The following is a 40,509-nucleotide window of genomic DNA, read 5'->3' as shown; positions in this document are numbered from 1 at the left end:
GCCGGTGGCAGCCGCGGCGACACCGGCGGGTGCTGCGAGTGCTGCGAGTGCGGCGGGTGCGGCGCGGGGCGCTGCGTCGGCGCGGTGATGGTCATGGGGCGGCTGGCCTGGCGGAGCAGCGTCGCCGCGGTTCGCGCGTCGGGTCTTTCGGCGGGGACCTTCGCCAGCATTGCCCACAGGACACCGCCGAGTGGACCAACCCGCAGGCCGGGGCGCGGCGGCTCGAAGAGTATTGCGGCAAGCATCGCGGCGGTGTTCTCGCCCCCGAAGGGAAGAGCGCCCTCGACCGCCTGGTAAAGGGTGACCCCGAGCGAGAACACGTCGCTACGGAGGTCCGGCGGCCCGTCGCCGAAGCGTTCCGGGGCGATATAGGCCAGGGTGCCGACGACTCCGGTCGCGGTGAGAGTGCTGTCGTCGTGGTGCGAGGCGATGCCGAAGTCGGTGAGCAGGACCCGTCCGTCCTGGGTGAGCAGGATGTTGGACGGCTTGATGTCGCGGTGCGCGACCCCGCGATCGTGGGCGAAGGCGAGCGCGTCGGCCGCGTCGGCGCCGATCCGGGCGACCTCGTCGACGGACAGCCGCCGAGCGCGCAGACGGTCGAGGAGCGAGTCGGACTGGGTGATCAGCTCCATGACAATCCATGGCAGGCCGGCGTCGTCGAGGACATCGTGGACGGTCACGATCCCGGGATGGCTGCGCAACCGAGCCGCGTGCTCCGCCTCGCGGCGTGCACGCGCGACCCGCTCCGCACGCTCCCGGGCGGAGATGTCGGCCGGGAGGCGAACCTCCTTCAACGCGACGTCCACTTTCAGTGTCTCGTCGCGGGCGCGCCACACGGTGCCCATTCCGCCAGCGCCGAGACGGTCGAGTATCCGATACCGGCTTCCGACAATCCTGCCGACGGCCTCGTCTTCTCCGGTCATGTCGGCGCCCCCCGGACGATCCGCCTGGCCGGTCGGGCGAGGCGCGCTTTGTGGCGATAAGCATATATGTCTGCAGACGGGCGATGCGCAGCGCTCGGGGTATCGCCGTCACCCGTCACCCGTCACCATGACGGGGACATCGTCAGGTTTCGTGTGGGCTGACGGGTCCGCTGGATTCCGGGTCGGCCAGGGCCGCGAAATCGAAGCTGCTGGTGTGCCGCTCCCGGACGGTCCATCGGTGCCGGCCACCCGCCGTCGCGGTCGCAGCTGCGGTCACTTCGCCCCGCACGATCGCGCCCCTGATCTCGTCGTACCTGGCCCCCTCCTCGGCGACGCAGCACACCGCGTCGCCGACGCCGACCCCGGCGGCGGTCCCGGTCGGATCGGCGAACTCGACCGTGATCTCCTCCCCGTGCCGGTCGGCGGAGGCCAGGGTGCCGACGGGCCAACCGGCCGCGTCCACGTAGGCGACGACCATCTCCGCGGAACCGTCGAGGAACGCCGCGAGCTGCTCGGCGCCCATCGCGATCCGCCGGCGGCGCTCAGCCGGCATCGTCTGCTCCTTCCGCCGCGTGCATGAACAGGGCCGTGAGCGGGGTTACCCGGATGATGATCCGCCTGCCGTCGAGGAGTCTTTCCCGGACCCTGCTGACGACGTGGGGTGGCGTCACGACGTGAGGGGTCACGACCTGCGGGGTCGCGACCTGCGGGGTCGCGGCGGGAGACGGCGTGGCCTGGGGCGTCAGGACGTGGGGCGGAGCAGACAGGCCCGGCGTCGGATCCTCGCCGTTGCCGTCGCCGTGCATCCAGTGCTCGATGCTCCCCTCACCGGGCTGCACACGCCCCCAGACGCTGAGCACCCGCCGATCGGCGGCCCGGTCACGGGGCACCACGACCACGCACACCCGGCCATCGCGCCGCAGATGGGTGACCTTCGCGCTCCTGCGGTAGGTGTTGAACTCCAGCGTTCCGTCGCACCAGCGGACGGTCATCGGGTAGCCGATCGGGCCGCCGTCCGCCCCGGTCGTGATCAGGAAGCCACGCGTGTGCTCGGCGAGGAACCGGCGGTGCTCGCCGCTGACGGGATCGCCGGGCGGTTGGCCGTCGTGCCCGCGCCGGTCGGGTAATTCCGCGCCCGGACCAGCGGCGGCATTCTCCGTCGGAATCGTCATATCCGATCTCCCTCCGGTGGGAACTGGGACGACGCTGCCGAAGCCCCGCCCCCGATGAAACCCCGCGTTCACGGTGCGGTGCACGAGACCGAGACTCCCGCTTCCTACGGACGGGGCGGTGAGGACGGGCGGCGACAGTTTTTCCGCGTGGCGGGCTTGACCTTTACGCCTACGGCAACTCCTGCTGTCGGCGGCATGAGCGCCTCCACACCCGCTGCCTCCTCACCCTCCGCTTCCTCACTCGCTGCGTTCTCGCCCACCTCGTCGACGCCCACCTCGTCGACGCCCACCCCGCCGGCGCCCACCCCGGCCGCCGGTCGGCAGGTGTGTCTCGCCGCGCACCCGGTCGGGCTGCCGACCCTGGCGGACTTCCGCGTGGAGCGGGCCGCGGTGCCGGCCCCGCAGCCCGGCCAGGTCGTCGTCCGCACCACCCTGTTCGCCCTCGACGCCGCCGCCCGTCTGTTCCTCGGCGACGTCGACCTGCCGCTGCCCCGGCTTGCCCTAGGTGTCGTCGTGCCGGGGGCGGCGCTCGGCGAGGTCGTCGCCAGCACCGACCCCGGCTTCGCCGTCGGCGACGTGGTCTGTCACCAGCTCGGCTGGCGGGAGTTCGCCGTCGCCGACGCGGCGGCGTGCGGCGCGGCGGCCCGAAGGGCCGCCCTTGAAACCGCATATAAAGTCTGCGATGGATCTTCTGTTCCTGTTTGTGTTGGTCAGACGTCTGCGGCCCCGGTGGCTACTCGGAGGTGTTCGGCCAGGTCCTTCGCGCCGGGATGGCCGGTGGCGTGTACCTCTCGGCAGACTTCGGCGAAGTGGCTTCCGAAGATCGCGGAGGACGTCAGGGGCGCTGCGTCGATCGCGTCGTGCGCGAGGTGGACCGCGGCGTCCGGGTCTCCGGCTCTGGCGTGGGCCACGGCGAGGCTCGCCTGAAACTCCAGCAGGTCACGCGGCATGTCTGGGCTGGCGTGGTCGATCGCGGATCGGACGTGCGGGATCGCGGCGGCGGGATCGCCACTGAAGATCATGGACACGCCAGCGTGGTAGGAGATCATTTCGGTGGTCACCCAGTAGACGTGGGGTGGGTCCTCGTCGGGCCGGGCCTGCGCGATGTGCTCGCGGGCTTCGTCGGCGGCGCTCTGGGCAGCGTGGCGGTCCTGGGCGCGGCCGTGGGCGACGGCAAGTTGTCCGGCGAGGATCGCGTTCTCCGTGGCGGTGAGCCGTCCGCGTGCGCCGGCGCGGGCTGAGCGGAGGAGTTCGACGCCGGTGCGGGGGTCGCCCCGGCCGCATGCCTGTACGGCCATGCAGCGCAGGATGTTCGCGCCGATGCCGGGGTCATCGGCTTCGTGGGCGGCGCGGAGGCCGAGCAGGTAGAACCGTTGGGCGGTGCCGTGGGCGCCGGTGTCCTGGGCGGTCCAGCCGGCCATGCGGGACAGTTCGGCGGCGATGGCGTGCAACGCCTTTCCGTCCGCCTGGCTGTAGCTGGCGTTGCGCAGGAGTCCGACGACTAGCCGTAGCTGTTCGACGGTCATGCCGTAGACGGCCTGACCACCAAGTTTGTCGTCAAGGCGACGGAGGAGATCAACCCCGCCGTTCAGGTCGGCGATCACGGCCGCGTCGGCTTGGCGACCGGCCAGGGCGGCGGAGATCCGTGCGGGGTCGGCGACCAGCCATTCATGGGCGGCAGCGGCCAGTGCGACGCCGGAGAGGGTGAGGAACTGGCGGCGTGGGAGGGGGGAGGCGGTCAGGGTGGCGGTCACCTCCTCGAACACCGCGGGCAGCGTGCCGGGCTGCCAGAGCCGTTCCAGGCCGATGTTGGCTGGCACGGCGCCGGTTCTCCTATGGTGACCCAGCCGGCCGGGGGTTTCCACCCCGTCCCCGGTGAGCGACGGGTCACTCTGGCGGATGGCGGGATGGTGCGGGCCGCTGAGCTGGGGCGGGCCGAATCCGAGGGCGGATCGGCTAATGCGGTAGAGGGCGGCGTAGGCGCGTTGGTAGCCGATCCCGGGGTGGACCCGGCCGCGTTCGTGCCGGCCGATCATCTGGAACGTCGCGGCGGGCGGTGTGGCGCCGTCAGGGAAGCGCAGGTTACGGATCTTCTCGGCGGCCTGTTCCATGGTCAGGCCGGTGACCGCGGAACATTGGCATGGCGGTGTTCCCGGAGCAGGGCCGGGTTCCACTGCGGGTGCTGGACCTGCGCCACCGTCGCCCCCTGTCCGTGTGACCATGTCGCGCCGTGCGGTGAGGACGCTAACGGATCACGAACGGTTCCGCCCCGTGTCCACGCGGATACCCGAAATCCGAATTCGGATCATGGCTAGATGACTCGGCCGATGACTAAATCTGGGCGATGGCGTACGGATGGCTCATGGATGACTAACGCGCGATGGAGCAGGACGGTCGAGTGCTCCTACGTCATCTTCCCGCAGCGCGCATGACGTAGAGCTGGCCACGCATGACACATGGTTAAAGGTGCTGCTAACGGGTGCGCTGTCGTGCTGTCGGTCCGCGGGTTGGACTTGTCGGTGACGGTTCCGGTCGGGTTGACCGCGTATCCCCGGCCGGGGCCGTCGTTCACCGTCCGGCGGGAGAGGGGAGGTTCTGGCGTGGGTGCCTGGGAAGACGAGCATTGCGCGCGGGTCGAGTGCGAGTTGGGGGTCTGGGGCCGGGACCGCCTGCTCTGGCTGCGGTCGTCGCGAGCCGGGCCGGGTGCGGTGGAGGTGGCGGCGGTGCCGGGCTGGTCGCCGGTGTCGAGGCTGGCCGGGCCTGGGGTGGCGGTGCGCCACGGCCGGGGTCCGATGGCGGGGGCGGCGTTGCTGTTCGAGCTGTCGGAGTGGTCGGCGTTCGTCGCCGGTCTGCGCAGCGGGGAGTTCGCGCGGCTACGTCGCAGCGCGCTCTCGTCGGCGCCGCACCGGGACGGTTCCGCGGAACCGCGGCAGGCGGCGGCCGGCGATGGGTGAGGCGGCCGGTGCGCCGGTGCTGTGGGCGATCGCGGTCTTGCAGGGCCAGGCCCGGGTGGTAACCGGGACGGTCGGACCGTTCCCGACGCCTGGGGCGGCGGAAGGCTACGCGCAGGAACACCGGTACGCCGATTGGCGGATTGTGCCGTTGGTGCTGCTGCCGATCCCGGTGGAAGTGGCCGGCCGGTGAGCGGCGTTTCGTGGGTCGCGGCGCAGGACGACCGGTATCGCTCGCTGGTGGACATGGAGGTTCCCGACCGCAACGGGCTGCTGGTCGCGGCGCCGCTGTCCTATGACGTGGGCCGGGGCTGGGCGCCAGTCGAAGCAGAATTCATCCCGGTGTCGGCCGATCGGCTGGTCGAGGTCGCCATGGGCCTGGTGGCCATGACGGACGTGGGAATTGTTGCGATGCATCCCCAGGACACTCCGGCGGACGCCACCCGGTTGGCGTTCACGGTCGGGTTGCGGCTGGGAGTATTCGCCCGGCCGTTCGGCGTGGTCCTCGCCGGGAGGCAACCGGTCGGACCTGAGACGTCCACCCATGGCCGTCGGGTGGTCGCCCACGACGTCGAGGTCCTCGTCGATGCCGAGCAGGGGGTCGGTGTTCCGGAAGCGGAGCCTTGGGTGCGCCGACAGGTGTGGGAGATCATGCCGGCCGGTCGGTATGCCGCCTGGCAGTCGGCCGGTCGGACCGGCTGACCGAACCTGGTGGCGGCGGAACGCCTCTCTCCCTCGACCGTCGCCGCTATCGGGAGGACCCTGCCCCTCCAGCGGGGTCCTCCGTCCTCGTGACCGGCACCCGATTCGGCTGCGCACGGTGGAGGGCTGGGCCAGCACCGCGTTCGTTGAACGCGCGATCTTGGAGGGTGCGGAGTCGTCGCCCGACCTGTCGGCGCTGGCGTTTCAGTGATAGGGCTGGCACGGAACGACGCATGCCCCTACCCTCTGCGTCGGGTACATCTGCCTAGATTGACCGATATCGATCACTTCGGTGAGGGCTGACCCTGGGCAAGGTCACCATGTCAGGAGGAAGCGGTGCGCGCGAACAGCCACACCTGGACGGCTCTGGGTGCCCTGCTCGCCGCCGCGACCCTTCTGGCTGCCGGCTGCTCCGCGAGTGGAAGCATCACCCCGCTGCGTGACCGGCTGTCCCACCGGCTCGGCCCCACCCGCTGACCACCCGCTGACCGGAGCGGTCAGCGGTTGATGGTGGACATGTCGGCGTAGCGGTCGCCGGCCGGCGGCTCGATCGCGTCGAGGCGGGCGAGCTGGTCGGGGGTGAGGACGACCGCGTCCGCTGCGGCGTTCTCCTCCAGCCGGCTGACCCGCTTCGTGCCCGGGATCGGGGCGAGGTCGTCGCCCTGGGCGAGCAGCCAGGCCAGCGCCACCTGGGCCGGGGTCGCCCCCACCTCGCCGGCGACGGCCTCCACTTCGGCGACGATCCGCAGGTTCTGTGCCAGCGCCGAGGCGGCGAAGCGGGGATTGCCGCCGCGGAAGTCGCCGGCCTCGAGCTGGTCCACCGAACGGATCTGGCCGGTCAGGAATCCGCGGCCGAGCGGGGAGTAGGGGACGAAACCGATGCCGAGTTCGCGCAGCAGCGGCAGGATCGCCGCCTCCGGCTCCCGCGACCACAGCGAGTACTCGGTCTGCAGGGCCGTGATCGGGTGGACAGCATGCGCCCGCCGGATCGTCTCGACGCCGGCCTCGGACAGGCCGATGTGGCGGATCTTGCCCGCGGCGACCAGCTCGCCGAGCGCGCCGACGGTGTCCTCGATCGGCGTGTCCGGGTCCACCCGGTGCTGGTAGTAGAGGTCGACGTGCTCCACCCCGAGGCGGCGCAGGGACCCGTCGAGCGCGGCCCGCAGGCTCGCCGGCGAGCTGTCCAGACCGGGCCGGTCACCGTCGCGGTGCGAGATCAGCCCGAACTTGGTGGCCAGCACCACCTCGTCGCGCCGCCCGGCGATCGCCCTGCCGACCAGCTCCTCGTTGCGGTACGGGCCGTAGATCTCCGCGGTGTCCAGGAAGGTGACGCCGAGGTCCAGCGCCCGGTGGATCGTCCGGATCGACTCGGCATCGTCCGCGCCGGCGCCGGCGTAGTACGCCGACATCCCCATCGCGCCGAGACCGAGGCGGGAGACGTCCAGGCCGGCCAGAGACACATGCTGCATGCGCCGTGATCCAATCCGAGTGAGGCGGGACGGGCTGGGTGCTGCACCCGTGACCAAACTAGTCCGTCGGCTGCCGGAGTCCCCGGTGGCCGGCCCACCCCCTGGCCCGCCAGACGTGCCCAAACCGCCGACACACCGGCCCCGCGCAGCGTGGCGAGGGTCACGAAGACGCCCGCGTCGGAGCGTGAGGGGACCCACCAGTTAGGGTCATTAGGGAGGGAATCGCCAGAGATGTGAGGGGGGCTGGCCGCGATGACGGAGACAGGCGGGCGGGACCTGACGGGCGGGCGGTGGTGGCAGAGTCTCGTTGAGGAGCGCAACCCAGTGGATCTCAAGACCGACCAGCCGCATTCGGCTCGGATGTACGACTACTTCCTCGGTGGGAAGGACAACTTCCCCGCCGATCGGGAGGCGGCGGAGCAGTCCCTTGCCGCGTTCCCGAACCTGCGGCTCGTCGCCCGGGAGAATCGGGCGTTCCTGGCCCGGACGGTCCGCTTCCTGGCCGGCGAGGTCGGGATCCGGCAGTTCCTCGACATCGGCACCGGCATCCCCACCTCGCCGAACCTGCATGAGATCGCCCAGGGTATCGCCCCGGACGCGCGCGTGGTCTACGCGGACAACGACCCGATCGTTCTCACCCACGCCCGCGCGCTGCTCACCGGCACCCCCCAGGGCGCCACGGCCTACCTCGACGTCGACGTCCGAGACGTCGAGGGCATCCTGAGCGCGGTGGAGCTGCGCGACACCCTCGACGTGACGAAGCCGATCGCGCTGTCGCTCATCGCGCTGTTCCACTTCGTCCCCGACTCGGATGATCCCTATGGCATCGTCCGTCGCCTCGTCGACGCGCTTCCGGTCGGCAGCTACCTCGCCCTGTCCCACATCACCGCCGACGAGGACCCGGGGTGGGAGCAGGTTGCCGAGACCTACCGCAGCCGCGGCATCCCCCTGCAGCCGCGCACCCGCGCGCAGGTCGCGCGCTTCTTCGACGGTCTGGAGCTGGTCGAGCCGGGAGTACAGGTCGTGCACCGTTGGCGCCCCGACGGCACCGCCACCGGGCTGACCGACCTGGAGGTCAGCAACTACGGCGCGGTCGGTCGAAAGGTCTGACAGGCGCGCGTTGCGCCGGCCGTGGAACCCGGCCCCCGCTCGGTCGCCAGGCCAGATCCTGGTCCGGCCTCGATACTGGCCCTGTCCCGGTCCGGTCGAAGCGGGGAGGGTGACGCGATGTCCTCGGCATCCACGACGGCCGGCCCGGCGTCTGGGGGCGGGCCGCTGATCGGCTCGGACCTGGCGCCGGTCGGTTTCCTCGGACTCGGCACGATGGGCCAGCCGATGGCGGTGAACCTCGCCGCGTCGGGCCGACCGCTGGTGGTGTGGAACCGCACGCCCGCCCGCACCGGGCCGCTGGCGACGGTCGGGGCCGCGACCACCGAGGACGCCGCCGAGGTGTTCGCGCGCTGCCGCACCGTGATCGTGATGCTCGCCGGTCCCGAGGCGATCGACGCGGTGCTCGACCGCGCCGGCCCGACCTTCCCGGCCCGGCTGCGCGACCGCACGCTCATCCAGATGGGGACGACGTCGCCCGCCTACTCGCGGGCCCTCGCCGCCGACGTCCGCGCCGTGGGCGGTCACTTCGTCGAGGCGCCGGTGTCCGGGTCGCGCGGGCCCGCCGAGGCCGGCCGGCTCGTGGGCATGCTCGCCGGCGACCCGGCCGACGTCGCCGGCGTGCGAGCGCTGCTCGCCCCGATGTGCCATGACCTGGTGGACTGCGGGGGAGTTCCCCGGGCGATGTCGACGAAGCTGGCCGTCAACCTGTTCCTTGTCACGCTGGTGACGGGCCTGGCGGAGGCGGTGCACTTCGCCCGGTCCAACGACGTCGACCTCGGCGTGCTCGGCCGGGTGTTGGCCGCGGGTCCGATGGCCAGCGACGTCTCCCGGGTGAAGCTGCCCAAGCTCGTCGAGCGCGACTTCACCGTGCAGGCGGGCGTCCCCGACGTGCTGGAGATCATCCAGTTGATCACGCAGGCGGCCCGGGCCGCCGGCATCGCCTCGCCCCTGACGGACGTCTGCGAGGCGCTCTACCGCGAAACCGTGGCGCAGGGCCGTGCCGCCGCCGACATGGTCGCCGTCCTCACGGCCCTCGAATCCCGCAGCGCCCCCGCTCCGGCCCCGGCCTCGGCCCCCGCCCCCGCCCCGGCCTCGGCCCTCGAATCGACCCGCGGTGGATCACCGTGAGGATGATCCGGCCGTACTGCCGGCGGCGCTGTTCTCGGCGACGAAGCCGGTCTGGATCAGGCGGCTGCCCCGCCGGGTACACAGCAGCGCCCGCCCAGGCGGCAGGACCCGCGGCTTGACCCCGCCGAGCAGGGGCCCCTCGCTGCGCGGGCAGGACAGCGCGAGGTCGGGGGTGTTGAGCTCCTGCAGCCGGCGCAGCAACGGGTCCATCGACATGCGCATCAGCCCGGCCGCGGCCCGGCCGGCGACGACGTGCAGGCCGATGTCGCCGGCCTGCGGCAGCAGCGGCACGAACGCGGTCAGCGGGTTGTCCGAGCCGGTCAGCAGGTCGTAGTCGTCGATGAGCACGAACAGCAGCGGCCCGGACCACCAGTCGCGCCGCCGAAGCTGCTCCGGTGAGATGTCCGCGCCGGGCATCCGCGGGGTGAGGCCGGCGACGGCGTCGCGGGCCGTCGCCCTGGTGCTGTCCGACGACACCGAGTAGCCCAGCCGGTAGGCGTCGGGGATGTCGTCGAAGAGCCGCCGACGGTAGTCGACCGCCATGATCCGCGCCTGCGCCGGGGTGAACCGGGTGGTGATCGCCCGTGCCACCAGCCGCAGCAGATTGGTCTTGCCGCTCTCGTCGTCGCCGAGCAGGGTGAGGTGCGGGAGCTGGCCGAAGTCGTGCCAGACGGGTTCCAACCGGCTTTCGTCGACGCCGAGGGCGACCCGCATCGCGGCGGCTTCGCCGTCGGGGGGCGGCAACTGCTCCACCGGCAGGAGGGCGGGCAGCGCCCGCACACCCCGCGCCTTCGGGCCGGGCCAGCCGTCCACGACCGCGGAGACCAGGTGGCGGGTGCCGTGCGCCAGATCGTCGACCGAGCCAGCGCCGTCGATTCTCGGCAGGGCGGCGATGAAGTGCAGCTTGGTGTCGGTCAGCCCGCGGCCGGGCAGTTTCGGCACCGCGGCGGCCGCCCGCAGGTCGATGCCGGACTCCACCGGGTCGCCGAGTCGCAGCTCCAACCGGGAGCCGATCTTGTCCCGCATCGTGTGGTAGATCTCCGACCACCGCCCGGCCGTCAGCAGGATGTGCAGGCCGTAGTTCAGCCCCCGGGAGGCGATCTCGCGGGCGCCCGCCTCCGCCGCCTCGAACTCCTGGCGCAGGGTGGACCACCCGTCGACGACGAGGAACAGGTCACCGAACTCCTCCGCCGGGACCCGTCCCGCCGCGACCAGCGCGCGGTAGGCGGCCATCCCGGACACCTCGAGTTCGGCGAACCGCCGCTCCCGGTCGCCGAGCAGCGAGACCATCTCGGCGACGGTCCGGCTCACCCGGTCCGGGTCGTGGCGGCCGGTGACCCCGCCGACGTGCGGCAGATCCGCGATGCTCGCCAGCGAGCCGCCACCGAAGTCCAGGCAGAAGAACTGCACCTGGCGCGGGGAATGGGTCAGGGCGAGGGCGGCGATGACGGATCGCAGCAGGGTGCTCTTGCCGCTCTGCGGCCCGCCGGCGATCCCGAGATGGCCGCCGACGCCACCGAAATCGACCGTCAGCAGGTCTCGGACCTGCTCGAACGGCTTGTCGATCATCCCTACCGGGACTGTCAGCAGCCCGTCCGCGCCGGCGTCGACGGGCCGCAGCCCGTGTTCCGGGTCGGGCAGCAGCGGCGGCAGGACCTGGTCCAGGCTCGGCGACTGCTCCAACGGCGGCAACCAGACGCGGTGCGCCGGCGGGCCCTGATCGATCAGTCGGTTGACCAGCACCTCCAGCACGGTGCTGGCGGTGGCGTCGCCGCTGTCGGCCTCGTCGGAGTCACCAGGGGTGTCGGTTTCCCGGACGACGACCGGGACGTGATCGGTCCCGTAGGGCACGACCTGGCTTTCGATGACGTCCTGGTCGACGTGGGTCGAGCGCAGCCGGTACGGCCCGGAGACGTAGGCCGCCTTGAACCGGGTGATCGTCGCGACGTCGGAGCGCAGGTAGCCGTTGCCCGGCGCGGCGGGCAGCTCGTAGGCGTCCGGAACGCCGATGACGGACCGGGACTCCATCGCCGAGAAGGTCCGCAGGCTGACCCGGTAGGACAGGTGGCCCTCGAGCTGGTGGATGCGGCCGTCGTCCAGGCGCTGGGAGGCCAGCAGCAGGTGGACGGCCAGCGACCGGCCGAGCCTGCCGATCATCACGAACAGCTCGATGAAGTCGGTGTGCGCCGCGATCAGTTCGCTGAACTCGTCGACGATGACGAACAGGGTGGGCAGCGGGGCCAGCGGCGCGCCCTGCGCACGGGCCTGCTCGTAGTCCCGCACCGAGCTGAAGTTGCCGGCGCGGCGCAGCAGCTCCTGGCGGCGGACCAGCTCGCCGCGCAGCGCGTCGCGCATCCGGTCCACCAGCGCGGCCTCGTCGGCGAGGTTGGTGATGGTCGCGGACACGTGCGGCAGCCGGTCCAGCCCGGCGAAGGTCGCGCCGCCCTTGAAGTCGACCAGCACGAAGTTCAGCGTCTCCGACGAGTGCGTCGCCGCCAGCGCCAGCACGAGGGTGCGCAGCAGCTCGCTCTTGCCCGAGCCGGTCGCCCCGATCAGCATCCCGTGCGGCCCCATGCCGTCCTCGGCGGACTCCTTGATGTCCAGCTCGATGGGCGAGCCGTCGGCGGCGACGCCGATGGGCACCCGCAGCCGCTCGGACCCGTGCCGGGTCGGCCAGACGGTCCTCGGGTCGAAGCGTTCCAGATCGCCGAGGCCGAGCAGGTCGGGCAGGTCGAGGTTGGCGCTCAGCCCGTCGGGGGTCTGCTCGGCGCTCTCGCCGGCGCTGTGCCGGGCCATCAGCCGGGCCAGCATCGCCATCCGGACCCGGGAGAGCACGTCCGGGGTGGCCAGGCGGGTCCGGACCTCCCGCCCGACCCGGTCGATCTCGACGATGTCCATGGCGTCGGCGGCGACGTCGAGGTGCAGCAGATGCCGGACGTTGCCACCGCCGCCGTTGGGCTCGAAGTCGACGAGGACGGCGTTGCGGTAGCCGGAGACGAGGAACCGGGTCCCGGGCGAGATCCGGGCGCCGTCGCTGACCACGACGACGAACGGTTCGGCGCGCGAGGGCGCCGTGCCGGTCTCGAACCGCGCCCGCTCCCCGAAGCTCTGCCCCAGCAGCCGCTCGACGTCGTCCAGCGACTCCCCGAACAGCCGCACCGGGCCGGCCGCGTCCCGGTCGGTGGGGTGCTGGGCGTGCGGCAGCCACTTGACCCAGCCCCACTCCTCGCGCCGCTCGGCCGAGGCGCACACGGCGATCCGCACCTCGTCCGGGGCGTGGAAGGTGGCCATGTGAGCGAGCAGCGCCCGCACCATGCCCAGTGACACCTCGCGGTCGCCGTCCACCTGGATGCGGGCGAACCCGCGGATGAACAGGGCGACCGGCTGGCCGGGGACCGTCGTGTACGCGCGGGTGAACCGCCGCAGCGCCTTCGCGGACACCGGCTCCAGGTCCTCCACGGGGCTGGTCTGCAGCGGGGTGATCCGCACGGCGAGCCGCTGCGCTCCGGTCCCCACCCGCACCTCGCCGAAGTCCGGGTGGGTCGGGCGGCGCTCCCACAACCTGCTGGTCATCGCGAGCGACCACAGCGACTCCGGGTCCGGGTGGCGCCACGCGAGGGCGGAGCGCTGCTTCTCCGCGTAGCCCCGGACCTGCCGGCGGGTGCGGGAGAGATAGCGCAGGTAGTCGCGGCGCTCGCCGCCCACCTTGTGCTTGCGGTCGCCGGACTGGGTGAGGACCTGGCTGAGACCCATGCCGGCCATGCCGACGCCCATCACGGCCATCATTCCCAGGCCCATCGGCCCGGACGCCGAGCGGCCGATGTAGAAGTACATCATCCCGCCCGACATCAGGGCCATCGGGAGAACCATCAGCAGCACCCGCAGGCCCGCGCTCTGCACCTCGGGGACGGTGGGTGGCTCCTGAAGCGTGATCTCACCGTGCGGCATCTCCGGGCCGGTGCGGCGAGCGGGGCGGCGGAAGGCGACCGTGGCCATGTCCTTTACACGCGCCCGGCCCGACGCAGAGTTGAACCGGCGGATGTGACCTGAATCACGACGATGAACCGGCCTGGTTGACCCCGTCGTGCCGGAGGTATGGCACAGAGCAGCGCGGCGGAGGTCTGCCGTCTTCTCGTCATCGGGCCGACCAGCCGGGTCGATCTGTCCGTGCCCACGCACGTGCCCCTGACCGACCTGATGCCGGCGTTGCTGCGCAGTCTCGGCCCCGATCTCGCCGATCGCGGGCTGGAACACAGCGGCTGGGTGGTGCAGCGGCTCGGCTCGCCCCCGCTGGACGAGGACCTCAGCGTCGCCGAGCACGAGCTGCTCGACGGCGACACCGTCCACGTCCGCCCCCGATCGGACCAGATACCGCCGCTGGACTTCGACGACCTGATCGACGGCGTCTCCACCGGGATCAGCGCGCGTTCGGGTCTGTGGCGGCCGCGGACCACCCACACGGTGTCGGCGTTGGCACTGGTGGTGTGGTTGCTGGTGGCGCTCGCGGTGCCCGTGCTGGCCGGTCCGCACGTTTCCCCCCCGGCCGCGGACGCCCACGGCGCCACCGACGCCGGCGACGACGTGTTCGGCCGGCCCGTGACGGTGGGCGTCGTCGCGATGCTGCTGTTCGTCGCCATGGTCGGGTCGAGCCGGGGGCAGCGGGATCGCGCGGTGACCGCGCTGCTCGGCGGTGCGGTGGTGGCCTTCGCCGTGGAGGCGGTGGTTCTCCAGGTCGCCGATGCCGATGCCTATGCCGACGCGGGCGCGGGCGCCCACCTGCCCGAGATGCTGCTGGCCGGCGCGGGAGTCGCCGTGCTCGCGAGCCTGCTGGTGCTGGTCGTGACGTCCGTGCGCGACACTCTTCTGCCGGTCGGCCTCGCGGTCACGGCCATGGCGCTCGCCGCCGCCGTGGCCAGCGAGCTGAGTTCCGCCGCCGGGCTGGACTGGACCCAGACGGCGGCGGTGATGTCGCTGCTCTGCGTGGCGGCCCGTCCCGCGGTGCCGATGGCCTCGTTCAAGCTCGCCGGGCTGACGCTGCCGCCGCTGCCGGTCGAACCGGAGGACCTCCAGGACGACATCGACCCCGAACCGGGGGCGCAACTGCTGGCCCGCACCGCCCGGGCCGACCGTTACATGACCGCCCTGCACGCGGCCGGCGGGGTCGTGTCGACCGCCGCGGTGCTCCGGCTGGCGCTCGCCCCCGGCTGGCCGCCGGCGACGGTCGCCCTCCTCGTCGGGTTCGCACAGGTGCTCGCCGCCCGCCCGATGACGAGTACCTGGCACCGCCTGGCGTTGGGACTGCCCGCCGGCGCGGGCCTGGCCGCCGTCGTCCTGTCGCTGCCCGCCCGGTCGGGAGTGCTCGGGGGCGGCGCGGCGCTGCCGATGGTGCTGGCCCTGCTGCTGGCGGTCGTCGCCGCGGCCTGCGCGTACACGCTTCCCCGCCGCCGGCTGACGCCGATCTGGGGACGGCTTGGCGACTGGGGTCACGCCATCGCGCTGGCGGTCTCGGTCCCGCTGGTGGTCGGGATCCTCGGCGGAGTCGGGTTCATCCGTTCGGTGGTCGGCTGAGATGCGCTCCCGACGAGACCAGGTCAACGCGCACAACTACCTGGTGTTCCGGCTGACCGGGGCGCTCGTGCGGGCCGAACCGGACATCCTCGAGTCGCCGACCCGCCGGGACCTGCGCGGTCTGATCACCGGGGGGGTGGCGGCGATCCTGCTGCTGGCGGTGGTCGCGGTCTGGGCGCTGATCTCCGCGCGGGGGTCGACGGCCTGGCGCAAACCCGGCGCCCTGATCGTGGACAAGTCGAGCGGAAGCCGGTTCCTGCTGGTCGACGGCGCGTTGCGGCCGGTGCGCAACATCGCCTCGGCCCGGCTGCTGACGGGCAAGACCATCTCACCCGTGGTGGTGCCGCGCACCAGGCTGACCGGAGTGCCGCGTGGCGCCCCCCTCGGCCTCACGAACGCGCCGGACACGCTGCCCGACCCCAGTCGCCTCAACAAGGGCGTGTGGCGGCTGTGCACCCGGCCCGGTGCCGCCGGTGCCGCCGGTGTCGCCGGTGCCGCCGGTGATGACGGCCCTGGCGCCGGGCCGGCCATGGTTCTCGACGTCGGCGTTGCCCCGGCGAAGCCCCGCCTCGGCGCCGACGCGGGACTGCTGGTCTCCGCCGACGGGCAGCAGTACCTGCTCTGGAACGGACAGCGGTTGCTGCTGGCCCGGCCCTGGGCCGCGGACGTGCTGGGTTTCGGCGCGATCATCCCCACCGCCGTTCCCCGGACGTGGCTGGACCTGGTGCCGCCCGGGCCGGATCTGGCCCCGGTCGCCGTGCCGGACGCCGGGACACCCGGACCGCGCATCGGGGATCAGGCCACCCGGCGGGGCGAGCTGTTCGCGGTGACGACGGCAACCGGATCGGTCGCCCACTACATCCTGCTGGGGTCCGGGCTGACCGCGCTGAGCCCGACCCAGTTCGCCCTGGCCCGAGGCGAGGCGGGCGACGCACCGGAACAGCCGATCACCCCGGGGGACCTTGCCACCGCCGCGCGCGCCGTGATGGCGGCGCCGCAGAACACCCTGCCGGCAACGCCACCGCCGATCCGGCTGCCGTCCGCGGGCGAGTCGGTCTGCGTCGAGTCCTCGCCGGATCCGGCCGGCTCCACGTTCGACGTCGTGGTCTCGACGGTGCGTGCGGCCGCGGGCCGGCGGACGTCCGGCGACACCGCCATCGGCGTCGCCGCGGGTGGTGGCGCCCTGGTCGTACCCAGGGTGCTGCCGCGGGGCAGCCGGGCGGCGGACGTGGACAAGCAGCCGGGCGTCCTGGTCGACGGCAGCGGCATGGCTTACCCGGTGAGTGGGGACGCGGTCAAGGCGCTCGGCTACGCGCCGCAGCAGGCCGTCGCCGCGCCCTGGAAGTTGTTGGCGCTCCTGCCCTCGGGACCGCCGCTGACGACGCCGGGACGGGGGTGACGACCGGAGGACCCCGCCCCTGATGACCACATCCCTGATGACCCCGCCCTGATGACCACTGGAATCAATGATGTTCTGTCCGAAACCCGGAGGGCACGTCCATGCCAGATCAGTCTCTCGTCGCCGATGAAGCCACCACCATCAACATGATCAAGGCTTTTGACAACTGCCAGGACGAGTGCAACAACATCCAGCAGACGATCGACGGCGCCAGCTCCATGCTCTTCTCGACGTGGGGTGGCGTCGCGGCCAACAAGTACCGCGACGCCATCTCCGGCTGGCAGAACGGCTTCAACGAGGTCAGGCAGGCGCTGAACCTGCTGAACGAATCGATGGTCAGTTACGCGAAGACCACGACCAGCACCGAGGACGACGCCCTGATGATCGGCTCAAGCTGGGCCCAGGGACTCACCTGAGGCGCAGCCGGCCGATCGCCGACCCAACCTTGAGCCGGAATTCGGAATCCGGGGAAACGAGGAGACATGGCCACCTACCAGTTCAGCCCGAATGGCGCCCTCGACACCGCAGATGAACTCACCTTCGTCACCAAGAAGCTCGAGGAGTCGCTCGCCGATCTCGTGTCCAAGGTGCAGCTCTTCATCCAGGCCAACGCGGGTTCCGCGCCGGAGAACTACACGCTGGCCCAGCAGCAGTGGAACAAGGGCCAGCAGGACATGGAGCTGTCCCTCGCGGTGGGCCGACAGAAGCTCGAGGAGATTCACAACCAGTACGTGCTGGGTGACAGGAAGGGTGCGAGCGTCTTCGGCTCGCTCCTCTGACGATGCCCGTCACGCCGGACACCCGCGTATCTCCCCATCGCGTACGCGGCCGGTAACCAGATTCTTCTCGTGCTCGGTGGCCGACCGGATCCCGCGCGGACCACTACCGGTGTGACGGTCCGCGCGGGCCGGTCGGGCCGCTGCTCTCTTGGTAGGACACAAAAACCGAGGCGAACGACAGGAGAGACCATTGGGCACCGAGTTCACGATCAAGATTGACGAGCCGACCCTCCAGCGGCTCCGAACCGAGTACGGCGACCTGCTCCAGGACATGGACACCCGGCTGGCCGACTACCAGTGGGACAGTGGTGAGACCTACTCCGACCTGACCCTGGGTGATCAGTTTCCCCTGAGCCTGGGGGGCGCGGACTTCACCGAGGCCGTGAAGCTGGCCAAGGACCTGGACAAGGTGCGCAAGAACCTCACCGGCCGGTTCGACACGGTGTACTCCAACGCGTCGAACCTGTACTGGGGTCTGCAGTCGCTGCTGGAGGACACGGACGCGGTCGAGCATCTGAACGATATGACGGCAGAGGAGTTCTCGGGGTTCATCCCCACGGAGACGCCCCAGGGGCCGGGTGACGGCCCGACCGATCAGGGCAAGGGGAGCTGACAATGGCTGCTGCCCAGCCGATCGAGGACATCCTCCAGACCATCCTCGGGTATACCGTCGGCGCGGCCGACGGCGGACTCAATCTCGCCACCGGCCCGGGCGACGGGGACTCGCCCAAACCGAACGGAACAACCAGCAAGAGCGTCGCCGACAACCTGCGGCCGAGCACCATCGGGGGTGCCGGCGGCGCGCCCTGGCTGATTCCCGAAGAGCGGGAGGAGCACTACCACACCCTGGGAAGCTGGAAGCCCAAGTTCAAACAGGGCGCGATCACCTTCTGGCGCTGGATGTCAAGCGACAGCATGAGTAACGCGGAGCAGTTGACCCTGTGGGTCGGGAAGCAGGACGACTCCTCGTCGGCGAACCGCAACTCCCCGACGCCCGCGGGCGCCGGGGACAGCAATCCGTTGATGGACGTCCGGGCGGCCTGGGCCGCGGTGTTCAAGGACATCCCGCAGATCGCCGGTCCGCGCACGCCGTTCGATCCGGCCACGCTGCGTGGGGTCAATGTGGCCCTGCAGCGTGTCGGGGAGTGGGCCCAGGCCATCTTCGAGGATCTGGACAACGACGTCTCCCGGCTGGACACGAAGGTGGAGAATTTCGACGGCTCGGCGGCCGCGGCCTTCCGGGATCAGGTCAATGCAGCCAGGCGCGGTGTGCAGGGCGTCCTCGACCAGATCAAGAGTTGGTCCGATCCCCTGGGGCAGGCCGTCACCAGCGCGGTGAACTTCGTGAACCAGCTTTTCCTGGACAATGCCTACTGGAACGGGCAGAGCGGTCAGGGGGAGACGAGGGCTCCGATTGGGGGGCCGCCCGGCGTCTGGCCGGACCCCTACACGCTGATCGTCCAGATGTTCGACGATTCCACGGTGTTCAGCAGCTACGGTACCGACCCGAACTACAACCATTCCCACGGGTTGTGGGAGACCGGACGGATCCGCGGCGAGCTCGGGGAGTACGAGTACGACCTGTGGCGGGAGATGTACATTCGCTTTCCCGAGTGGAGTGGCGTCACCGGGGACTTCGCCGTGCTCCGGCAGCCGTCCTGGTTCGCCGCCGATCAGGCCCTGCGGGCTGCGTGGGCGAAGAAGGTGCAGGACAGCTTCGCGCCGTCCGTGGGCCTGGCCCAGGACATGATGGACAAGTTCAACGCCGCGGCCGGCAAGGTCAAGATGACCGCCATGCCGCCGGTCACCCGCACTCCACACGATAACCCGGAGACCACTGACCCGCCGCCGTTCAACCCCGAGGATCTCGACAAGTACTTCAACGGCCTCAACAACGGCTTCAACGGTCTGAACAACGGTCTGAATGACCTGAATAACGGCCTGAACGGCCTGAACAACGGCTTCAACGGTCTGAACAACGGCTTCAACGGTCTGAACAACGACCTGAACGACCTGAACAACGGTCTGAACGACATGAACAACGGTCTGAACAACGACCTGAACGACCTGAACAACGGTCTGAACGACGGCCTGAACGGTCTGAACGACGGTCTGAACGACGGCCTGAACGGTCTGAACGACGGTCTGAACGACATGAACAATGGCCTGAACAACGACCTGAACGACATGAACGACGGGCTCAACAAGAACTTCGACGGTCTGGGTGACGGACTGAACGGGGTGAACGACAACCTGGGCAACGGTCTGACCGGGTTGAACGACAACCTGGGTAACGGTCTGACCGGTCTGGGTGACGGTCTGACCGGGTTGAACGACAACGTCGGCAACGGCTTGAACGACGGGCTGAACGACAACCTGGGCAACGGTCCGAACGGGCCGGGGGGCGACCTGTCCGGCCTTGTCGGCGGCCCGGCGGCCCTTGCCGGGCTGAACAGCCCGAACAGCCCGAACAGCCCGAACAGCCTCGCCGGCGGGCTGAACGGACTCGGCGACGGGGAGGACCTCGGCGGCCTCAACGACTCCGTACCGAAGACGCTGGGCGACCTCAGCCCCCAGCAGCTCAGCACGCTTCAGCAGGCCGGGCAGCTCGACGGCGTGCCGTTGACCCCGGAGCAGTCGGCGGCGCTGGAGCAGGCGGGTCTCGCCGCTCCCGGCGCCCAGACGCTGGGCGACCTCAGCCCCCAGCAGCTCCAGGAACTGCAGCGCGATGGTCTGCTCAACGATGTCCCACTCACACCGCAGAATCTGCAGACCCTGGGCGACGCCGGTCTGCTCGGACCCACCACCGGCACGCCGCACGACCTCGGCGATCTGAGCCCGGCGCAACTGGCCGAGCTCGGCTCCTCCGGTGCGTTGGACAATGTGCCGGTCACGGATGCGCAGCTCAACCAGTTGCGTCAGGATGGGCTGCTCGGCCCCAACGCCAGCGGCATCGACTCGCTCGGGGACCTCAGCCCGGCCCAGCTCGCCGACCTGCAGCAGAACGGCCTACTGGACTCGGTGCCGGTGACTCCGAGTGAGCTGGACACGCTGCAGCACGCGGGTCTGCTCGGCCCGAACGCCACGACCGGGGCCGGCATGAACACGCTGCCGACGCTCGGCCCGGACTCCGTCGGGGGCGCCGGATTCGGCGACAACGGCCTGCTCAGCCCGTCCGATCTGGCGGGCAACGGGACGCCGAAGACATACTTTCCCACGGCGGTCGACGGTCTGGATGTGAGCCCACCCGACCCGTATGACCTCGCCGCCGGCTCGGGAGTGCAGGTCGGGAACATCCAGCAGCCGATGGCCCGGACGGTTCCCGGAGTCGGCGGTGCGGGCTTCGGAACGGCTGGCGTCTCCCTGCCGAATTCACAGCCACTCGGGACGGGCGACGGTTCCCTGCTCGGCCGGGACGGAACCACCGGGCTGGGCGACCTGGCGGGTGCCGGCGCTCTGGGGGGCGCCGACGGGTCGATGAGTGTCAAGGGGTCGCCCATGTCCGGCGGGATGCCGTTCATGCCGATGGGCGGCATGGGCGGGCTCGGCGGCGGCCAGGGCCAGCAGTCCAAGGAACGGCAGCGCAACACGTGGCTGACGGAGGACGAGGACGTGTGGGGCACGGACCCCGAATGCGCACCGGCCGTCGTGGGCCGCGGGGACGGCCCCGCCGACGCCGAGTCCGACCGTCCCGCCGGCCCGACGCCGGTGCCGCCCACTCCCGATCGCAGCCGCACCCGTCGTGGGCGTTGACACCGCAGGGCGTTGATGCAGGGAAAGGAGGCACGATGGCGCTGTTCGACGAAAGCCAGGTGGAAGCCGCGCTGGCCGAGCTGGCGCACACCGAGGAGGTCACGGAGCGGATCCGGCAGCAGGGCGCGGAGACGAGCTACCGGACGAGCGACAAGAACAAGCTGCTCTCGGTCACCGTCGGTGGCCAGGGCGAGATTCGTGATCTCACCTTCCGCGGCGACGGCTACCGGGATCTCGCCCCGGCCGAGCTGGCCGATCTCCTGGTGAAGACGATCGAGCGGGCTCGTCAGGAGGTCCGTCGGCGTGTCCTGGCCGGCATGCAGGAACTGATGCTGGAACTGCCGTCTCCCGTGGGCAGTCTGGCCGAGGCCGGGTCGGCGGAGGAACTCGTGGAGGAGCTGCTCGGGATGTTCACCCGGAACATGCCCGACGACGGCCGCGAGCTGGCTCCGCCCGAGGAAGACGGGCGCTGGCGGTGAGCGACGAGGTGATACTCCACGACGGCGACGAGATCGCGCAGAAGGTGCCGATGCTCAGCACGTTCCGCCAGCAGGTGACCGATCTGGGCGGCGAGCTGGCCGACACCATCGCCCGAAACAATTTCGCCAAGGGCGCGAAGGACGAGGTTTCTCTGTACGCGGAGTCGTCGTTCCAGGAGCTGATGGACGCCTTCGGGAAGATCTACGGGGCGCTTGGGGAAGCGGTCGGTCTGCAGGGCGACCGGCTGTCCGTCGTGCGCCAGATCGGCGACACGACCGAGGGCGAGACGACCGAGGAAGCCGGCTGGGAGTCCCCGGGCGGCCATCACGGCTGACAGCACTGCGAGGCCCGGGTATCGGCCGCCACCCCCGCGGCGGCCGTTCGCGGGCGTTGTCGTGATCGGCGCCGGGTTGCGGAGGTGAACGGATGTCCAAGTCCCTGGACGAGGCCATCTACGCCTTCACCGGAATGCGGCTACCCGGCGCCGATCCGAACAAGATGTGGGCCCTGGCCGACGACCTGGACCGCAAGGGCGACGTGGTCCTCAACACGTTGTCGCCGGAGCTGACAAAGATCGTCCGTGCCGTCCAGAGCGGCGTGCACGGTCAGGCCGGGCGACGTTTCACCGCCCAGACTCTGCCGTTCGTCATCAGTGAACCGAAGCTCCTGCTCCAGGCCGGCATGTTGCTGAAGTCGGCGGCGACGCTGTTGCGGGACCAGGCACTGCAGGTGGACTACACCCGCAAGCAGGGCTTCGTCATGTTCATTTTTATGCAGATCCAGTTGGCGATCGCGGCGATCGAGGCCGCGTTCGGCGACGAGGCGGACGCGGCCGCCCGCATCGCCGAAACTCGGACGATCATCCAGCGCATCCTGTCCCTGGAGACGGCCAAGACGGCATCGAAGATCACCGCGATGCAGATGCTGTTCATGCCCGGTTCGTCGATCGTGGCCCAGGCGTGGCAGATCCTGGCCGGCAAGCGGAGCGGTCTGGACGGCGGCGAGATCGGTCACATGGTCGAGTACGGGTTCGCCGCCGCAGCCTTCTCGCTGTTCTCCCTGCCTGGTATGAAACCAGGCTTGGTAAAGATAGACAAGTGGCTGAAAAAAATAGGCGTCGACAACGGCATCAAAAACCCGCTGGCCGGACTGTTCGTCGCGACTCTCGTCTCCGGGCTGACCGAAACCGGCGGCGGCATCTTCGCCAGCGGAGCGGTGGATGGGCAGTGGGGAGTGACCTCTGCCATCGACGACCTGATCTCCGGTTCTGTCGAGGGCAGCACGGAGCATATTGCTCACCTCTTCGGCAAGGGGATGCGTGGTGGGGGTAAACCACCCATCAACGAAGCGCAGATCGCCGCACTTCTTGACAGGCTGAACCTCAACAACCTCGGCCCGGGCCCGGCGGATTCGAATCTTAACCTGGACACGGGGGGCGGCCCCGATGACGACGGAGGCGATGACGGCCCCGTCGTCGGCCATGGCGGCGACGGCCCCTCGGAGCACACGCCGAGCCTGCACGACGGCGACCTGGACTCGTTCTCGGATTCCGACTCGGACCGGTCGGACTCGGACTCGGACACGGACTCGATTTTCAGCATGGCCTCGGACGGCACCACCGACACCGATCTGAGCGACAGCGATCTGAGTGGCAACGACCTGGGCGACGGGGATCTGGAGCCGATATCCGGCCCGTCCGGGCCTGAGTTGAACGGACTGAACACGAAGCCGAAGCCGCATCGACTGGATCTCGACGCGGCCGGCTTCGACGTACCGGCGGAGTTCAACGACCATCCTGCAGCTCCGCCGAAAGTGCCCGACCTCCATCTGTCCAGTGATCGGACACCGGACATCCATCGGCCGGACATCCGTCCACTGGACGGCTCGACCGCGGACCCACCGGCCCCGGTCGCCGGATCGCCGCTCAGAAGCCACCCGACGATCGAGCCCGACGCACCCGCGCCGCCCGTCCCCGCGTCGCCCGTCCCCGCGTCGCCCGTCCCCGCGTCGCCCGTCCCCGCGTCGACGGGTCTTCCCTCGTCGGCTGACCGACTCGGGTCGACTGGCCTCACCGGGCAGGTCGATCTTTCCGGCACTGGTCCGGATGACACCTTGATCCAGCCGGCTCCCCAGCCCACGACCGGTCACAGCCGCAGTCCCGACGCCGTCATCGAACAGATCGAGGTGCCGCCGGACGTCGGATCGCTGGCGCCGGTCGATCAGGTCCCGCCGCGGCCGGCACCAGCACCGACCGGTCCGCTGTCGGCCCCCTCTCCGGTGATTGCCGTCGACGGAGTCATGCCTCCGCCGACTTCAGCCCGCCCGCCGAGCCGCCAGGCGCCCGCCGGGCCGCCTTCTGCGGTGGTGACGCCCGCCCCGGCCGTGAGGCCCCCGACGCCTCCCGACCTGAACGGTCGGACCACGGTCGATGCCTCGACGCTCATCCGGCCCGCGCCGGTTCCGTCGCGGGCGCTCGGGAGTTGGGCTGTCCCCCAGACCGATCCCGCGCACAGCGACGTCATCGCACCATCCCCCGGGCCACCGGTGCCGCCCGTTGCTCCCGTCACGTCAACCCCACCGGTCACCACCACTCCGCCGGTCTCGCAGAGCCCGCCGGTCTCGCCGGTCTCGCAGAGCCCGCCGGTCTCGCCGGTCTCGCCGGTCTCGCCGGTCTCGCAGAGCCCGCCGGTCTCGCAGAGCCCGCCAAGCCCGCGGATCCAGCCGATGCCACCGGCCCTGCCCACGCCGTCGAGCCTGCAGACTCCGGCGGTCCCGCCGGCCGCTGTGCCCCCGCCGGCCGTGGGATCGAACACGCCCGCCGGGCCGCAGGCGCCCCCGCTGCTGGACAGCCGGCATACCGGCTCCCCGCAGGAGTCCTCCATTCCCGATGGAGCCTCCCCGGTCTCGCGGACGCCGGCTCCTGTTCCGCCGGTCGCCGGCGGCTCTGCCGGACACCAGCAGGTGCCGAATGCGAGCGATGCCGAGTCGCCTGGCGAGGCTTCGGACTTCTCATCCTCCAGCGACCTCTCGGTAGCTCCCGCACCGTCGTCGGACTCGCCGCAGTCGTCCGCTGCTCCGACGAGCCCGGTGCCGCCGGTCACGAGCGATCCGTCGCCGAACCTGACCGGGTCGCCGAACTTGACCGCGTCGCCGAACCTGACCGCGTCGCCGAACTTGACCGCGCCCCCGAATGCTGACGGCACCGTGGCCCCCCTCGGGGCGGTCGACGAGATCCTGCCGGTGCCGATGGGACAGCAGAGCGTCCCGGGGGAGCAGGCGGAACCCGAGTCCCTTCACCCGACGGCCACCGAGCGCGATCTGCTGAGCTCGGTACGGGTGGATCTACAGGGTCGTCCGGCGGGTCGAGAGATCAACGACGGCGAGATTCTGCAGGTCTACCGTCATGTGCGGTCGCAGGTGGCGAACCGGGGGAGGGCGACGAAGGTTCTCGCCGCGGATGTGGCCGCACTCCTGCGGGGCGAGGAGATCGGACGGCTGCGCGGGGGCGCCTCGGGTGCCATTGCGGATCCGAATTCCGCGACGCAGGCCGATCCGCCCGATATCGCTGATACGGGACCGTCCACACCGGAGGTCGACCAGTGGCGGGACGTCCGCCTGGAGCTGGACGTCCCGGAAGGCGTCCGCACGTTCACCAGTACCGACCTGAGCGCGGATCAGCGTCAGAGCCTGGACCGCTTCGCCGAGCACATCGCCGCCGACGCCGCGCGCCGGGCTCGCGACGGGCTTCCGCCGCTCACTGTTCACCTGGAAGGTGGGGGTAACGGCCGAACCATCGGCTACCGACGTGCGATCAGGAGCGGGCAGCTTCGCGCCGACTCCGCCTGGCGAGTGCTCGCGCCTGCTGTGGCCGTCCGGCTGGTGCGGTTGGGCCTGCAGCCCAACGTGGTCACCTATCAGACGCACACCCGGGGCGCTCAACCCACGGTCGTCCCGCATCCGGTGGCTGGAGCCGGCTCCGGCGCAGTACGGTCCAGCCCGCCGGTGGATGTGGGACAGCGACACCGTCAGATAGTCGGATGGCTGACCGAGGACACCGCCACGCTTCCCGCTGTGATTCCTGCGGCGCAGCCTCGTGGCCCACAGGCCCGGGCCGACGACCAGGCTCCGCCGCCGCTGGAATCCACCCCGCCACCCGGCGAGGTGCCAGCGCCCGCCGATCCTGCTCCGCCCGCCGATCCTGCTCCGCCCGCCGATCCTGCTCCGCCCGCCGAACCAGTGGTGCCGGTTGGTGGGGAGCGGCCGGTTCGTGGTTTGGATTTCGAGCTGGCTCCCGCGGTGGAGCCGAAGGGTTTGAAGGACTGGGAGTTCGACAAGGAGGGTCGGCTTCGGGTCAATCCTTTGTGGAGCCGGTTGGAGGATTTTTCGGGTAAACATCTGGAGGGGAGTGCGGCGGGGGCGCTGTGGCAGTTCGCGGTGAGTGAGGACGGTCAGGTCTTCCTGGGTAGCGAGCTGGTGACGTCGATTGTTTCGAAGGCGGAGCTCGACGAGCTGTTCGCCTGGATGTCTCCGCATAATCTGGGGTTGACGCGGGATCGGCTGGAAAGTGATCTGATGATGCACGGGCATCCGACGATCGTGGTGGGTTTTGATCCGGTTTCGGGCCGGACGGTGACGGCGCCGGCGCGGTTCAGTGGTGAGCTGAGTCGGGGGCCTGATGGTCGTTGGATAATCAACGACAAGTCGGGTCGGTACATGAGCAAGAAGGTTCGGGGTAACGTCGCGGAGGCGGACCTGGCGCGGTGGATGAACAATGTGGCCGCGCAGATGACACGACAGTTCGGTTTCCCGGTCGGGGTCAATCCCCTCAAGCACGCCGCACCGGCCCCCCCACCCCCGGCCCCCGAAGCCCCCGGTCCGCAGGAATCTGTCCCGCCACCGGCCTACGACCTCGCCCCGCCCGTCGTCCCGGCGGTGCCCGTCGATCCGACCCTGCCCGTCGACCGGCCGGCGCCGGCCGGTTCCGCGATGCAGGTTGAGCCGCAGCCGCAGCTCGGGGCCGTCGCGCCGACCGATGATCCGATACTTCCCGCGGTGGATGCGGCCACGACGACCGTGAATCCCGTCCAGTCGGGGTCCACGCCGTCGGCGGTCGAGTCGACGGAGCCGGTACCGGGGAGCGAGGAGGCTGAGCTGCTGGACTGGGTGCGGGTGGATCTGCGGGCCCGTCCGGCGGATCGTGAGGTCGGCGACGGCGAGATCCTGCGGGTCTACCGTGACCTGCGCGCCCAGCCGGCGAACCAGCACGGGGTGACGAAGGTGCTCGCCGGCGATGTGGCCGCGCTGCTGCGGGGCGAGCCGCTCGGCCGGTTGCGCGGCGGCGCCCCGGGCGACGCGGCGGACCCGAGCCTCACCCCTCCCCTCAACGCCCATGATCTGACTCCGCCGGTGCCGACTCCGTCGCTGCCGGTGCCGTCGCTGCCGTCGCTGCCGGTGCCGGTGCTGCCGGTGCCGTCGCGGCCGGCGCCGGGCCCGCCGTCGATCCTGGACCTTCCCGCACTGGATCCGGACGGTGACCAGTGGGCCGAGCGGACAATGGCCGCCCTGGACCGCAGCGCGGCCTCGGTCGACGCGGCGGCCCGCAGCGGCCGCGGCACCCGTGACAGCCAGCTCGGCAACCCCGGTGAGACCAGCACAGTTGGTAACCCGAGCGCCGCCGACAACGCCGCCCACGGCATCGTGGCCCGCGACTTCGCTACCGAGCCCCCGACTCGATCGCTCGCCGAGCTCCTGCGCCGGGTGGACGAGCACGGCGGGCAGCCCGACCTCCACGGCCCGCTCCGACGACTGACAGCCCCTCAGATCGAGGCTCTGCTGGGAGGGTCCGCCTCTCTGGCGGAGGGGCAGCCGACCACCTCGCGGCCTTCCCCGACCCCGCCTTCCCCGATCCCGCCGTCGACGACCCGGCGGCCACCGGTGGCGCCAGTAACCACTGTGTCCGCGAACCCGAACGTGGTGCGCCGGTCCGGTGACCTGATTACGTTGTCCGACAACCGATCGTTCCGGGTCCGCGACGTCGCGGGAGACGGGGACTGTTTTCCCCGGGCGCTGAGGCTGAGCACCGAGCAGCAGGTTCCGCCTGGCGCCACGGCGTCGACGTCGCGGGCCCCGGCCGGCCTGTCGAGTTCCGTCCCGATCCGGGATTACCGCTCCGAGCTGGCCCGGCGATACCGGGAGGAGGTGCGCCGGGCCGCGGATCGCGGTGAGACCCATCCGGATGCCGGCCGGGAGATCGTGCCGCTGCTGCTCGCCGACCTCTCGGACGACGCTGTCGCCACCATTCTGCGCAGGGCCGGGCAGAGTACCGCGCCGACCCGGGATCAGGTTCGTGCCTGGTCCCGGGGCAGGCAGATGCAGACGACCAGGGATCTGCTGGTCGATCGACTGGTCGCTACCGGAGAGGACCGGGCGCAGGCCCGGGATCTGGTTGCCGACCTGCCTTTCGGGTTCGTCGAACAGGCGGTCGGTCGGCCGCCGGCGCCCGATCCCCGGCAGTTCGCCGGGTCCGCCCAGCATCACAACGGCCTGCGCGCGCGTCTCGGAGACTGGCTGACGGCAAATCCCACCACCCGGTTCCCGCTGGTTCAGCGCTGGCTTCCGGCGTCGATGGCGGCCGTCATTCCGTATGTCCGGGCGGCGCTCGCGCGGGACGGCTGGCTGCCGGAGTTCACCGATCTGCTGGCGTCGGCCATCGAGGACCGCGCTCTGTGGAACACCCCGATCGGCGAGGAGGTGCCGGCCGCGATCGCCCGGGTCGCAGACGTGGACATTCGCGTGTTGCAGCAGGGGCAGAGCGAGTTGGGGCTCAACGAGTCCGCCGCCGGCCGCCCCACCGTCTATGTGCTGCGGCATCACAACCACTACCTGGGCTTGGAACCGATCGCGCGGCCACGGGGCACCGGCCCGACGACCCCCGGGCCAGCACACACGCCGACAGCTCGCCCGACGTCACGGAGGCTGGGAAGACGCATCCCACCGACCGGCCCGCGTCCGACCTCGACGCCGGCAGCAGACCCCGCCGGCGAGCAGCAGGCCGGCCCGCCGACGCTGCCGCCACCGATGTTCGAACCCACGCGCTGGCCGACGCAGATCACCGGCCGGCCGGACGCTTCTGCCTCCCCACCGCCGGTGAGGATCTCCCGGCACGGCCGGTTGAGCGCTTCGGACACGGTGATCGGGATGTATCCGGGGGAGAACGACGTCTACCAGTGGATCGAGCGGCGGCTGAAGAAGCCGCTGGGCGGAGCCTGGGCGGAGATCGAGCCGGATGTGCGGAACTTCGCCCGGGCCTCGGTGACCAAGGCGAGGCTGGCCGGGATGACCCGTGGCGATCAGCGGCAGCTCCGGATCAACCAGCGGGGGTGGGTGGGCACCGTCACCCTCGACGCCATCGTCCGGGACTTCTCGACTGTCCGTGACGTGCAGAAGTTCGAGTTCGAGAGCGGTTCGGAGTCACAGGGCACCGCCGGCGATCTCCACGAGTCCCGGTGGAGAACCAATGTCACGCTGCCGGTGCGGGTCACGACACCGAAGTTCCAGTGGACCGGCAACTTCGGGCGGTACTGGGACTCGAGCCGAGGGACCAACGAGTGGAGCGGCGGGCGGACGGTCGCGAAGTCGAAGGTCGTCGAGCCGGGCACGCTCTACGACGGTTTCACCGATCTCGGCGTCACCATCGATCTCCGCCACCTGAAAGTGGGCGAGCACATCGCCCCGAAACGCCGGGTGTTCACGATCGGCACGCGGATTTCGACCCCGAGCGCCGACAGTCCCGACGCCGACGGGAATCCCCGGGCGCCCGCGAACCACTACACGGCGCCGGAACGGGTGCGCCGTGACCGTCGCCTAGGGTCCACCGACGTCGTGTTGGACGTGTACCCCCTGGTGTCGCCGGGCCAGGGTTACATGCGGGACACCCGCGGTGTGGCGGGGGTACTCGACAGCATCGACCCGTCGGGCACCACCGTGTACAGCTCCATGTGGCCGCGGGTGAAACAGGAGATCCTCGCCGAGGTCGATCTGGACCGGATTCATCAGCACCTGAAGGGAATGATGTCCGGTGATCCGCTGGCGGTGAGGCTGGAGTCGGTCGACGAGACGGTCGAGATCTCCGCGGAGCTGGCCGCGCTCGACCATGTCCGGGCGACGGCCCAGACGGAGTTCAACTCCGGTACCGAGACCTATCGCTTCACCTCCGACCAGCGGATCACCTCGGACGCGCTCCAGGTCCCCGCGCCCGGCCAGTTACTCGGCACGGCGAAAGCCGCCTTCGACATCACCGGCACCGGTACCGGGCAGATGGGCCGGGACACGGTCGTGCTGCGGGACTCGCTGACGAAGTCCGGCGTGGCGAACAAGTCCAAGAATCCTGACGGACAGAAGTTCGACGGCCGCGTCAGACTGATTTTTCACCTGCGGAACAAGCCGGCCGTCGGCTCGGTGCGGACGGCTCGGCCGACGGCCGCGCTCGGAATCACCACGGTGATCGAGACGGACGAGGCGGAGGCGGCGGATCGGCCGACCCCCTGGGTGGCGCCGCCGCCGATGCCGACCCGGCCGGCGCCGGCTGCGCCGGTCGCGCCTCGCGACGTGCTGGTGCCGCCATCGCGGATCTGGGGCAACGGGCCGGGGACCGGGCTACGGGACACGGACACCGTCCGCGACCTCTACCACATGGAGCGAATCCGGGCCGCGCTCGACCAGCAGGGCCGGGACTTCTTCGGGGACATTACGTGGAACGGGATCCGCCAGGAGGTACTGACCTGGTTCAACCGGGACCGGGTCGCGGCCTACCTGGCCTCGATGACCCGGGGCGCCGTCCTCGACGGCCCGGAACTCAACCAGCGGGACGTGCCACCGGGGGCGTTCCTCCAGGCCCGGGCGAAGGTCACGTCGACCACCTTCCGGCGAACGACGAGGACCGAACTGTCTCCGCAGGACGAGACGAGCGCGCAGTTCTCCCGGCGGCGGCTGAACTGGTGGAGTCAGGCGACGACTCTGGTGCTGGGCGGCGTCCCGACCTTCGAGGGTGGGGAGGTCGCCCTCCAGGGCCTGGGTGGCCGGGAGTTCCGGCGCCGGACCGGCTGGCGCCTGCTCAGCTCAGGAAAGATCGTCGCCGGCGCGAAGTTTCCCACCCGGGTCGGGATCTACGACAGCGACGTCGAGCTCACGTTCACCTTCGGCGCACTTCTCAAGAAGAACACGTCGACGTCGGCGACGGTACGGACCGAGATAACGATTCCCGAGGGGGAGGGATTCCTCTTCCCGAACTCGACCCGCCCGGCGAGCAGGATCACCGAGAAGACCCACGGATCGGAGCTGAACGCCCATCAGGCGGAGCTGGCCGATCGCGACCCGGACGCTTCCCCGGTGCGGCCCAGCGGATACCTCGTCGGGCCACCGTCGACGCCGGCCACCAGCGTCCGTCCGCCCGCCCGGGTGACGGACGAGCACCGGATCAGCCCGACCGACACCGTGCTCAGCATGGGCGCCGACGACCGGGTCGTCATGCGGGCGATGACGCGCGACCTGCGGCCACTGCTCAGGCTGAGCTGGCGGCGCAACGAACGGCGGCTGAACCGGCGTTACGAGGGCGACCCGCTGCGGGCGAAGCTGGCGGACCTCTCCAGCGGGGAGGAGTCGACGACCAGGGTCAGAAGCTTCCTCGTCTGGGGCAAGGTGGCTGTGCGAGCCGAGGTCGGCAACCTGGGCTACCACGAGCCCGTACCCGGCATCGAGATGGAGAGCGGCACCGAGACCTCGCACTCCGTCGGCGGCAACATCGATTCGCGTCGTCGGAACATCGCCCTGTTCCCGGAGAAGCTGAAGCTCGACGGTCCCCATCTCAACATCAACGTCACCGGCGCCTACAACCGGGACAGGTCGATCTCGCATGCCGGTGTCGGCGGCGGACGCATCGTCGCCAAGGGGAAGACGGCGGAGGAAGGGGCGCTCTTCCGGGGACCTGTCCGGTTCGTGGTGAGTTACGACCTGCGTCTGCTGGGCTTCCCGCTGCGTCGCGGACCGCGGTCGGTCACCATCCCCGACGCTTCGGTCATCTTCCCGATGCGCGACACCCGGACCGGGACGGCGGGGCAGCCGGCGGTCGACCGTACCCCCGACACCGCCTTCGCCCCGCCGCCGCGGATCCGGCGGACGCGTCGGCTTGGATCCTCCGACATCGTGCAGGATCTGCGCGGTTTCCCGGCCACCCCGGGCGGTCGCCTGCAGGGCGTGGAGGACATCCTGCGCCATGTCGACGAGAAGGGCCGACGGGTGTTCGGGCACCGGTGGAAGGCGGCCCGGAGCAGGATCGAGAAGGAGGTGCCCCTGGTCCGGCTGCAGTACGACTTCCGGCCCATGACCGCGGGCGACCCGATCGAGGTCGTCGTGCCCGGTGGCCGCGTCCTGATCACCGCGTCCCTGCCGGAGTCGGCGGACGATCTGCCGCACGTGAGCAACACCGACCAGACCGAGTTCAACACCGGGTCCGAACAGAGCAGTTCCACCGCGACGACGGACGGGGTCACCGCCTACGGCGTCTCTGGCAGCGTCACCACTCAGACGCAGATCTACTACACCACCGACCCCGCTGGAGTGGCGCCGATCAAGGGTCGATTCGGCGGAAACATCATCGCCCAGGCGGGCAGCGACGACATCATGACCCAGTCGATCATGTCGCGCGCGGCGATGACGACGAAGACGAAGAAGCCGGGCGCGGTCTTCGACGGCCGCGTCCTGCTCCACTTCCGCATGGAGCGCACGCCGCTGCTCCGCTCACCCCGGATCGGTATTCCCGACGCCCCCGCGCGGCTGCGGGTCCTCACGGAACAGACGGAGGCCGAGGCGCTGCCGGCGAAGAACGGCCCGGCGGAGGAAGATCCAGCGAAGGACAGCCCGGCGAAGGAAGGCCCGGCGAAGGATGATCCGGCGTCCGCCGGGCCGGCCGCCCCGATCCCACGAACGGCCGCCGCCACTCCTGCTCCGCCGGCGCGGATCTGGAGCGACCAGGCAAACCGCGGCCTGCGGGACACCGACGTCATACGTAGCCTGCCCGAGACCGCCGGGTTGCATCAGGCCCTCGACCTCGCGGGCCGGGAGCTGTTCGGCAAGCGAACCTGGGTGAAGATCGGTCCCGCCGTCCGGGCGGCGTTCAGCAACGCGAACCTGACCGCCTCGCTGGTGGGAATGACCCGCGGCGAACCCGTCACCGTTCCGCGGCTGCTGAACAATGTGACGTCCAGATCGGCCTCCGCCACGGCCACCGCCCGGATCCTGCATCTTCGTCACCTGCGCACCGACGATGTCGCCGAGCTCAATCCGGTCAACGAGACCACCACCGCGGTGTCGCGGCGCGGGCAGTACTGGTCGGCCGCCGGTCTGCAACCCCAGGTCGGCGGGGTTGTCACCGCCGCCAACGTGGCGGATGTGAGCGTCGACCTCCTCGCGGGTCCGACCTACCAGACGAGGAACACCGACGTCGCCGGCTCGACCGGGCGGGTCCTGGGCAACGGCAAGTTCCTGAGCCCCACGGCGAACTACGAGGGCTTCGTCGAGATCTCCATCACCCTCACCCACGGCAACACCACCCGCGTCGTCACCGGCGCCGTGCCGGTCGAACTGGGCTTCCCGGCCGAGGAACTGTCGACCACCTTCGATCCGGGCACGGCCACGACCTTCGATCTTCCCGGCGACGACGGAAACCCTGTCCAGTGGTACGGGCCACGGGACATGGATCTTCCGCTGCCCCACCTCCCACCGGCGACCTCGCCACGCGACCCGGCATCCGCACCCCCGGCATCCCCCGCACCCCCGGCGCCACCGGCCTCGGGCACACCGGCCGCCGATCATCAGGGGGCGCCGGGACGCCCAGGCTCCTTCCAACGCGGCGAGGCGCCGGTCATCCCCCGGCGGACCTCGTCGTTGTCTCCCGCGCCGTCGGCCCCGCCGGTCATCCCCCAGCGGACCTCGTCATTGCCCCCTGCGCCGGCCGCCCCGCCCATGACACCGCCGCCGCTGCCTCACAGGCGCAGGCCGCCTCGGCGCGTCGACCTCCCGCCGATCGCGGAGGTCCGGGAGGAACCCGACGACGACAACGACATCGCCATGCGGGAACTGCGCTCGCCGCCGCCGCTGTCGTCGCCGGCCGGCCGGACCGATGACGATCGGACAGCGGTTGGCGAACGGCCGACGGGTCGCGGTGACATTCGGGCGGCACCTGAGCCGCCCGATCCGGTGGGCGCCGAGCGCGAGCTGGTGCAGTGGGTACGGATCAGGCTGCGGGCTCATCCGGTCAGTCGTGACGTCGACGACCGTGAGATCGTGCGCGCCTATCACCAGCTTTCGTCGCAGCAGCGGTATCGGCGGACGCCGACGAAGTCGCTGGCCGACCATGTGATCGCCCTTCTACACGGGCAGCCTCCTGGTGCACTGCTCGGTGGCGCCGGCACGGACAGCACGGGGACGGGAACCGCCGAGACGGACATCCCTGAAACGGTCGCCGAGGCGGTCGAACAGGGGCCGCCGGACGCGGTGATCCGCACGGGTGCCGGCCTGGTCGGGACGACCGCCGCCCACCGTCCGTGGAACGCCACCCGTCCCTCGCTCGACGCGGCGCGGACCGATGTCTTCGAGGTGAGCGGGATCAGGGCGGCGGCCGGCGGCGCCGACGGGCCCGGGTTCGTGATCAACCGGACGGATGGCACCTCCTACGTGCTGTCGCCGGCGCAGATGCCCGCCTTCCTACAGGGCCATGGCTGGCAGCCCGGCACGCCGCTGGCCGTGGTCGAGGAGGCCGGGCCCCTGCTGCGGCAGGCGTGGCGCGCGGTCGGGTCCGCCGCCGACACCTTCGTCTTCGCCCCGCCTCCAAACCTGAACGTGCGCAGGCTCGGGGGACACGTCCAGCTCGCCGGCGCTCGCTCACGGTGGACTACCCTGCACGCGCCGGCCGGCCGGCCGGCGCCGCTGGTGACCGACCCGGCGGGGCGGCTGTGGCGCCCGGACGCCCCGTCGTGGCTGTGGATGGACGACCACGGGCTGGCGTCACCCACCACCGAGCTCTACCGGAAACGCTGGGACCTGTACCGGATGGTCGGACTCGGCTACCAGCCCGGCGTGTTCGCCCTTGATCTTCCCGTGCTGCCGGACGGCCATCTTGGTGTGACGTTGGGTGACGGCAGCGTCCGTCCACTCGACGAACGGGGGTTCGCGGAGGTGGTCTCGGCCGCGCGGGCCGCGCAGGCATCGGCGACCGCGCAGCGCACCCCGATGGGAATGGTGGCGCTCTGGGCGACGCCGCCCGAGGAAGCCGCGGCCCACCGGAACTTCCTGCGCGACACGGAATCCCTCGCCGCGGCCTTCGGCAAACCGGTCGCGCACATCCGTCCCGGGGCCGAACCCTTCACGACGCACGTGGCGCCGGGCAGCATGTACCCGATGCCGGATCCGCCCTCCCGGCCGGACGGGGCGGGGCCGGGGGAGGAACTGGAGATAGTCTTCCCGCCGGGGCTGGCGGACTTGCCGCCCTACTTCTCCGTCGACGAGGAAAGCCGGCTCGTCCCACCAGGAAACGACGGGGCCCGGTTCTTCGAAGGCGGCGGCCTGATCTTCGGTCTCGCGGCCGACAACGACGCTGACGCAGCCGTTCTGCAGGGCTGGTACGTGGATCTGATCGCCATGCCGCCGATCGCCGACGCCCTGCCGCTCGTCGTCGTCAACACCGTGCCCACCGGCGAGCCTTCCTGGCGCCGAGAGGCACTGGAGCCGCTTTCGGCGGAACAGATCATCACGATCCTTGACCAGGCCATTGCGGAACCGGGGTCGACGACCCGCCGAGCCGTGCCGATCAGGCTCGTCTCGACCCGGGAGGCGAGCGACCGCGAGAAGCTGGAAAAACTGGCCCGGGAGATCTCGGAACGCAACGACGGTCAGCCGGTCTACGTCGGTCACGACGCGAACTTCGTTCCCGGCCTGCATGACGTCGTCGCCAACTCCTGGGTTCCGGTGACCGCCGACTCCGCGGCCGGGGGCAGCGCGGGGCCGGCGTCGTTGATCCGCCACGGGGGAAACCGCGAGACGGGCACGCTCACGGCGGTCGACCAGATCTTCGACAATCTCGGGTCGGATCCGTCGCAGTGGTATCAGGCGGCCGCGTCGATCGCGGATGTTCACGTGGTGCCGCTGGCCGACGCGGACGGGGTGTACGGGATAGATCTGACGGCTCCGCCGGACAAGGGCCGGCCAAGCCGGGCCGTCCCCGCGCGGCAGCCCGGCGGGTTCGTGGTGCTGGCGGACGGCGACACGGACACGATCTTCGTCTCGCATGCCACGCACGGGGGACTGCGCATTCCACCGGAGCAGCTCGCGGCCGTCATCGACGCCCACGCCCCCGAGGGGTTCGCGGGGAACGTCCACCTGGGGGTCGGACGGCTGGAACCGAGCCCGGGAAGCGACCAGTCGTCGAGGCCCCCGCACACCCGCTTCGCGACGCTCCTGCGCGGCGAGCTGGACCTGCCCGTGTACTCGACCCACCAACGCGAGCCGGACTTCGGCGAGGAGGGAGCCTGGCAGGCGGCTCCCCGGCCCCCCTGGTCGGCGTTGCTTGACGGCGACTCTCCCGGCGGGGGTCTGAACCTCTGGTCGGCGGATCTCTCCCTCGCCTCCACCGCCGTCATCAGAAGCACCGCCGCCGCCGTCGCCACCGCGCTGGCTGCCGGCAGTATCCCCGTCGTTGTCGGCACCGTCGGCGACGGACGGCTGGCGGTGCGCGGCGAGCACGGTTTCGAGCCGACCACACCGCGCATTCTCGCGCGGCGGATCCGCCTGCTGCTGGCGAGCACGAACGTCGACCCCGCCGCGCCCGTCTCCGTGATCCCGGTGCCGCCCGGCGCCACGACCAGGGAACGCAGAGGGGCCGCCTTCGCGACCCGGCACGCGCAGTTCCGCGACGAGCTGGCCGTGCACCTGGCGAACATGCCGGCGTTGACCGCCGTCGACCTGGCCCGGATACCTCCGTATCCGGGCGCGGCGGACGCGGCCGACCCGGGGCCGAGCGCCGCGGCCGAGACCGGGCCGGTGCGGTCCGACGTCCGGGCCGAAGGGAGCCCTCGGCGGACCGCGGAGGTCGGCACGACAAGCGCCGCTTCGCCGGTCGACACGATCGAACCCGTCGCCGAGCCCGACCCCGACCCCGGCCTCGATCCACCGTCGAGCCCGTCGCCGTCGCCGTCCGATCCTGCTCCTCGTCCGCGGGACGAGGAGCAGGATCTTCTGCACCTCGTGCGCAGGAGGCTGACGGTCGGCTCGGCGCCTGCGGACCGCGACGACGACGAGATCCTGATGGTGTACCGGACACTGCGGAGGCAGCCGCAGAACCGGCGGCGGGCGACGAAGACGCTGGCGGATGAGGTGGTTGCGGTCCTTCGTGGTGAGCCGATCGGGCGGCTGCTCGGTGGGGCTGATCGGGTCGATCTCGTCGCGGAGTCGGTGGGCTCGTGGCGGGATGTCGGGTTGGAGCTTGATATCCCGGAGGGTGTGCGGGTTTTTGGGCCTGCGGATCTGACTGCTGAGCAGCTCGCCGGCGTTGGTCGGCTCGCGGATGAGATTGCGGGGGAGGCGGCGCGGCGGGCTCGGGTGGGGGGGCCGGCGCTGGTAGTGCACCTGGAGGGCGGGGGCAGCGGCCGAGCGGTTGGCCTTGGTCGCGCGGCGCGTTCCGGGCGCTATCGTGCGCAGTCCGCCTGGCAGGTGCTGGCGCCGGCCCTGGCGCAGCGGCTGACAGCAGTCGGTCTGCCGGTTCACGCGGTGGGTCATCGGATCTTGACACGCGGCACCGGGCCCACGTCCGCGCCGACGCCTGCCGGCGGGGCCGCTGCTCGGGGTGGGGCGGAGGAACGTCGGGATCGTCGTCGGGTGGCGATCTGGCTGACGGAGGATCCGACCGCCCGTCCGCTGGGTATCCGCCCGTCGGCCATCCCGTCGCCGGAGCAGCCTGTGCCGGAGCAGCCTGTGCCGGAGCCGTCCGTGGTGGAGCCGCCTGTGCCGGTCGCGGCACCGGTGGAGACGGAGCCCGCGCCGTTGCTTCCGGTGCCGGTCGCGGCACTGGTGGAGACTGCGACGCCGGAGCCCGCGCAGTTGCTTCCGGAGCCGATGGCACCGCCGGCCGCCGATTCCTCGCAGGCGCCAGGATCGTCGCCGTCCGTCCCGGTGTTCCCGGCCGAGGAGGGTGCTCTGTCGGGGCCGCTGGATTCGCCGTCGGTCGAGCCGGCGCGCCCGTTCGACGAGCCGGCCTCGGACTCCACCCCCGGCGAAGAAAGCCCGGATGCGGCCGGTCCGGAGGCGGCCGCGCCGGCGTCCCCGGCCGCCAGCTTGTCCGTGTACGAGTTCGATTCCGGGGAAGCCGAGATGGTGGTGCGCACGGGTGCCGGGCTGCTGGTGACGAATCCGGCGGGCTATCGGTTCGCGCTCGACGACGCCGACGAGGTGGTGGCTCGGGACGAGGTGTTCGAGGTGCGGGGTGCTGAGGTTCGGCGCACCGATACCGGCGAGCCCGTATTCGTGATCGAGCGTTTCAACGGATCCCATCTGGTTCTGTCACCGGAGGAGATGGCCGGATTCCTGGGCCGGCATGGTTGGCAGGGTGAACCGCTTGCTGTGGCGGATGAGCCAGCGGCCGCGCAGGACGGATCGGATGAGCGTTCGGTGTTGCGTCGGGAGGCCTGGCGGCGGGTGGGGGTGGCCGCCGATGCGTTGGTGTTCATGCCGGCTGCGGGTAGCGAGGTGATGGTCAGGGCCGGTCACCACACCGCCGTCGCCGCCGGTGCGGACCAGGCCGGCGGGTTCTGGGAGGTGCTGCACAATCCGGCCGGCCGGCCGGTTGGCCTGGTGACCGATCCGGCGGGTCGGTTGTGGGCGCCGGACAGTCCGGCGTGGTTGTCGATGGACGACAACGGGCTGGCCGCGCCCACGGTGGACATGTTCGGCCAGAACACGGTGTGGTACTTCGAGGAGGATCTCGGCTACCCGCCGGGTACTTTCGCCCTCGACCTTCCCAGGCTTGCGGACGGCCGTCTTGGCGTGACGTTCGGCGACGGCAGCGTGCGCCCCTTGGCCGAGGTGGGGGCGGAGGCGGTCGTCGTGGCCGCTGCGGCAGGGCGGCGGGCACCGTTCGGGACGGTGGTGCTGTGGACGGCGCCGCCGGGCGACACCGCCGCGGCCGAGGCGTTCGTGCGGGACCTGGAGCTGCTGACGGCCGCCTTCGGGGTGCCCGTGGTTCCGCCCTCCTTCTCGGGCACCGATCCGACGCTGGATCACGACGGTGACACCGTGTCGCCCGAGGACCGTGACGCCGAAACCGATGACGCCGAGGTCGATGACGCTGAGGTCGATGACGCCGAGACTGATGACGCCGAGGTTGACGACGGCGAGTCCGCCTACGAGGCCGCCGACGCGGACGGCGAGATCTCCGAGGACGGCGATGCCGAACGCAACGATCCGGATTCGCCGTACTCCGGCCCGGTCCACGCCAACTCGGTCCACGCCAACTCGGTCGATTCCGAATCGGTTGATTCCGGCTCGGTCTACTCCGACTACTCCGGTCCGGGCGGCCGTGAGGCCGACGAGCCCGAAGCCGCGGATTGGTTGGACGACTTCGACGTCCGGGTCGACGCGGAACGTGGGCTGGTGCTCGCGGGCGGAATGCGCGAGTTTGCGGCCGGGCTGCACGGCCAGCCGTATGTGACAACGGTCTTCCTGCCGCGGATGGCTGACGGTGCGCTGGGCATCCGGCCGCGGGACAGCGTGGACCTGGAGCCGGTGTGGCCGGGGCTGATGGTCGGCCTGCTGACGGCGGCGGGATGGCGGGGCGGGCCGGTGCAGGTGTGGGCGCCGAGCGAGTCCGCGGGGGGCTGGGCCGATCAGGCCGACGAGGAGGCCGAGAACGTCACGCTGCGCGAGCAGTTGCAGGAGTTCGCGACGGAGCTGCGGACGGAGTTCTGGCTGCCGGACGCGGGTATCGGCCAGCGGGTGGTGGACGGCCACCTGGCCGCGCGCAACGACGACCTGGGTAGCGGGTGGAGTGCGCTGCGACCCGAGCTGGTGGACGGCCGCAACCTGGTGCGGCCGCCGGTGTGGCTCTCCGTCGCGCCGGACGGCTCCCTGGCGCCGGGCGAGGTCACCGGTCCGGTGGTGTGGAACAACGGGATGGCGTCCCTGACGTTGCCGGAGTATCTCGCTGAGATCGACTTTCTGCGTGCGCTGGCGGCCGCCGAGGCCGGGCCGTTCGAGCTGGTCCTGCCGGCGCATGAGGGTGGTGTCGGGATGACGATGCCCGATGGTCACCGGCTCCGTTTCCGGGAGGACTTCGAGGGCACGCCGCCTGGCGGGAACGTCCATCCCTCCTTCGCGTCGTTCCTGCGGGACAACGGCTGGCACGACGACTCCGCCTACTACCTGGACCTGCGCCTGTGGGTCGCCGGGGGGCCGGGACGGTCGCAGCAGATGCTGCACCGGTTCGCCAATGCCCAGGACGTGGAGTTCCTGGTGCTCGACGGGAGCAGTCACGGCGAGTTCGACGACGCGGGCGGCGGGCCGCGGTCGGTGGACACCGGGGGGCGGCCGACGTCGTGGCGGGTACTGGGGCCGCTGGCCGAGCAGGGCACGAGCAAATGGGACACCGCGGATGGCGGGGCGCGGCTGCGTCCCGACGACGCGGTGGTCCGTACGAGCACCGGGCTGGCCGCGACCAGCACGAACTCCTACCTGTCCGCGGTGCGTCATGCCACGGATCTCGCGGCCCGCGACGATGTCTACGAGGTGGAGGGATTCGAGGTCTACCAGGACGAGGCCGGACAGCCCCGGTTCGTGCTCGGACGGCTGGACGGGGGATTCACCTACCTGCCGCCGGCGCAGATGCCCGCCTACCTCGCGAACCAGGGGTGGGACGGTGTCCGGCCCCTCGTCGTCGTCTACCAGCAGGACGACGAGGGTGAGCGGTCGGACCTGCGCCGGCGGGCCTGGCGGCGGGTCGGCGCGGCGGCCGACGTGACCGTGTTCGCGCCGACCC

Annotated in this window: 20 protein-coding genes and 2 pseudogenes; 16 read left to right on the top strand and 6 right to left on the bottom strand. The window is 71.0% G+C overall.

Annotation, left to right across the window (positions count from 1 at the left end; all coding sequences use genetic code 11):
• The 3 genes from ND748_RS03625 to ND748_RS03615 all read right to left on the bottom strand — a co-directional run.
• Positions 1-923 (bottom strand): serine/threonine-protein kinase (locus tag ND748_RS03625; protein WP_251743984.1); only part of this gene is annotated, 923 nt, incomplete at its 3' end.
• A gap of 142 nt (positions 924-1,065) precedes the next feature.
• Positions 1,066-1,476, bottom strand: coding sequence for a hypothetical protein (locus tag ND748_RS03620; protein ID WP_251743983.1), 411 nt, complete (start codon positions 1,474-1,476; stop codon positions 1,066-1,068).
• Positions 1,466-2,095 (bottom strand): pyridoxamine 5'-phosphate oxidase family protein, encoded by a 630-nt coding sequence (locus ND748_RS03615; protein WP_251743982.1) that lies wholly within the window; start codon positions 2,093-2,095, stop codon positions 1,466-1,468. Before ND748_RS03615 ends, ND748_RS03620 begins: the two co-directional genes overlap by 11 nt.
• 54 nt (positions 2,096-2,149) lie before the next feature.
• Here ND748_RS03615 and ND748_RS03610 point away from each other — a divergent pair.
• A pseudogene (locus tag ND748_RS03610) lies at positions 2,150-2,713 on the top strand (hypothetical protein); the annotation flags it as partial.
• Positions 2,714-2,805: 92 nt separating this feature from the next.
• Here ND748_RS03610 and ND748_RS03605 read toward each other — a convergent pair.
• Complete coding sequence (locus ND748_RS03605) at positions 2,806-4,206, bottom strand: XRE family transcriptional regulator (protein WP_251743981.1); 1,401 nt, start codon at positions 4,204-4,206, stop codon at positions 2,806-2,808.
• Between the two features lie 489 nt (positions 4,207-4,695).
• On the opposite strand from ND748_RS03605, the gene ND748_RS03600 reads away from it, so the two are divergent.
• From ND748_RS03600 to ND748_RS03585, 4 genes are all read left to right on the top strand, one after another.
• Entirely contained in the window at positions 4,696-5,049 is a 354-nt protein-coding gene (locus ND748_RS03600; RefSeq protein WP_251743980.1) for a DUF397 domain-containing protein, read from the top strand.
• Complete coding sequence (locus tag ND748_RS03595; RefSeq protein ID WP_251743979.1) at positions 5,042-5,239, top strand: hypothetical protein; 198 nt, start codon at positions 5,042-5,044, stop codon at positions 5,237-5,239. The genes ND748_RS03600 and ND748_RS03595 overlap by 8 nt, the downstream gene beginning before the upstream one ends.
• The gene (locus ND748_RS03590) at positions 5,236-5,748 is read left to right on the top strand and encodes a hypothetical protein (RefSeq protein ID WP_251743978.1); all 513 of its coding nucleotides are present in this window, start codon (positions 5,236-5,238) and stop codon (positions 5,746-5,748) included. The genes ND748_RS03595 and ND748_RS03590 overlap by 4 nt, the downstream gene beginning before the upstream one ends.
• 336 nt (positions 5,749-6,084) lie before the next feature.
• Positions 6,085-6,225 carry a hypothetical protein gene (locus ND748_RS03585; protein ID WP_251743977.1) on the top strand — a complete coding sequence of 47 codons (141 nt, stop codon included), beginning with the start codon at positions 6,085-6,087 and terminating at the stop codon, positions 6,223-6,225.
• A gap of 20 nt (positions 6,226-6,245) precedes the next feature.
• Here the strand turns inward: ND748_RS03585 and ND748_RS03580 are convergent, their stop codons facing one another.
• The gene (locus ND748_RS03580; RefSeq protein ID WP_251743975.1) at positions 6,246-7,217 is read right to left on the bottom strand and encodes an aldo/keto reductase; all 972 of its coding nucleotides are present in this window, start codon (positions 7,215-7,217) and stop codon (positions 6,246-6,248) included.
• A 252-nt stretch (positions 7,218-7,469) separates the two neighbouring features.
• On the opposite strand from ND748_RS03580, the gene ND748_RS03575 reads away from it, so the two are divergent.
• Both ND748_RS03575 and ND748_RS03570 read left to right on the top strand, forming a co-directional pair.
• Positions 7,470-8,327, top strand: a complete 858-nt coding sequence (locus tag ND748_RS03575; RefSeq protein WP_251743974.1) for an SAM-dependent methyltransferase — start codon at positions 7,470-7,472, stop codon at positions 8,325-8,327.
• A 117-nt stretch (positions 8,328-8,444) separates the two neighbouring features.
• Entirely contained in the window at positions 8,445-9,455 is a 1,011-nt protein-coding gene (locus ND748_RS03570; protein ID WP_251743972.1) for an NAD(P)-dependent oxidoreductase, read from the top strand.
• On the opposite strand, the gene eccCa is transcribed toward ND748_RS03570, so the two are convergent.
• Positions 9,447-13,451: a type VII secretion protein EccCa gene (gene eccCa / locus ND748_RS03565; RefSeq protein WP_251743971.1), complete on the bottom strand. Its 4,005-nt coding sequence runs from the start codon at positions 13,449-13,451 to the stop codon at positions 9,447-9,449. The two genes, ND748_RS03570 and eccCa, sit on opposite strands and share 9 nt — an antisense overlap.
• A gap of 99 nt (positions 13,452-13,550) precedes the next feature.
• On the opposite strand from eccCa, the gene eccD reads away from it, so the two are divergent.
• The 9 genes and pseudogenes from eccD to ND748_RS03520 all read left to right on the top strand — a co-directional run.
• Positions 13,551-15,023, top strand: coding sequence for a type VII secretion integral membrane protein EccD (gene eccD, locus ND748_RS03560; RefSeq protein WP_251743970.1), 1,473 nt, complete (start codon positions 13,551-13,553; stop codon positions 15,021-15,023).
• A gap of 1 nt (position 15,024) precedes the next feature.
• On the top strand, positions 15,025-16,422 hold the full coding sequence (gene eccB, locus ND748_RS03555) for a type VII secretion protein EccB (protein ID WP_251743968.1): 1,398 nt from the start codon (positions 15,025-15,027) through the stop codon (positions 16,420-16,422).
• Positions 16,423-16,523: 101 nt separating this feature from the next.
• On the top strand, positions 16,524-16,838 hold the full coding sequence (locus ND748_RS03550; RefSeq protein ID WP_011604108.1) for a WXG100 family type VII secretion target: 315 nt from the start codon (positions 16,524-16,526) through the stop codon (positions 16,836-16,838).
• 66 nt (positions 16,839-16,904) lie between these two features.
• Entirely contained in the window at positions 16,905-17,201 is a 297-nt protein-coding gene (locus ND748_RS03545; protein WP_251743967.1) for a WXG100 family type VII secretion target, read from the top strand.
• A gap of 190 nt (positions 17,202-17,391) precedes the next feature.
• Positions 17,392-17,814, top strand: a complete 423-nt coding sequence (locus tag ND748_RS03540; RefSeq protein WP_011604110.1) for a hypothetical protein — start codon at positions 17,392-17,394, stop codon at positions 17,812-17,814.
• A 2-nt stretch (positions 17,815-17,816) separates the two neighbouring features.
• Entirely contained in the window at positions 17,817-20,954 is a 3,138-nt protein-coding gene (locus ND748_RS03535) for a hypothetical protein (protein WP_251743965.1), read from the top strand.
• A 35-nt stretch (positions 20,955-20,989) separates the two neighbouring features.
• Positions 20,990-21,433: a YbaB/EbfC family nucleoid-associated protein gene (locus ND748_RS03530; protein ID WP_251743963.1), complete on the top strand. Its 444-nt coding sequence runs from the start codon at positions 20,990-20,992 to the stop codon at positions 21,431-21,433.
• Positions 21,430-21,768, top strand: a complete 339-nt coding sequence (locus tag ND748_RS03525) for a hypothetical protein (RefSeq protein ID WP_251743962.1) — start codon at positions 21,430-21,432, stop codon at positions 21,766-21,768. Before ND748_RS03530 ends, ND748_RS03525 begins: the two co-directional genes overlap by 4 nt.
• Before the next feature lie 92 nt (positions 21,769-21,860).
• A pseudogene (locus ND748_RS03520) lies at positions 21,861-40,509 on the top strand (hypothetical protein); the annotation flags it as partial.

The organism is Frankia sp. AiPs1, from assembly GCF_023716945.1.
Taxonomy (GTDB): Bacteria; Actinomycetota; Actinomycetes; order Frankiales; family Frankiaceae; genus Frankia.
This window is presented reverse-complemented; position numbering and strand designations above follow the sequence as displayed.

Excerpts from the sequence above, each read along its gene's own strand:
- ND748_RS03620 (WP_251743983.1), bottom strand. The coding sequence starts at position 1,476 with ATGCCGGCTGAGCGCCGCCGGCGGATCGCGATGGGCGCCGAGCAGCTC.
- ND748_RS03615 (WP_251743982.1), bottom strand. The coding sequence starts at position 2,095 with ATGACGATTCCGACGGAGAATGCCGCCGCTGGTCCGGGCGCGGAATTA.
- ND748_RS03605 (WP_251743981.1), bottom strand. The coding sequence starts at position 4,206 with ATGGAACAGGCCGCCGAGAAGATCCGTAACCTGCGCTTCCCTGACGGC.
- ND748_RS03595 (WP_251743979.1), top strand. The coding sequence starts at position 5,042 with ATGGGTGAGGCGGCCGGTGCGCCGGTGCTGTGGGCGATCGCGGTCTTG.
- ND748_RS03580 (WP_251743975.1), bottom strand. The coding sequence starts at position 7,217 with ATGCAGCATGTGTCTCTGGCCGGCCTGGACGTCTCCCGCCTCGGTCTC.
- ND748_RS03575 (WP_251743974.1), top strand. The coding sequence starts at position 7,470 with ATGACGGAGACAGGCGGGCGGGACCTGACGGGCGGGCGGTGGTGGCAG.
- ND748_RS03570 (WP_251743972.1), top strand. The coding sequence starts at position 8,445 with ATGTCCTCGGCATCCACGACGGCCGGCCCGGCGTCTGGGGGCGGGCCG.
- eccCa (WP_251743971.1), bottom strand. The coding sequence starts at position 13,451 with ATGGCCACGGTCGCCTTCCGCCGCCCCGCTCGCCGCACCGGCCCGGAG.
- eccD (WP_251743970.1), top strand. The coding sequence starts at position 13,551 with ATGGCACAGAGCAGCGCGGCGGAGGTCTGCCGTCTTCTCGTCATCGGG.
- eccB (WP_251743968.1), top strand. The coding sequence starts at position 15,025 with ATGCGCTCCCGACGAGACCAGGTCAACGCGCACAACTACCTGGTGTTC.
- ND748_RS03550 (WP_011604108.1), top strand. The coding sequence starts at position 16,524 with ATGCCAGATCAGTCTCTCGTCGCCGATGAAGCCACCACCATCAACATG.
- ND748_RS03545 (WP_251743967.1), top strand. The coding sequence starts at position 16,905 with ATGGCCACCTACCAGTTCAGCCCGAATGGCGCCCTCGACACCGCAGAT.
- ND748_RS03535 (WP_251743965.1), top strand. The coding sequence starts at position 17,817 with ATGGCTGCTGCCCAGCCGATCGAGGACATCCTCCAGACCATCCTCGGG.
- ND748_RS03530 (WP_251743963.1), top strand. The coding sequence starts at position 20,990 with ATGGCGCTGTTCGACGAAAGCCAGGTGGAAGCCGCGCTGGCCGAGCTG.